Annotated in this window: 46 protein-coding genes, 4 tRNA genes, 3 rRNA genes and 1 riboswitch (1 of these 54 only partly in view); of the genes, 20 read left to right on the top strand and 33 right to left on the bottom strand. The window is 53.8% G+C overall.

Annotation, left to right across the window (positions count from 1 at the left end):
* The first annotated feature begins 84 nt into the window (after positions 1–84).
* Positions 85–966 carry an HTH-type transcriptional activator IlvY gene (ilvY, locus tag GC090_RS01070; protein WP_324020695.1) on the top strand — a complete coding sequence of 294 codons (882 nt, stop codon included), beginning with the start codon at positions 85–87 and terminating at the stop codon, positions 964–966.
* Here ilvY and ilvA read toward each other — a convergent pair whose 3' ends face one another.
* The 6 genes from ilvA to ilvL all read right to left on the bottom strand — a co-directional run bounded on the left by ilvA (position 967) and on the right by ilvL (position 7523).
* Positions 967–2514, bottom strand: coding sequence for a threonine ammonia-lyase, biosynthetic (gene ilvA, locus GC090_RS01065; protein ID WP_324020694.1), 1548 nt, complete (start codon positions 2512–2514; stop codon positions 967–969).
* 1 nt (position 2515) lies between these two features.
* Positions 2516–4366, bottom strand: coding sequence for a dihydroxy-acid dehydratase (gene ilvD, locus GC090_RS01060; RefSeq protein ID WP_006121158.1), 1851 nt, complete (start codon positions 4364–4366; stop codon positions 2516–2518).
* A 60-nt stretch (positions 4367–4426) separates the two neighbouring features.
* Positions 4427–5356, bottom strand: a complete 930-nt coding sequence (locus GC090_RS01055) for a branched-chain amino acid transaminase (protein WP_033738329.1) — start codon at positions 5354–5356, stop codon at positions 4427–4429.
* Positions 5357–5374: 18 nt separating this feature from the next.
* Positions 5375–5632: an acetolactate synthase 2 small subunit gene (gene ilvM / locus GC090_RS01050; protein ID WP_324020693.1), complete on the bottom strand. Its 258-nt coding sequence runs from the start codon at positions 5630–5632 to the stop codon at positions 5375–5377.
* Positions 5629–7275: an acetolactate synthase 2 catalytic subunit gene (gene ilvG / locus GC090_RS01045; protein ID WP_324020692.1), complete on the bottom strand. Its 1647-nt coding sequence runs from the start codon at positions 7273–7275 to the stop codon at positions 5629–5631. Before ilvG ends, ilvM begins: the two co-directional genes overlap by 4 nt.
* A gap of 149 nt (positions 7276–7424) precedes the next feature.
* Positions 7425–7523, bottom strand: coding sequence for an ilv operon leader peptide (ilvL, locus tag GC090_RS01040; protein WP_071785161.1), 99 nt, complete (start codon positions 7521–7523; stop codon positions 7425–7427).
* Positions 7524–7854: 331 nt separating this feature from the next.
* Here ilvL and GC090_RS01035 point away from each other — a divergent pair, with 331 nt between their 5' ends.
* The gene (locus GC090_RS01035) at positions 7855–9375 is read left to right on the top strand and encodes a YifB family Mg chelatase-like AAA ATPase (RefSeq protein ID WP_006121162.1); all 1521 of its coding nucleotides are present in this window, start codon (positions 7855–7857) and stop codon (positions 9373–9375) included.
* A gap of 23 nt (positions 9376–9398) precedes the next feature.
* On the opposite strand, the gene GC090_RS01030 is transcribed toward GC090_RS01035, so the two are convergent.
* Entirely contained in the window at positions 9399–9737 is a 339-nt protein-coding gene (locus tag GC090_RS01030) for a MaoP family protein (RefSeq protein ID WP_006121163.1), read from the bottom strand.
* A 121-nt stretch (positions 9738–9858) separates the two neighbouring features.
* On the opposite strand from GC090_RS01030, the gene hdfR reads away from it, so the two are divergent.
* Entirely contained in the window at positions 9859–10683 is an 825-nt protein-coding gene (gene hdfR, locus GC090_RS01025) for an HTH-type transcriptional regulator HdfR (protein WP_006121164.1), read from the top strand.
* A 110-nt stretch (positions 10684–10793) separates the two neighbouring features.
* Here hdfR and GC090_RS01020 read toward each other — a convergent pair.
* From GC090_RS01020 to btuB, 9 genes are all read right to left on the bottom strand, one after another.
* Positions 10794–10869 (bottom strand) — tRNA-Trp (locus tag GC090_RS01020).
* A gap of 8 nt (positions 10870–10877) precedes the next feature.
* Positions 10878–10954: transfer RNA gene (locus GC090_RS01015), tRNA-Asp, on the bottom strand.
* 236 nt (positions 10955–11190) lie between these two features.
* Positions 11191–11306 (bottom strand): 5S ribosomal RNA (gene rrf, locus GC090_RS01010).
* A gap of 103 nt (positions 11307–11409) precedes the next feature.
* Positions 11410–14315: ribosomal RNA gene (locus GC090_RS01005) — 23S ribosomal RNA — on the bottom strand.
* A 202-nt stretch (positions 14316–14517) separates the two neighbouring features.
* Positions 14518–14593: transfer RNA gene (locus tag GC090_RS01000), tRNA-Ala, on the bottom strand.
* A gap of 148 nt (positions 14594–14741) precedes the next feature.
* A tRNA-Ile gene (locus tag GC090_RS00995) sits at positions 14742–14818 on the bottom strand.
* Positions 14819–14891: 73 nt separating this feature from the next.
* Positions 14892–16433 (bottom strand): 16S ribosomal RNA (locus tag GC090_RS00990).
* Together the 16S, 23S and 5S rRNA genes with 4 tRNA genes alongside form the textbook arrangement of a ribosomal RNA operon.
* Before the next feature lie 396 nt (positions 16434–16829).
* Positions 16830–17681, bottom strand: a complete 852-nt coding sequence (murI, locus tag GC090_RS00985) for a glutamate racemase (RefSeq protein ID WP_054632891.1) — start codon at positions 17679–17681, stop codon at positions 16830–16832.
* The gene (gene btuB / locus GC090_RS00980) at positions 17626–19512 is read right to left on the bottom strand and encodes a TonB-dependent vitamin B12 receptor BtuB (protein ID WP_324020691.1); all 1887 of its coding nucleotides are present in this window, start codon (positions 19510–19512) and stop codon (positions 17626–17628) included. The genes murI and btuB overlap by 56 nt, the downstream gene beginning before the upstream one ends.
* Before the next feature lie 52 nt (positions 19513–19564).
* Positions 19565–19748: riboswitch (cobalamin riboswitch) on the bottom strand.
* A 121-nt stretch (positions 19749–19869) separates the two neighbouring features.
* Between btuB and trmA the strand changes: the two genes are divergently transcribed.
* The gene (trmA, locus tag GC090_RS00975) at positions 19870–20973 is read left to right on the top strand and encodes a tRNA (uridine(54)-C5)-methyltransferase TrmA (protein WP_324020690.1); all 1104 of its coding nucleotides are present in this window, start codon (positions 19870–19872) and stop codon (positions 20971–20973) included.
* Positions 20974–21007: 34 nt separating this feature from the next.
* Here the strand turns inward: trmA and GC090_RS00970 are convergent, their stop codons facing one another.
* A complete protein-coding gene (locus GC090_RS00970; RefSeq protein WP_006121168.1) occupies positions 21008–21361 on the bottom strand; it encodes a YijD family membrane protein in 354 nt (117 codons plus the stop codon).
* A gap of 14 nt (positions 21362–21375) precedes the next feature.
* Positions 21376–22023, bottom strand: a complete 648-nt coding sequence (gene fabR / locus GC090_RS00965; protein ID WP_006121169.1) for an HTH-type transcriptional repressor FabR — start codon at positions 22021–22023, stop codon at positions 21376–21378.
* A gap of 193 nt (positions 22024–22216) precedes the next feature.
* Between fabR and sthA the strand changes: the two genes are divergently transcribed.
* Positions 22217–23617, top strand: a complete 1401-nt coding sequence (gene sthA, locus GC090_RS00960) for a Si-specific NAD(P)(+) transhydrogenase (protein WP_033738119.1) — start codon at positions 22217–22219, stop codon at positions 23615–23617.
* On the opposite strand, the gene oxyR is transcribed toward sthA, so the two are convergent.
* The 5 genes from oxyR to argC all read right to left on the bottom strand — a co-directional run bounded on the left by oxyR (position 23600) and on the right by argC (position 29369).
* Positions 23600–24517 carry a DNA-binding transcriptional regulator OxyR gene (gene oxyR / locus GC090_RS00955; protein ID WP_006121171.1) on the bottom strand — a complete coding sequence of 306 codons (918 nt, stop codon included), beginning with the start codon at positions 24515–24517 and terminating at the stop codon, positions 23600–23602. The two genes, sthA and oxyR, sit on opposite strands and share 18 nt — an antisense overlap.
* Positions 24518–24869: 352 nt before the next feature.
* Positions 24870–26243, bottom strand: coding sequence for an argininosuccinate lyase (gene argH, locus GC090_RS00950; protein WP_033738117.1), 1374 nt, complete (start codon positions 26241–26243; stop codon positions 24870–24872).
* 88 nt (positions 26244–26331) lie between these two features.
* Complete coding sequence (locus GC090_RS00945; RefSeq protein ID WP_324020689.1) at positions 26332–27549, bottom strand: argininosuccinate synthase; 1218 nt, start codon at positions 27547–27549, stop codon at positions 26332–26334.
* Between the two features lie 24 nt (positions 27550–27573).
* A complete protein-coding gene (argB, locus tag GC090_RS00940; RefSeq protein WP_324020688.1) occupies positions 27574–28350 on the bottom strand; it encodes an acetylglutamate kinase in 777 nt (258 codons plus the stop codon).
* Positions 28351–28364: 14 nt separating this feature from the next.
* Positions 28365–29369, bottom strand: a complete 1005-nt coding sequence (argC, locus tag GC090_RS00935; protein ID WP_324020687.1) for an N-acetyl-gamma-glutamyl-phosphate reductase — start codon at positions 29367–29369, stop codon at positions 28365–28367.
* 168 nt (positions 29370–29537) lie between these two features.
* On the opposite strand from argC, the gene argE reads away from it, so the two are divergent.
* Positions 29538–30686, top strand: coding sequence for an acetylornithine deacetylase (gene argE / locus GC090_RS00930; protein ID WP_324020686.1), 1149 nt, complete (start codon positions 29538–29540; stop codon positions 30684–30686).
* A 349-nt stretch (positions 30687–31035) separates the two neighbouring features.
* The gene (gene ppc, locus GC090_RS00925; protein WP_006121177.1) at positions 31036–33684 is read left to right on the top strand and encodes a phosphoenolpyruvate carboxylase; all 2649 of its coding nucleotides are present in this window, start codon (positions 31036–31038) and stop codon (positions 33682–33684) included.
* Between the two features lie 473 nt (positions 33685–34157).
* On the opposite strand, the gene GC090_RS00920 is transcribed toward ppc, so the two are convergent.
* Both GC090_RS00920 and metB read right to left on the bottom strand, forming a co-directional pair.
* The gene (locus GC090_RS00920; RefSeq protein WP_054632886.1) at positions 34158–36590 is read right to left on the bottom strand and encodes a bifunctional aspartate kinase/homoserine dehydrogenase II; all 2433 of its coding nucleotides are present in this window, start codon (positions 36588–36590) and stop codon (positions 34158–34160) included.
* A 2-nt stretch (positions 36591–36592) separates the two neighbouring features.
* Entirely contained in the window at positions 36593–37753 is a 1161-nt protein-coding gene (gene metB, locus GC090_RS00915) for a cystathionine gamma-synthase (RefSeq protein WP_006121311.1), read from the bottom strand.
* A 269-nt stretch (positions 37754–38022) separates the two neighbouring features.
* Here metB and metJ point away from each other — a divergent pair, with 269 nt between their 5' ends.
* Positions 38023–38340, top strand: coding sequence for a met regulon transcriptional regulator MetJ (metJ, locus tag GC090_RS00910; protein ID WP_006121309.1), 318 nt, complete (start codon positions 38023–38025; stop codon positions 38338–38340).
* A gap of 74 nt (positions 38341–38414) precedes the next feature.
* Here metJ and rpmE read toward each other — a convergent pair whose 3' ends face one another.
* Positions 38415–38630, bottom strand: coding sequence for a 50S ribosomal protein L31 (gene rpmE, locus GC090_RS00905; RefSeq protein WP_006121308.1), 216 nt, complete (start codon positions 38628–38630; stop codon positions 38415–38417).
* Positions 38631–38854: 224 nt separating this feature from the next.
* On the opposite strand from rpmE, the gene priA reads away from it, so the two are divergent.
* The 6 genes from priA (at position 38855) to rraA (ending at position 45960) form a co-directional block, all read left to right on the top strand.
* Entirely contained in the window at positions 38855–41050 is a 2196-nt protein-coding gene (gene priA / locus GC090_RS00900; protein WP_006121307.1) for a primosomal protein N', read from the top strand.
* Between the two features lie 164 nt (positions 41051–41214).
* Positions 41215–42249 (top strand): DNA-binding transcriptional regulator CytR, encoded by a 1035-nt coding sequence (cytR, locus tag GC090_RS00895; RefSeq protein ID WP_006121306.1) that lies wholly within the window; start codon positions 41215–41217, stop codon positions 42247–42249.
* A gap of 156 nt (positions 42250–42405) precedes the next feature.
* Entirely contained in the window at positions 42406–43347 is a 942-nt protein-coding gene (ftsN, locus tag GC090_RS00890) for a cell division protein FtsN (protein WP_324020685.1), read from the top strand.
* An 88-nt stretch (positions 43348–43435) separates the two neighbouring features.
* Positions 43436–43966: an ATP-dependent protease subunit HslV gene (gene hslV / locus GC090_RS00885; protein WP_006121303.1), complete on the top strand. Its 531-nt coding sequence runs from the start codon at positions 43436–43438 to the stop codon at positions 43964–43966.
* Positions 43967–43976: 10 nt separating this feature from the next.
* On the top strand, positions 43977–45314 hold the full coding sequence (gene hslU / locus GC090_RS00880; RefSeq protein WP_006121302.1) for an ATP-dependent protease ATPase subunit HslU: 1338 nt from the start codon (positions 43977–43979) through the stop codon (positions 45312–45314).
* Between the two features lie 160 nt (positions 45315–45474).
* A complete protein-coding gene (gene rraA, locus GC090_RS00875) occupies positions 45475–45960 on the top strand; it encodes a ribonuclease E activity regulator RraA (protein WP_006121301.1) in 486 nt (161 codons plus the stop codon).
* A 54-nt stretch (positions 45961–46014) separates the two neighbouring features.
* Here the strand turns inward: rraA and zapB are convergent, their stop codons facing one another.
* The gene (gene zapB / locus GC090_RS00870) at positions 46015–46254 is read right to left on the bottom strand and encodes a cell division protein ZapB (protein ID WP_006121300.1); all 240 of its coding nucleotides are present in this window, start codon (positions 46252–46254) and stop codon (positions 46015–46017) included.
* 418 nt (positions 46255–46672) lie between these two features.
* Here zapB and GC090_RS00865 point away from each other — a divergent pair, with 418 nt between their 5' ends.
* From GC090_RS00865 to glpX, 3 genes are all read left to right on the top strand, one after another.
* Complete coding sequence (locus tag GC090_RS00865) at positions 46673–47521, top strand: MIP/aquaporin family protein (RefSeq protein WP_033738104.1); 849 nt, start codon at positions 46673–46675, stop codon at positions 47519–47521.
* Between the two features lie 29 nt (positions 47522–47550).
* Positions 47551–49062 (top strand): glycerol kinase GlpK, encoded by a 1512-nt coding sequence (gene glpK, locus GC090_RS00860; RefSeq protein ID WP_324020684.1) that lies wholly within the window; start codon positions 47551–47553, stop codon positions 49060–49062.
* A 94-nt stretch (positions 49063–49156) separates the two neighbouring features.
* On the top strand, positions 49157–50167 hold the full coding sequence (gene glpX, locus GC090_RS00855; RefSeq protein ID WP_006121296.1) for a class II fructose-bisphosphatase: 1011 nt from the start codon (positions 49157–49159) through the stop codon (positions 50165–50167).
* Here the strand turns inward: glpX and emrD are convergent.
* Positions 50157–51350 (bottom strand): multidrug efflux MFS transporter EmrD, encoded by a 1194-nt coding sequence (emrD, locus tag GC090_RS00850; protein WP_269750932.1) that lies wholly within the window; start codon positions 51348–51350, stop codon positions 50157–50159. The genes glpX and emrD overlap by 11 nt on opposite strands.
* A gap of 270 nt (positions 51351–51620) precedes the next feature.
* Between emrD and fpr the strand changes: the two genes are divergently transcribed.
* Positions 51621–52367 (top strand): ferredoxin--NADP(+) reductase, encoded by a 747-nt coding sequence (gene fpr / locus GC090_RS00845; protein ID WP_006121294.1) that lies wholly within the window; start codon positions 51621–51623, stop codon positions 52365–52367.
* Here the strand turns inward: fpr and GC090_RS00840 are convergent.
* Positions 52358–52792, bottom strand: coding sequence for a DUF805 domain-containing protein (locus GC090_RS00840; RefSeq protein WP_006121293.1), 435 nt, complete (start codon positions 52790–52792; stop codon positions 52358–52360). The two genes, fpr and GC090_RS00840, sit on opposite strands and share 10 nt — an antisense overlap.
* Before the next feature lie 98 nt (positions 52793–52890).
* Between GC090_RS00840 and GC090_RS00835 the strand changes: the two genes are divergently transcribed.
* Together GC090_RS00835 and tpiA are read left to right on the top strand one after the other, a co-directional pair.
* Positions 52891–53481, top strand: coding sequence for a DUF1454 family protein (locus GC090_RS00835; RefSeq protein ID WP_006121292.1), 591 nt, complete (start codon positions 52891–52893; stop codon positions 53479–53481).
* A gap of 120 nt (positions 53482–53601) precedes the next feature.
* The gene (gene tpiA / locus GC090_RS00830; protein WP_033738096.1) at positions 53602–54369 is read left to right on the top strand and encodes a triose-phosphate isomerase; all 768 of its coding nucleotides are present in this window, start codon (positions 53602–53604) and stop codon (positions 54367–54369) included.
* Between the two features lie 31 nt (positions 54370–54400).
* On the opposite strand, the gene GC090_RS00825 is transcribed toward tpiA, so the two are convergent.
* The 4 genes from GC090_RS00825 to fieF form a co-directional block, all read right to left on the bottom strand.
* Positions 54401–55174, bottom strand: a complete 774-nt coding sequence (locus tag GC090_RS00825) for a CDP-diacylglycerol diphosphatase (protein WP_324021504.1) — start codon at positions 55172–55174, stop codon at positions 54401–54403.
* 108 nt (positions 55175–55282) lie between these two features.
* A complete protein-coding gene (locus GC090_RS00820) occupies positions 55283–56272 on the bottom strand; it encodes a sulfate ABC transporter substrate-binding protein (protein WP_033738094.1) in 990 nt (329 codons plus the stop codon).
* A 138-nt stretch (positions 56273–56410) separates the two neighbouring features.
* A complete protein-coding gene (gene pfkA, locus GC090_RS00815) occupies positions 56411–57373 on the bottom strand; it encodes a 6-phosphofructokinase (protein ID WP_006121288.1) in 963 nt (320 codons plus the stop codon).
* 205 nt (positions 57374–57578) lie between these two features.
* A protein-coding gene (gene fieF / locus GC090_RS00810; protein ID WP_006121287.1) for a CDF family cation-efflux transporter FieF crosses the window boundary here: on the bottom strand, positions 57579–57671 show its end. 810 nt of this gene lie beyond the right edge of the window; only the last 93 of its 903 coding nucleotides appear in the window; its start codon lies off the right edge, out of view — the gene reads right to left on this strand; its stop codon occupies positions 57579–57581.

The following is a 57671-nucleotide window of genomic DNA, read 5'->3' as shown; positions in this document are numbered from 1 at the left end:
ATGACAGGATTTCTGTTGCTTAAATTGATATATTAACAACATTACATTGCAATAATCGCAATGCATTCCTGAGGTGGAACCTGTATGGATTTACGCGATCTCAAATTGTTTTTACATCTGGCAGAAAATTGCCATTTTGGCCGCACCGCACGGGCCATGCACGTCAGTCCGTCCACGCTGTCACGCCAGATTCAGCGGCTGGAAGAGGATGTCGGCCACGCGTTGTTTCTGCGTGATAACCGCACCGTCACGCTCACCGAAGCGGGCGAAAGACTGAAGTTATTTGCACAACAAACCTTACTGCAGTATCAGCAATTGCGCCATGCCATGGATCTCAACGGTCCGTCACTCAGTGGTGAACTGCGCCTGTTTTGCTCGGTGACCGCCGCGTACAGCCATCTGCCGCCCATTCTGGATCGTTTCCGCGCCGAGCATCCTCAGGTGGAAATCAAACTGACTACCGGCGATGCGGCCGATGCGATTGAAATGGTCCAGTCGGGCAATGCCGATCTGGCGATTGCCGGTCGACCTGAATCGCTGCCTGCCAGCATTGATTTCACCACGCTGGGGCTGTTGCCGCTGGGACTGATTGCACCTGCACTGCCCTGTCCGGTGCGCAGTCAGGCGACAGAAGAGGCACCGGACTGGTCACAGATTCCGTTTATCCTGCCCGAGCAGGGACCGGTCCGGCGGGCGATCGAGCTATGGTTCCGCCGTCATCGCATCGTTAACCCATTGATTTATGCGACCGTTGCCGGTCATGAAGCAATCGTGTCGATGGTAGCGCTGGGCTGTGGGATTGCGCTGCTGCCGGATGTGGTGCTGGAGAACAGCCCTGAGCCGGTACGAAACCGTGTGCTGCCGCTGGAAAGCGTGGCGTCCGTCGCACCGCTGGAGCTGGGTGTTTGTGTACAAAAAAAGCGGCTCGGAGAGCCGCTTATCAGTGCATTCTGGCACCAGCTATAGTTACTGGCCTGCCAGGAAGAAGCGGAATGCCGGGTTATGCGTTTCGTCGTGGAAATCGTAACCCAGGTCGGCAAGGTGCTCTTCAAAACGCGGTTCGTCGTTGCCAAGCTCGAAGGCCGTGAGGACCCGGCCGTAATCCGTGCCGTGGCTACGGTAATGGAACAGTGAGATATTCCAGTGCGTGCCCAGCGTTTGCAGAAACTTAAGCAATGCGCCAGGCGCTTCCGGAAACTCAAAGCTGAACAGGCGCTCACGCAGCGGCTTGGAAGGCCGTCCGCCCACCATGTAACGCACGTGCAGCTTCGCCATCTCATCGTCAGACAGATCCACCACCTGATAGCCGTTTTCCGTTAACTGGCTGATGATCTCTGCGCGCTCATCCATCCCGCGCGTCAGCCGCACGCCCACAAAAATGCAGGCTTTGTCGGTGTCGGCATAGCGATAGTTAAACTCGGTAATCGAGCGACCACCCAACGTCTGACAAAACTTCAGGAAGCTGCCCTGCTGTTCCGGGATCGTGACCGCCAGCAGAGCTTCGCGTTGTTCACCCAGCTCACAACGTTCAGAAACGTAGCGCAAACCATGGAAGTTAACGTTAGCCCCCGACAACACGTGTGCCAGGCGTTCGCCCTGAATATCGTGCTGCTGGACGTATTTCTTCATGCCCGCCAGCGCCAGCGCGCCTGAAGGTTCTGCCACGGCGCGCACATCTTCAAACAGATCTTTCATTGCCGCGCAGATCGCATCGCTGTCCACGGTGACGATATCGTCGAGATATTCCTGGCACAGGCGGAAAGTTTCGTTACCGATGCGCTTCACGGCCACACCTTCGGCGAACAAGCCCACGCGCGGTAAATCCACCGGCTCACCAGCCTCCAGCGCCGCTTTCAGGCAGGCCGAGTCTTCTGACTCAACAGCGATCACTTTGATTTGCGGCATCAGCTGCTTGATGAGCACCGCCACGCCCGCGGCCAGACCGCCGCCGCCCACCGGAACAAAAACCCGATCGAGATGTGCGTCCTGCTGCAGCAGTTCCATCGCCAGCGTGCCTTGTCCGGCGATGACCGCCGGATGGTCAAACGGTGGCACAAAGGTGTAACCCTGCTGCGTCGCCAGTTCAATGGCTTTGGCTTTCGCCTCGTCAAAGTTGGCACCATACAGGAAGGCTTCACCGCCAAATGCACGCACCGCATCCACCTTGATGTCCGCTGTCGCCAGCGGCATGACGATCAGCGACTTGATGCCCAGCTTCGTCGCCGATAACGCAACGCCCTGGGCGTGGTTACCGGCCGACGCGGTGACAACACCGCGTGCTTTCTGCTCTTCATCAAGGCCGGCAATCATCGCGTAGGCACCGCGCAGTTTAAAACTGTGCACCGGCTGGCGATCTTCTCGCTTCACCAGAATGGTATTGCCCAGACGTGCAGAGATTTTTTCCATCTTCTGCAGTGGGGTAACCTGTGCCACTTCGTATACCGGTGAACGTAACACCGCACGCAGATACTCGGCACTGCAGGGCGCCTCGGGTAGCGGTTGAGCCTCAGCCATCTTAGCCTCCCAGCTTACTCTTATCGCGCACAGCACCTTTATCGGCGCTGGTCGCGAGCGATGCATAGGCGCGCAGGGCAAACGACACGTCGCGCTGACGGTTCATCGGCGTGTAAGCTGCGTCACCACGGGCTTCCTGCTCTTCACGGCGGGCATGCAGTTCATTATCCGGTACGGCCAGTCTGATACCGCGGTTTGGGATATCGATATCGATGATATCGCCATCTTTCACCAGCGCGATGGTGCCGCCGTTAGCGGCTTCAGGTGAGGCGTGACCAATTGACAGGCCAGAGGTGCCGCCAGAGAAGCGACCGTCGGTGATCAGAGCACAACTTTTACCCAGCCCCATCGACTTCAGGTAAGTGGTGGGATACAGCATTTCCTGCATGCCCGGCCCACCTTTTGGCCCTTCGTAGCGGATCACAACCACGTCACCCGCTACCACTTTGCCACCGAGGATAGCTTCAACAGCGTCATCCTGGCTTTCATAGACTTTAGCCGGGCCGCTGAACGTCAGAATCTCTTTATCGACGCCCGCGGTTTTTACGATACAGCCATCTTCGGCAATGTTGCCGTAGAGCACGGCCAGACCACCATCCTGGGAATAGGCATGTTCGCGCGTACGGATACAGCCTTCAGCGCGGTCATCATCCAGCGTGTCCCAACGGCAACTTTGCGAAAACGCCTGAGTCGTTCGAATACCGGCTGGCCCCGCACGGAACATGTCCTTCACCGCCTGATCCTGAGTCAGCATGATGTCGTACTGATCGAGCGTTTCACGCAGGCTCTGCTGCAGAATGTTACGGGCGCTGGTGTCAATCAGCCCGGCACGATCCAGCTCGCCGAGAATACCGATGACGCCACCCGCACGGTGCACATCTTCCATGTGATATTTCGGCGTGCTCGGTGCCACTTTGCACAACTGAGGAACTTTGCGTGACAGGCGATCGATATCAGAGATGTTAAAGTCCACCTCACCTTCCTGCGCGGCAGCCAGCAGGTGCAGAACGGTATTTGTAGAGCCGCCCATAGCGATATCCAGCGTCATGGCATTTTCAAACGCGGCTTTGGTGGCGATGTTGCGCGGCAGCATATTCACATCATCCTGCTCGTAATAGCGTTTGGTCAGGCTGACGATGCGCTTACCGGCGTTAATGAACAGCGCTTTACGGTCGGCATGGGTGGCCAGCAGTGAACCGTTACCCGGTTGTGACAGGCCGAGGGCTTCGGTCAGGCAGTTCATTGAGTTTGCGGTGAACATGCCCGAACAGGAGCCGCAGGTTGGACAGGCGGAGCGTTCAATCTGCTCGCTGTCAGCATCGCTGACGTTCGGGTTAGCCCCCTGGATCATGGCATCCACCAGATCCAGCTTAATGATCTGATCGGACAGTTTGGTTTTACCGGCTTCCATTGGGCCGCCGGAAACAAAGATCACCGGAATATTCAGGCGCAGTGCGGCCATCAACATGCCGGGGGTGATTTTGTCGCAGTTTGAAATGCAGACCATGGCATCAGCACAGTGCGCGTTCACCATGTACTCGACAGAGTCGGCAATCAGCTCACGTGAAGGCAGAGAATACAGCATGCCGCCATGGCCCATGGCAATACCGTCGTCCACCGCGATCGTGTTGAACTCTTTGGCCACGCCACCTGCCGCTTCGATTTGCTCGGCAACCAGCTTACCCAGGTCACGCAGGTGTACGTGGCCCGGCACAAACTGGGTGAATGAGTTAACGACGGCGATAATCGGTTTGCCGAAATCATCGTCGGTCATTCCTGTTGCGCGCCAGAGGGCACGGGCACCAGCCATGTTGCGGCCGTGGGTGGTGGTAGCGGAACGGTACTTAGGCATGCTCTTTACTCCAGTCAAAATAAGATCGCGGACATCCAGCGACATCCGCGCAAGGTCTGGTTATGCGTTAACCGGGTCCAGCCAGCCCCATTTGTCTTCGGTCTCGCCGGTAAACAGGCCAAAGAATGCCTGCTGAATGCGTTTGGTGACGGGCCCACATTTGCCTTCGCCAACCTGAATGCGATCCACGCTGCGTACCGGGGTGATTTCTGCCGCCGTGCCGGACATAAAGACTTCGTCAGCCAGGTACAGAGATTCACGAGACAGTGCCTGTTCACGCACTTCGATGCCCATATTACGCGCCAGCGTGATGATGGCATCGCGGGTGATGCCCGGCAGTGCAGAGGAGGTAAACGGCGGGGTAAACAGCACGCCATCTTTCACTTCAAACAGATTTTCGCCTGCGCCTTCTGAAATCAGGCCATTGGTATCCAGCGCAATGCCTTCCTGATAGCCATGGCGGCGCGCCTCACTGCCTACCAGCAGGGAAGACAGATAGTTGCCGCCCGCTTTTGCTGCGGTTGGCAATGTGTTTGGCGCAACGCGGTTCCATGAAGACACCATGGCATCAATGCCGTTTTCCAGCGCTTCAGCACCCAGGTAAGCGCCCCACGGGAACGCTGCAACAATCACATCCGTGGTGAAGCCATCCGGCGGGTTCACGCCCAGACCGACATCGCCCACGAAAGCCAGCGGACGGATGTAGGCGCTTTTCAGGTTGTTCACGCGAATCACTTCACGGCAGGCTTCCATCAGTTCATCAACGCTGTGCTTGATCGGGAAACGGTAAATTTTGGCGGAATCGTGCAGACGCTGCATGTGCTCGCGGTGACGGAAGACGACCGGGCCTTTGTGTGAGTCGTAGCAGCGCACGCCTTCAAATACCGAGGTGCCGTAATGCAGAGCGTGAGACATCACGCTGACTTTCGCCTCTTCCCACTTAACCATTTCGCCATTGAACCAAATGAAATCTGCTTTCTTGGTGCTCATTATTATTTCCTTTCGCGACTACGCGCGGATTTGTTGTGATGTCTGTTGTTGAATCTGGACGCAGGCGACATCCATCAGTTTGCTTAACTGGGAAGACAGTAAATCGACAGAGCGCTGGCTGGCAACGGTCATTTCGATATTAATGTTTTCGGCATTAGCCATAGTCGCCATGTTCATTGAACACACCTGAAAGCCACGATGGCGTACTACACGTAAAATGCGTTCCAATATTTCAGGTCGAAAGCGCGCTTCGATAGACAATTGATGCTGGTTCATACGGTTTTCTCCATCATGTTGGCGTTGCTGGCACCGGGCGGTACCAATGGCCAGACGTTTTCATGCTCATCAATTGACACGTGCAGGAAATAAGGACCTCCACTGTTCAGCAGAGCATCGATTGCGGCGTCGACCTGATCTTTACGGGTGATTCGCTGGCCCGGGATATCAAATGCGCTGGCCAGCGTGAGGAAGTCGGGGTTGTCGGTCAGGATGGTTTCACTGTAGCGACCGTCAAAAAACAGCTGCTGCCACTGGCGAACCATGCCCAGACGCTGGTTATCCAGCAGCAGAATTTTCACAGGCAATTTGCCACGCTTAATGGTGCCCAGTTCCTGAATATTCATCATGATAGAGCCGTCGCCCGAGACACAGATGACGGTATCGTGAGGGCGCGCAACCTGTGCGCCGATTGCCGCAGGCAGGCCAAAGCCCATGGTGCCTAAGCCACTGGAGGTGATGAAATCTTCAGGGGCGTCACAGGCTATATGCTGGGCCGCCCACATCTGATGCTGACCTACGTCGGTGGTAACAACAGTGTTTGCCGGTTTGCGATCGGACAGTTGTTTCAGTAATAACGGCGCATAGATGGCTTCACCGGGATGATCGTAGCGCCACGCATGCTGTGCTTTCAGCGCCATGACTTCGTCGCGCCACGCCTGTATCTGTAAAGGCTGGCTCAGGGCCGGCAGGACATGGTTGAGATCGCCTTGCAGCGACACATGTGCACGGCGCAGCTTGTTCAGTTCTGCAGGATCCACATCCAGATGGATCACGCTGGCCAGCGGGGCGAAGGTGTCCAGTTTACCGGTGACGCGGTCGTCAAAACGGGCACCTACCGCGATTAACAGGTCGCAGGACTGGACGGCCAGATTAGCGGCCTTAGTGCCGTGCATGCCCAGCATGCCCAGATAACATTCGCTGTCGGCATCCACACTTCCCAGGCCCTTCAGCGTGGCAACAGCGGGAATGCCGGTTTCCTGCATCAACGCGCGCAGTGCCGGCACCGCTTGCGCCATGCCGACGCCACCGCCGACATACAGCATAGGTTTTTTGGCCTGCGCCATCATTGCCCGCGCGTCAATAATTGCCTGATGCGGCATCGACATCGCTTCTTCCACCGGCATCAACTGCGGTGAAGGTTCCCCTTTTGCCAGCTGAATATCCTTTGGGATATCGACTAATACCGGCCCGGGGCGACCCGACTGCGCAATGGCGAACGCCTCGGCCATCACGGAAGGCAAATCATCCAGCGATTCAACCATGAAGCTGTGTTTGGTGCAGGCTAACGACAGACCGAGAACATCGATTTCCTGAAAGGCATCCGTACCGATGAAGGCAGAAGCGACCTGACCGGTCAACGCGACAACCGGCACGGAGTCCATCATGGCATCAGCCAGGCCGGTGATCAGATTTGTTGCACCGGGACCCGAAGTGGCAATGCAGACACCGGTTTTACCGGTTGAACGGGCATAGCCGATTGCGGCCATCACCGCGCCCTGCTCGTGACGGCACAACAGGTGTTCGACGCCGCCGTCGTATAGCGCATCGTACACTGGCATGATGGCGCCGCCAGGGTAACCAAATACGGTATCAACGCCTTGTGCGCGTAAAGCCTGAACTACCCATTGTGCACCTGTCATCGTTATTCTCCTGTCGCCTGAGGGGAACAACAGAATTTTATGCTACTGTTCATTGTTTGTTCCTTGCAGATTTACTGAATTTTGCCAGGTCAAAAAAAAACCCCCGGACCTTTCGGTGCGGGGGGTTTTTTAGAGTTCTGGCTTGATTTTTAAGCCTTTCTTGCTCCAAGCGTTGCCCCGCACAGTGGGTTAATAATCACCACCACGCTAATCACGACAAGGCTAATCACTAGTAGAAGGGCTTTCATAACGTATTCGATTCTTTAACTCGTTCGAAGTAATGCCTACAGAGTTATCATAGTTAGTAGGCTAATTACAATATTTTTTATCAGGTTTTTTATTGCGGCCCATTGCGTTCTTTCGTTATCAATTTGTAATTAAAAGATTATTTTATTGAGCCCCGACTTTGACAAAAAAACCATGCCGATGCGGTTATACCGCGTTCAAAGTCCGGTTCCACAAAAAAAAGCGTGCGGATGTATAGTGCGCAAATAAATCACGGCGCAGCTTACATTTTGTCCTTTTGGCCCTCGCCGTCATTGAAGCGCCAGGGCAGACTTGCCGCATTTGGGAGCGGCCATGTCTTTGTCAAAAGTTCTGACACGTGCAGCCATCGGGGTTGATGCGCCGCTGGTGACTATTGAAGTCCATATCAGCAACGGATTGCCTGCCCTGACGTTGGTGGGCTTACCGGAAACTACCGTCAAGGAGGCACGCGAACGTGTCCGTAGCGCCATCATTAACAGCGGCTTTGACTTCCCTGCCCGGCGAATCACCATCAATCTGGGCCCGGCCGATCTGCCTAAGGAAGGCGGGCGCTACGATTTGCCCATGGCTGTCGCCATTCTGGTCGCGTCTGAACAGCTCCCTGCAGAGAAGCTGGGCGGATATGAGTTTCTGGGCGAGCTGGCGCTAAACGGCGCTCTGTGTGGTGTACAGGCCGCCATTCCGGCTGCCCTTGCGGCGATTAAAGCTGGCAGGCAGTTGATTCTCTCAGCAGAAAACCAGACTGATGTGGGTTTAATCCGTAAAGGCTCAACGCTGGTAGCCGCCCATTTGATCGACGTTTGTGCTTTCTTACACAACAGGGGTGAACTCACGATTGCCACCGCCCACGCCGATAACACCGACGAAATCACAGACGATCTTCGCGATATTGTCGGGCAGGAACAAGGACGCCGTGCCCTGGAGATCACGGCGGCCGGTGGACATAACCTGATGCTGATCGGACCGCCAGGCACAGGCAAAACCATGCTTGCCACTCGTTTACCGGGCATCATGCCGCCATTAAGCGATCAGGAGGCCTTAGAATGCGCAGCGATAGCCAGCCTGAGTAATGCGGGCCCTGTGCATCATTCATGGCGTAAAAGGCCGTTCAGGGCCCCTCATCATAGTGCTTCACTGTATGCGCTCATTGGCGGTGGCGCATTGCCCCGTCCCGGCGAGATCTCGCTGGCCCATAATGGAGTGCTTTTTTTAGATGAATTGCCTGAATTCCAGCGCAGCGTTCTGGATGCATTGCGCGAACCCATTGAGTCCGGTGAAGTCGCGATTTCGCGAGCCAGGGCTAAGGTGGTTTACCCTGCACGTTTTCAGTTAGTCGCTGCGATGAATCCCAGTCCGACAGGACACTATCAGGGACAGCATAACCGCACCTCACCGCAGCAGATTTTACGCTATCTCAGCAAACTTTCCGGCCCCTTCCTTGATCGCTTTGATCTGTCGCTGGAGGTGCCATTGCTACCGCCGGGACTGTTAGGCCAGCAACAGCAGACGGGAGAAAGTTCTGTGGCGGTACGCGAGCGCGTGCTTGTTGCCCGGCAAAGACAGATTGCGCGTTCAGGAAAAATCAACGCTCATTTAGCTAATGCGGAGGTATTACGGTGGTGTGCGCTTTGTTCAGCGGATGCGAAGTGGCTGGAGTCTGTTTTAAATCAGTTGGGCTTATCAGTACGGGCTTGGCAGCGGATCCTGAAAGTGGCGCGCACGGTGGCCGATTTGGCCGGTGAAGAGACGATCAGCCGTTATCATTTGCAGGAAGCCGTCAGTTACCGAAGCATTGACCGCCTCATGACCTATCTTCATAACAACCTGCAGTAAAAAGGGGCTTTCGCCCCTTTTCATTAATCGTCGCTTTCTGTGTAGTCTTCAACGGTATCCATTTGTGGCTTACCGCCTGACAGCGTGTGAAAACGCTTAGGACGCTTGATACGGGTCATGTATTTGGACCAGACACGTTCTGCTTCCGTCTGCGGCTCACGGACACCACGACATACCTCGATGAACAAACGCTCTTCTTCTGTCGCTGGTTCACGTTTGGCAAGATCCAGCTCATTAAACGCGACGCCGTGGCGTTCAAGTAGCTGTGCTTCTTTAATCGTAAAGTCCCCATGACGCGAAAATCCGCGTGGGTAATGTTTGTTATCAAAGAAACGATTTTCCGTTGAGAAGCTTTCCGCCATGTTACACGCTCCTGTTTCTCTTATGGCCGTGCTATTTATGGCGCGGAGTATTAGATACGCTTGACAGAGTGTAAAACAAAACATTTAAATCTATACGACAAACAAATTTTGGGAGAAGGCTGTGGATACGGAATTACTGAAAACTTTCCTGGAAGTGAGCAGAACTCGCCATTTCGGGCGTGCTGCAGAAGCACTTTACTTAACGCAGTCTGCTGTCAGTTTTCGCATCCGCCAGTTAGAAAACCAACTGGGAGTGAATCTTTTTACCCGACACCGCAACAACATCCGTTTGACCTCGGCAGGTGAGCGTCTTTTGCCTTACGCGGAAAGTCTGATGAATACCTGGCTTATGGCGAAGAAAGAAGTGTCGCACACGCAGCAGCATCATGAGCTGTCCATTGGTGCCAGCGCCTCACTTTGGGAAGCCTATCTGACGCCATGGCTTCAGACACTCTACGAAAACAGGGAAAGTCTGCACCTGGAAGCGCGTGTGGCGCAGCGTCATTTGTTAGTTAAACAGTTGCATGAACGCCAACTGGATTTATTGATTACGACGGAAGCACCAAAGATGGATGAATTGACCAGCCAGCAGATAGGTCATATTTCGCTGGCACTGTTTCGTTCCCGGCAGACCGAAAAGCGTGAGAAATATGACTATATTAAGCTGGAATGGGGCGCGGACTTTCATCAGCACCAAAGTTATCTTTCCGGCGGGGACGATGTTCCGGTATTAACAACGACATCAGCACAGGTGACGCGTGAATTGTTGCACACGACAGGAGCCTGCGCGTTTCTGCCCGAGTTCTGGCAAAGCTTGTACAGCGACCTGATAGTGATGCCCGATACGTCTGTGGCGGTGCGGCCTTTGTATGCGGTATGGCTGCAAAACAGTGATCAGCAGACGTATATCCGTCAGTTGCTGAAGTTTCCAGTCGTACCGAATTAAAGAGAGGGAAGAAAGCGAGGATTAAGCCAGTCTTTGCTGGCTGGTTTTCTGTTTTGCTTTTCTTAAGGCAAAAAAAAATCCTTCGCATACGCAAAGGATTTTTCTTTTTCTGGCAGGGGCGGAGGGACTCGAACCCCCAACACCCGGTTTTGGAGACCGGTGCTCTACCAATTGAACTACGCCCCTAAAAAGGGTGGCGGAACGGACGGGGCTCGAACCCGCGACCCCCTGCGTGACAGGCAGGTATTCTAACCAACTGAACTACCGCTCCACCGATTCTGTACTGATCGCAGAAAAACGTTCTGCTGTCAGGTGTTTCGCCCTTCCGCGTCACCGGTAAGGTCATGACCAGCGTGCTGGTCTTAATTTAATGCCTGGCAGTTTATGAATCACGCGTGATTCACCCTTCGGGCCGCTGCGTTGCAGCGTTCAAAAGCGTTCGCTTTTGTCCTGCTCTCTGTCGAGTAGCGAACTGCCCGAAGTTACGTGCAGGTTTGTTAATTTAATGCCTGGCAGTTCCCTACTCTCGCATGGGGAGACCCCACACTACCATCGGCGCTACGGCGTTTCACTTCTGAGTTCGGCATGGGGTCAGGTGGGACCACCGCGCTACAGCCGCCAGGCAGATTCTGTCTGCCGCACCGCCCCCTCGGGCCGCACGGCGTTATCCGGTAAACAAGGCTGAAAATTCTTCTGTCTCTCAAACCAAAACGCCTCTGGCGTTGTAAGGTTAAGCCTCACGGGTCATTAGTACCGGTAAGCTCAACGCATCGCTGCGCTTACACACCCGGCCTATCAACGTCGTCGTCTTCAACGTCCCTTCAGGAGGCTCGGAGCCTCAGGGAGAACTCATCTCGGGGCAAGTTTCGTGCTTAGATGCTTTCAGCACTTATCTTTTCCGCACTTAGCTACCGGGCAGTGCCACTGGCGTGACAACCCGGACACCAGCGGTGCGTTCACTCCGGTCCTCTCGTACTAGGAGCAACCCCCCTCAATTCTCCAGCGCCCACGGCAGATAGGGACCGAACTGTCTCACGACGTTCTAAACCCAGCTCGCGTACCACTTTAAACGGCGAACAGCCGTACCCTTGGGACCTACTTCAGCCCCAGGATGTGATGAGCCGACATCGAGGTGCCAAACACCGCCGTCGATATGAACTCTTGGGCGGTATCAGCCTGTTATCCCCGGAGTACCTTTTATCCGTTGAGCGATGGCCCTTCCATTCAGAACCACCGGATCACTATGACCTGCTTTCGCACCTGCTCGAGCCGTCACTCTCGCAGTCAAGCTGGCTTATGCCATTGCACTAACCTCCTGATGTCCGACCAGGATTAGCCAACCTTCGTGCTCCTCCGTTACGCTTTGGGAGGAGACCGCCCCAGTCAAACTACCCACCAGACACTGTCCGCAGCCCGGATCACGGGCCCACGTTAGAACACCAAACATTAAAGGGTGGTATTTCAAGGACGGCTCCACGCAGACTGGCGTCCACGCTTCAAAGCCTCCCACCTATCCTACACATCAAGGCTCAGTGTTCAGTGTCAAGCTGTAGTAAAGGTTCACGGGGTCTTTCCGTCTTGCCGCGGGTACACTGCATCTTCACAGCGATTTCAATTTCACTGAGTCTCGGGTGGAGACAGCCTGGCCATCATTACGCCATTCGTGCAGGTCGGAACTTACCCGACAAGGAATTTCGCTACCTTAGGACCGTTATAGTTACGGCCGCCGTTTACCGGGGCTTCGATCAAGAGCTTCTCCTTACGGATAACCCCATCAATTAACCTTCCGGCACCGGGCAGGCGTCACACCGTATACGTCCACTTTCGTGTTTGCACAGTGCTGTGTTTTTAATAAACAGTTGCAGCCAGCTGGTATCTTCGACTGGCCTCGGCTCCGGGAGCAAGTCCCTTCACCTACGCGCCAGCGTGCCTTCTCCCGAAGTTACGGCACCATTTTGCCTAGTTCCTTCACCCGAGTTCTCTCAAGCGCCTGGGTATTCTCTACCTGACCACCTGTGTCGGTTTGGGGTACGATTTCGTGTTACCTGATGCTTAGAGGCTTTTCCTGGAAGCAGGGCATTTATCACTTCAGCACCGTAGTGCCTCGTCGTCACGCCTCAGTGTAAAGTGCACCGGATTTGCCTGGCGCACACACCTACACGCTTAAACCGGGACAACCGTCGCCCGGCCGATATAGCCTTCTCCGTCCCCCCTTCGCAGTAACACCAAGTACAGGAATATTAACCTGTTTCCCATCGACTACGCCTTTCGGCCTCGCCTTAGGGGTCGACTCACCCTGCTCCGATTAACGTTGAACAGGAACCCTTGGTCTTCCGGCGACAAGGTTTTTCACCTTGTTTATCGTTACTTATGTCAGCATTCGCACTTCTGATACCTCCAGCATGCCTCACAGCACACCTTCAACGGCTTACAGAACGCTCCCCTACCCAGCAACGCTTACGCGTCGCTGCCGCAGCTTCGGTGCATGGTTTAGCCCCGTTACATCTTCCGCGCAGGCCGACTCGACCAGTGAGCTATTACGCTTTCTTTAAATGATGGCTGCTTCTAAGCCAACATCCTGGCTGTCTGTGCCTTCCCACATCGTTTCCCACTTAACCATGACTTTGGGACCTTAGCTGGCGGTCTGGGTTGTTTCCCTCTTCACGACGGACGTTAGCACCCGCCGTGTGTCTCCCGTGATAACATTCTCCGGTATTCGCAGTTTGCATCGGGTTGGTAAGCCGGGATGGCCCCCTAGCCGAAACAGTGCTCTACCCCCGGAGATGAGTTCACGAGGCGCTACCTAAATAGCTTTCGGGGAGAACCAGCTATCTCCCGGTTTGATTGGCCTTTCACCCCCAGCCACAGGTCATCCGCTAATTTTTCAACATTAGTCGGTTCGGTCCTCCAGTTAGTGTTACCCAACCTTCAACCTGCCCATGGCTAGATCACCGGGTTTCGGGTCTATACCCTGCAACTTAACGCCCAGTTAAGACTCGGTTTCCCTGCGGCTCCCCTATACGGTTAACCTTGCTACAGAATATAAGTCGCTGACCCATTATACAAAAGGTACGCAGTCACACCACGAAGGTGCTCCCACTGCTTGTACGTACACGGTTTCAGGTTCTGTTTCACTCCCCTCGCCGGGGTTCTTTTCGCCTTTCCCTCACGGTACTGGTTCACTATCGGTCAGTCAGGAGTATTTAGCCTTGGAGGATGGTCCCCCCATATTCAGACAGGATACCACGTGTCCCGCCTTACTCATCGAACTCACAACTCATGCACCTTTGTGTACGGGAGTATCACCCTGTACCCTGCGACTTTCCAGACGCTTCCACTGATGCACAAGCTGATGCAGGTTCTGGGCTCCTCCCCGTTCGCTCGCCGCTACTGGGGGAATCTCGGTTGATTTCTTTTCCTCGGGGTACTTAGATGTTTCAGTTCCCCCGGTTCGCCTCATGCCGCTATGTATTCACTGCATGATAGTGTGACGAGTCACACTGGGTTTCCCCATTCGGGTATCGCCGGTTGTAGCGGTTCATATCACCTTACCGGCGCTTATCGCAGATTAGCACGCCCTTCATCGCCTCTGACTGCCAGGGCATCCACCGTGTACGCTTGGTCGCTTAACCTCACAACCCACAGGCGTTTTGCGCTTGCGTGTTATGAGCTTTTGAGAGACCCGAACGCATCGTGCTGTGTTCCTTATTACGGAGGAACACGACGTGCGTCGTTTCAAATTTTCAGCTTGTTCCGGATTGTTAAAGAGCATAATACTTCGCAGCACACCGTCGCCGGTACGCTCTGAAGTATTGTCAGAAAAAACAGCAAGTATGGTGGAGCTAAGCGGGATCGAACCGCTGACCTCCTGCGTGCAAGGCAGGCGCTCTCCCAGCTGAGCTATAGCCCCATACAGTTACTGCAGAGACCACTACTACCACTCAACCGAGTACACATTCTTCGCATGGAGGAATGCAATTTCTTCTCAGGCAAGGCATGCGGAAGGGAAGTTTACCTCTGTAAACGACCGCGCGCATAACGCAGCATGAGGAGAAATTTGGTAGGCCTGAGTGGACTTGAACCACCGACCTCACCCTTATCAGGGGTGCGCTCTAACCACCTGAGCTACAAGCCTGTAGAGGTTTTTTCTGCTCGTGACTTTCTATCAGACAATCTGTGTGAGCACTTCGCACGAAGGTATCTTCAGGTAAGGAGGTGATCCAACCGCAGGTTCCCCTACGGTTACCTTGTTACGACTTCACCCCAGTCATGAATCACAAAGTGGTAAGCGCCCTCCCGAGGGTTAAGCTACCTACTTCTTTTGCAACCCACTCCCATGGTGTGACGGGCGGTGTGTACAAGGCCCGGGAACGTATTCACCGTGGCATTCTGATCCACGATTACTAGCGATTCCGACTTCACGGAGTCGAGTTGCAGACTCCGATCCGGACTACGACGCACTTTATGAGGTCCGCTTGCTCTCGCGAGGTCGCTTCTCTTTGTATGCGCCATTGTAGCACGTGTGTAGCCCTACTCGTAAGGGCCATGATGACTTGACGTCATCCCCACCTTCCTCCGGTTTATCACCGGCAGTCTCCTTTGAGTTCCCGACCGAATCGCTGGCAACAAAGGATAAGGGTTGCGCTCGTTGCGGGACTTAACCCAACATTTCACAACACGAGCTGACGACAGCCATGCAGCACCTGTCTCAGCGTTCCCGAAGGCACCAATCCATCTCTGGAAAGTTCGCTGGATGTCAAGAGTAGGTAAGGTTCTTCGCGTTGCATCGAATTAAACCACATGCTCCACCGCTTGTGCGGGCCCCCGTCAATTCATTTGAGTTTTAACCTTGCGGCCGTACTCCCCAGGCGGTCGACTTAACGCGTTAGCTCCGGAAGCCACTCCTCAAGGGAACAACCTCCAAGTCGACATCGTTTACGGCGTGGACTACCAGGGTATCTAATCCTGTTTGCTCCCCACGCTTTCGCACCTGAGCGTCAGTCTTCGTCCAGGGGGCCGCCTTCGCCACCGGTATTCCTCCAGATCTCTACGCATTTCACCGCTACACCTGGAATTCTACCCCCCTCTACGAGACTCAAGCCTGCCAGTTTCAAATGCAGTTCCCAGGTTAAGCCCGGGGATTTCACATCTGACTTAACAGACCGCCTGCGTGCGCTTTACGCCCAGTAATTCCGATTAACGCTTGCACCCTCCGTATTACCGCGGCTGCTGGCACGGAGTTAGCCGGTGCTTCTTCTGCGGGTAACGTCAATTGCTGAGGTTATTAACCTCACCACCTTCCTCCCCGCTGAAAGTACTTTACAACCCGAAGGCCTTCTTCATACACGCGGCATGGCTGCATCAGGCTTGCGCCCATTGTGCAATATTCCCCACTGCTGCCTCCCGTAGGAGTCTGGACCGTGTCTCAGTTCCAGTGTGGCTGGTCATCCTCTCAGACCAGCTAGGGATCGTCGCCTAGGTGGGCCGTTACCCCGCCTACAAGCTAATCCCATCTGGGCACATCCGATGGTGTGAGGCCCGGAGGTCCCCCACTTTGGTCTTGCGACGTTATGCGGTATTAGCTACCGTTTCCAGTAGTTATCCCCCTCCATCGGGCAGTTTCCCAGACATTACTCACCCGTCCGCCACTCGTCACCCGAGGAGCAAGCTCCTCTGTGCTACCGTCCGACTTGCATGTGTTAGGCCTGCCGCCAGCGTTCAATCTGAGCCATGATCAAACTCTTCAATTTAAAGTTTGATTTGCTGCAACCAGTGCAGCGATGCTCAAGGAAAACGTCGTAATGAATTTCAATACGTGTTCACTCTTAAGACTTGATATTTTTTTGCGTCCGGAGACGCGGATATCAATCCTGCGAGTGCCCACACAGATTGTCTGATAAATTGTTAAAGAGCAGTGCCACACTTCTCTGTGGCGCGGGCTGCATATATTACGCTTTCCGCTTTATGAGTCAAGCACTTATTTTTGCTAAACTCATCGGTTCGAATCATTCTGAACCTTACTCAACCCGGCGCTTCGTATTGCGTTGTGCCGTGTCAGTGGAGGCGCATTATAGGGAGTTCTTCGAAGCTGACAAGGGCTAATTTCAATTAATTTTTCGAGTGCTGTTTTTTTCAGCAAAAACCCGCTAAAGCGCCAGTTTTTCAAGCAACGGGAAGCCATAACGCTGTAAAACCGGCGATAATTGCGCCGCCTCTTCATCCAGCTCAGTGCAAAACGCCATGTTTTGATCCGGCGAGCGGACTTCGGGTGCTTCATTGTCCAGTAGCCAGGCTGTACGTCTGGCTATTGCGGCACCGGAGTCAATTAAACGCGTACCTTCAGGCAGGACGTGCTGAAGCTCATCGCGAAGTAAAGGAAAGTGCGTGCAGCCTAATACGACAGTATCCGGTGGCTCCGTCATACGTAACCAGGGTTGCACAATGCGCCTGACATCATCCAGTGAAACCTTGTCGCCATGAAGCTTGGCTTCGGCTAACTCCACCAGCTCGGCTGAGCCCAGCATTTCAATCTTGCAGGTTTTAGCAAACTGCGACACCAGATCATGCGTGTACGAACGCCGGACCGTTGCGCGCGTCGCCAGCAGCCCGACCACACCGTTACGTGTAAGGCGTGCAGCCGGTTTGATTGCCGGTACAACGCCGACAACCGGAAAGGCAAATCGCTCACGTAATGCAGGCAAAGTGACGGTGCTGGCGGTATTACAGGCAATAATGACGAGAGAAATGGGATGACGGCGAGTAATGGCATCAACCATCGCAACAACGCGCTCGACAATAAAGGTCTCGGTTTTCTCACCGTAAGGAAAACCGGCATTATCGAACGCATAAAGATAATGCAGGTCCGGCAGGAGTTGCCGAACCTCATCATAGACAGAAAGCCCGCCTACGCCGGAATCAAACACCAGCACAGTCGGGCGCAGGTCAGAAGCAGTAGCTTCCGTTGAGGTAATACTCTCTTCCTGGAGTCTGGTAGCCATACGCTGTCTCGTAATCTTTATCGAACAGGTTGGCAATTCTACCACGAACGGTCAGATGTGATGTGACAGGATACGATACGGCGAGATCAACGGTGCTGTAGGCCGGCAAACGGCGCTGCTCACTCGTGTACTGGCTCGTGTTATTGTCATAACGCTTGCCAAAATACTGGTAAATAACATCTATATCAGCCTCATAAACCGTTACACCCAACTGATATTTCATCTGTTGACGAGACCGGCGAGCCAGGACTTCATCATCCGAATCGCGTCGGGCATCAAGATAGCCTAAGGTGATTTGATGATGCAGGAAAGACGTATCGAAGTCTGCGGTGGCTTCAATACCTTTCATTGTCACCGCTTTCTGATTGAAATAGCCGCCCTGGAATGTCACCGGATCGGACGCATAGTCAATCAGGTTCGTGACGTGATTACGGTAGGCCGCCAGCCGCCAGTTAACGGGGCCACTTAACCCTTCGAGCGCAGCTTCCCATTGTTTTGATTTCTCAGGCTGCAAATCGGGATTGGCGCTAATGCCAAAATGCTTTTGGCCATAAAGCTGCCCCAGCGTCGGTGCCTGGAAACCGGTGCCATAGGAGAGCGATGCCTTATAACCCGGCACAAACTCCCATCCAGCCGCCGTTTGCCAGGTACCATGACGGCCATAATCCTGGTTATCGTCTCCCCGGACAGCCCCTTCAAGCGTAACAGTGCCCAATTGCTGCTGCGTCGTCAGATATGCCCCGGTATTATCCTGCTTATAGCGGTCCGTTTCTCTGGGCTGGCCAGAAAAGAGTTGGCCTACTGAGCTCAACGCTTGCCGCTGCCAGTCAATCCCGGTACTCACCGTGCCATAACCGACTGCGAAGGCGTTCCCCCATTGAAGGTTGCGCTGATCCATATCATCCAGCGTATTGGAGTCTGCGTAACGTCCCTCAGCGCCAACATAATTATATATTTTGTACTTTTGGTAGCTGGCGACCAGTTGAGAAGAATAATCACCTTTAGTAAAGCGCAGGCCGGTATCAAAGGCGTGGTTATAAATCTGCTGCTCATCCGATCCGCCCGGGAAGCCAGCATCGTAGTCAGTATTCGCCGCATAACCATAACCACGAAAGAAACCGGAAAACATGTCATTGAACTTATGCTCAACCCCTGCCCAGAACGCTTTGTTGCGCCAGCCATCACGATCGCGATCGGCTGGAGACGTCGAATCAGGCTGGATGTTATAGCCATTGGTTGCCTGATAAGAACCGGCGACGGTAAGGCGGGTTTGGTCGGTCACATTCTGGTTTACGCCCCCGCTGTACTCCTGATATCCCTTTGACCCCATGCCTGCAGAAAGCACATTGTGATTTTGTGGATTTTGAGTAATCACGTTTACCACTCCGCCAATGGCATCAGCGCCATAGACGGAGGAGCGCGGCCCGCGAATGAATTCAACGCGTTGTATAAGGGAGATCGGAATCAGATTGAAGTCCGCTGCACCGGTGATGCCCGGTCTGGCAAAGGGCACGCCATCCACAAGAATCAACGTCTGGCGCGCTTCAGCGCCTCGCACAAACATTGACGCGCTTTGCCCAATCCCACCGTTCTGCGCAATATCCACGCCGGGCAGGCGACGAAGCACGTCTACCAGATTTTTTGCCTGCCACAGGTCAATCTCATCCCGTGTCACCACCGAGGTTGAAGCCAGTACCGACGAAACCGGCTGTTGAAAACGATTAGCCGTCACGATGAGCGCATCATCACTTCTCTGTGCAAAGCCATTTTGCGCCCAGAGGAAAATCGCCGTTGCACTGAAGGCAAACAGCGGGGTTGTTGTTTTACTCATTTTTATCGCATCCAAAAGAAAAAGGATGCCGCAGGCATACAGTCGATAGTACGCGTGGCGACGTCACACCGGCAGGTCTTCGGGCTGGGAATCATAGCAGGTGATGACTTCCCATCCCGCAGGACAGTGTCTGCAATTGCAATCACCCTGACATTCCTTACCGCTGCGCGTCAGCTCCAGATTCACACTGGATTCCCTGTTAACTCAAGGTTGAGGCCGGTGCCCGCAGTCTACGAAGCGCGCACGGGCAAGTCCAGATCTGCACACCCCGACGCTCTGCTCGCGCGCGCAGGACTGGACATCAGCAGGTGAATCCCTACAATCGCCCGGCAAGCAGGCTATTAACCAGGATTAAACATGACACCCGAACATCTCCCTGTTGAACAGTATGACGCGCAGCTGGCGGAAAAAGTCAGTCGGTTAGAAACGATGATGACGCCTTTCGCTGCCCCCGCCGTGGAGGTGTTCCGTTCACCGGTCAGCCACTATCGCATGCGTGCAGAATTCCGCATCTGGCATGATGGCGACGACATTTATCACATCATTTTCGATCAGGAGACGAAACAGCGCATTCGCGTTGACCAGTTCCCGGCGGCCAGTGCCCTGATTAACCAGATGATGCCGAAAATGATGGCGGCCATTCGCGATAATCGCATCCTGCGCCATAAGCTGTTCCAACTTGATTATCTGTCGACGCTAAGCAACCAAATCGTCATCTCCCTGCTCTATCACCGCAAGCTGGATGAGGAATGGCAGCAGGCCGCCACAACGTTACGCGATCAGTTGCGGGCGGAAGGCGTCGATGTGCAGCTGATTGGTCGCGCCACTAAGACCAAAATTTGCCTTGATCGGGATTACGTGGAAGAGCGTTTGCCGGTCGCCGGTAAAGAGATGATTTATCGACAGGTGGAGAACAGCTTCACGCAACCCAACGCGGCGATGAACATTCATATGCTGGAATGGGCGCTGGATGTGACAACGGGTTCCCGTGGCGATTTACTGGAACTCTACTGTGGTAATGGCAACTTCTCGCTGGCGCTGGCCAGAAATTTCCGCCGCGTGCTGGCCACGGAAATTGCCAAGCCATCCGTCGCGTCGGCCCAGTACAATATTGCCGTCAACCAGATTGATAATGTCCAGATTATTCGCATGGCGGCCGAAGAGTTTACCCAGGCAATGAACGGCGTGCGCAGCTTTAACCGGCTGGAGGGGATCGACCTGAAGAGTTATGACTGCGAGACGATCTTTGTGGATCCGCCGCGCAGTGGGCTGGATGAGGAAACCGTCAGGATGGTGCAGGCTTATCGCACGATCCTGTATATTTCCTGCAACCCGCAAACCCTGTGTGACAATCTGCTGGAGCTGGCGCAAACCCATGATGTCACGCGACTGGCCCTGTTTGACCAGTTCCCGTATACCCATCATATGGAATGCGGTGTGCTACTGACGCGCAAAGCGTAAAAAAACGGGAACCCAGGGGTTCCCGTTTTTGTGATTACCGGTTGCGATTGCGCTTGTAACGCAGGGCAATCCAGAACACCAGCCCGACCATAAGAATCGTGGGGATAAAGTTAGATCCGATATCCGGATATTCGGCACGCACTAATGCGCTGTACACCAGGATTCCCAGCAGGAAGAAGGCCGCAGCCAGCCCCGGAACCCCATCGGGCATACTTTTATTCAGGTAACGTTGATGCAGGCACCATGCCGCCAGCCCCAACGCAATCAACGGGAAAATAGAAAAAGGAACGAAAGCACTAAACAGCACAGAGAACGAGCCGTTCATAGCAAGGCCGGTGATAAAAGCCAGTAACATCGTGCCTTTATCACGGGAGCTTGGGTGGGTCATGGCAGGGTCCTTATTCATAGCTCTTCAGGTTTATCCAGGGTTACCGCCAGGCGTTCTTGTTCCCGGCGATACCAGTAATACGCGCCCTTCGCGATCATACGTAACTGCAATACCAGACGATCTTCCAGCTTACGACGCTGCGCTATATCAATATCCAGCGCCTCGGCACCGGCACTGAAGACAATAGTCACCATCGCTTCAGCCTGCGCTTCGGTGAAGCTGCGCGGCATGCGGTTTTCGACCTCAAGATAATCAGCCAGTTCAGCAATAAAATGTTGGATTTCACGCGCAACCGCCGCACGGAAAGCCGCAGACGTCCCCGAACGTTCGCGTAACAGCAGCCGAAACGCATTAGGGTTATTTTCGATGAACTCCATAAAGGTGGCGATAGAGGTTTTAATGATGCTGCCGCCTTTCGCAATACGTTGACGTGCCTGTCGCATCAACTGCCGCAGCATCAGCCCGCTTTCATCCACCATGGTTAAACCCAGCTCATCGACATCTTTAAAGTGCCGATAAAAAGAGGTTGGCGCGATGCCCGCCTCGCGGGCAACCTCACGTAAACTCAGACTGGCAAAACTGCGTTCGGCGCTGAGCTGACTGAAGGCAGCTTCAATCAGTGTACGTCGTGTACGTTCTTTTTGTTGCGCTCTGACGCCCATTCTCTCTGCCTTGTGAGGTTCTGAAACAGCACTATAACAAAATATTCAGCGTACAGTCCGGCAAACTTTGTGACGACGTGTTAAACCTCACTGAAAGCCAAAACGTGATGAAAATCGCTGTTAGAATTCAGAAGTGCGCGGCGAGATGTTAGAATCTCGTTGTAAAAATGTATAAATAATAGGACGTACCGGTATGCAAAAGTCTTACGATTACGATGTCATTGTGATTGGATCAGGACCAGGCGGTGAAGGTGCGGCGATGGGGCTGGTGAAGCAAGGCGCCCGAATCGCGGTTATCGAACGCTATCACAACATAGGCGGCGGCTGTACACACTGGGGTACGATCCCCTCGAAAGCCCTTCGTCATGCTGTGAGCCGCATCATCGAGTTCAACCAGAATCCCCTCTACAGTGACCATACCCGCCTTCTCCGCTCATCGTTTGCCGATATTCTCAATCACACGGAAAGCGTGATCAGCCAACAAACCGCAATGCGTCAGGGTTTTTACGAGCGCAATCGCTGTGAGCTGTTTCAGGGCGATGCGCATTTCGTGGATGCCAACACGGTTGAAGTGGAACATCATGATGGCACGCGCGAACAGCTGACCGCCGGGAAATTTATTATTGCCTGTGGTTCGCGCCCTTATCATCCGCATGATGTCGACTTTACCCATCCACGTATTTACGATTCCGATTCTATTCTGAACCTGCATCATGAACCCGGCCACGTCATCATTTATGGCGCGGGCGTGATTGGCTGTGAATATGCTTCCATTTTCCGTGGGCTCAATGTCAAGGTTGACCTGATCAACACCCGTGACCGCCTGCTGGCGTTCCTTGATCAGGAGATGTCTGACTCGCTGTCTTATCACTTCTGGAACAGCGGCGTGGTGATTCGTCACAACGAAGAGTTTGAGAAGATTGAAGGCGTGGATGACGGCGTTATCATGCACCTGAAATCCGGCAAGAAAGTCAAAGCGGACTGCCTGCTGTATGCGAACGGCCGTACAGGTAACACCGATTCACTGTCGCTGGAAAATGTCGGTCTGGAAGCGGATGGCCGTGGGCTGTTGAAAGTGAACAGCATGTATCAGACAGCGCAGCCGCACATTTATGCAGTGGGCGACGTCATTGGTTACCCCAGCCTGGCCTCCGCTGCTTACGATCAGGGCCGTATTGCCGCACAGGCCATCATTAAAGGCGAAGCCTCAGCGCACCTGATCGAAGACATTCCGACCGGGATTTATACCATTCCGGAAATCAGCTCTGTAGGCAAAACCGAACAGCAGCTCACGGCGATGAAAGTGCCTTACGAAGTGGGACGTGCGCAGTTTAAACATCTGGCGCGTGCGCAGATTGTGGGGATGAACGTCGGTAGTCTGAAGATCCTGTTCCACCGTGAAACCAAAGAGATTCTGGGCATTCACTGCTTTGGGGAACGTGCTGCGGAGATTATCCATATCGGTCAGGCGATCATGGAGCAAAAAAATGGTGGCAACACAATTGAGTACTTTGTGAATACCACCTTTAACTACCCGACCATGGCAGAAGCGTATCGCGTCGCCGCGCTAAACGGTTTAAACCGCCTGTTTTAACGTGGTATCGAAATAGCCTTGCATATGTGTGCGGATTGCCTCTGCCAGTTGTTCATAACGGCTGCGCAGAGGTGAGCCGGGACGGTAAACCAGCGCAATCGTACGCTGTGGTACCGGCTTATAACAGGGCAGATAACAAACCCCATCACGCACACGCTGTGGCGGGACAGCCAGAGCAGGCAGTAACGTAATACCGCTTCCTGCCGCGACCATATTGCGCAACGTTTCCAGGCTTGTCGCACGGAAATGGGTATCTTCGTCTGCACCCGCTTCAAAACAAAAACCCATGGCCTGATCGCGCAGGCAGTGGCCGTCTTCCAGCATCAGCAGTTTTTCACCAGCCAGATCGGACATTGGCACACGATCGCGTTCGCGCCACGGATGATCCTCATAAACCGCCAGCTTCATCGGTTCATCGAACAGCGGGACTTCAATAAAGGCTTCGCTTTCTTTGACCAGCGCCAGAATCGCGCAGTCCAGTTTGCCGCTGTCGAGCTGAGCCAGCAATTGCTGGGTCTGTGCTTCATGCAGGTACATTTCCAGCTTTGGAAAAGTCTGATGCAGCATAGGAATAATTTGCGGCAGTAAATACGGACCGGTGGTGGGAATCAGCCCAATATGCAGTGGTCCTGACATCGCTTCGCCCTGCTGACTGGCCATCTCTTTCAGCACTTTGACTTCACGAAGGACAGTACGCGCCTGGTCGACCAGCAGCAAACCGGCCTGCGTAAACAGTACTTTGCGGCTGGTACGTTCCAGCAGCATGACACCTAACTCATCTTCTAATTTGCGAATCTGCCCGCTTAAGGTCGGCTGACTGACATGACAGGCATCCGCCGCACGTCGGAAGTGACGATGTTCAGCAAGCGAAACCAGATATTCAAGATCACGGATATTCATTATTACCCTCCATTCCACGATAGCTCGTGGCGATAGATAGAATAGCAACCAACGATTGGCCCTATCAAGAGCGGATGGGAATAATGCCCACATCAAATTCATACTCATCGCCACCCAGGGAAATGTTTTCTGAATCATAAAGACAGCGTTATCCGCTGTTTTTAGCTGACGCAAATCTTCTGGCGACGCTGATAAAACAAAAAACTGAACAGGCGAAGGCCAGACGACAAGCGTAACGAATCTGAACATCGGTCGGGAGCACCGATGGTCTGATGATGTGCCTAAAATAAAAGTAGTTTCTGAAGCTAGAGGTTGGCGGGCATGGTATGCCCGCTCTTTTTTTATCTGCGACTCAGGCTAAGCGCGCTTTGGCATCCGCAATGGCACGGGCAACCTGAGACGGTGAAACGCCTCCCTGCGCATTGCGCTTATCCAGGCAGGATGACAGGGCCAGCACCGGATAGACATCGTCTTCGATAACAGCACTGAACTGCTTAAGCTGAGATAACGACAAGGCTTCCAGTGCCACACCTTGCGCGATCGCTGCAACGACCGTTTCTCCCACGATATGGTGCGCTTCACGGAAGGGAACGCCTTTTGCCACGAGATAATCGGCCAGTTCCGTTGAGTTTGCGTAACCCTGTTCGGCCGCTTCCTGGCAGCGAGGACGTTTTACCTGCAAACCTTCCAGCACCAGCACGGACATATGCAGGCAGTCCAGCCAGGTATCCAGCGCATCAAACAGCCCTTCTTTGTCTTCCTGCATGTCTTTGTTATAGGCAAGCGGCAGGCCTTTCAGCGTCATCATCATGCCGGTTAACGCGCCCTGAACCCGCCCGCATTTTCCACGGATCAGCTCCAGTGCATCCGGATTTTTCTTCTGTGGCATCAGGGACGAACCTGAGGTGACTTTATCCGAGAGTTCGATAAAGCCGGCTTCGCCGGTATTGAAGAAAATCATGTCTTCCGCAAAACGTGAAAGGTGCACCATGCCGATTGACGCATCGGAAAGCAGCTCCAGCACATGATCACGGTCGGATACGGTATCCAGGCTGTTACGCGTTGCAGACGCAAAGCCTAACCAGCCTGCCAGTTGCTCACGGTCAATAGCGTAAGCCGTTCCGGCCAGTGCACCACAACCTAACGGGCTGACATCAAGACGCTTTAACGTATCCTGCAAACGGCTTTCATCGCGCGCCAGCATTTCAACGTAAGCGAGGCACCAGTGTGCAAACGTCACCGGCTGTGCACGCTGTAAATGTGTATAGCCCGGCATCACCGCGTCCTGATTGACTTCGGCAGTCGCCACCAGCGCCTGCTGCAGCTCACGTGTGGCATCCAGCAGTGCGGCAACCTGCTCTTTACACCAGAGTTTCAGGTCGGTCGCCACCTGATCATTGCGGCTACGGCCGGTGTGCAGTTTTTTGCCCAGCGCACCGACTTTCTCAATCAACTGGCCTTCAACCCAGCTGTGAATATCTTCGGCATCGCTTTGCAGGATTTGCTCAGGATTGGCACGAACCTCCTCCAGCAATGCGTTCAGTGCGGCTTCAAGCTGCTGCTGCTCATCACTGCTCAGGACATTTACCGTCACCAGCGCTTTGGACCAGGCCACTGAGCCAATGATGTCCTGCTCTGCCAGGCGGTAATCAAAACGCAGCGAGTCGTTGAACTGTTTGAAACGTTGATCTGCTGCCTGGGTAAAGCGTCCACCCCAAAGTGCCATGTGAATCTCCTTCAAGTCGTTAAACCAGGGGCGGCCTGAAAGCCGCCCCTGATGTCATACTGAGAGGCGAGGCGATCCCCGCCTGCGATTACTTTTTCTGCTCGTTCAGCGCACGGATACGTGAAGAGAGTGAGAACAGACGGATAAAGCCGCCTGCATGACGATGATCGTAAACTTCGTCTTCGCCGAAGGTCGCGAACTCTTCGGAATACAGGCTGTTAGCTGAACGCTTCTGCGTCGCCGTGGCCTGACCTTTGTAGAGTTGCAGAACCACTTCGCCGTTAACCTCTTCCGCCAGCGACTCTGCCGCCGCCTGGATAGACTTACGCAGCGGTGCAAACCAGCGACCATCGTAAACCACATAAGACATTTCATGGCCCAGCTGCTCACGCCATTTGAAGCTGTCGCGATCCAGAACCAGTTGCTCTACCGCACGCAGCGCGTTAACCATAATGGTGCCGCCAGGGGTTTCGTAACAGCCGCGTGATTTAATGCCTACCAGACGGTTTTCAACGATATCGATACGGCCCACGCCATGTTTTGCGCCCAGCACGTTCAGTTTTTCCAGACACTGGAACGGGCTCAGTCTTTCACCGTTCACCGCCACCACGCGGCCTTTTTCAACGGTTACTGTCACGTCTTCTGGCTGATCGGGCGCTTCCAGCGGATCGACAGTCCAGACCCAGCAATCTTTGTTAGGTGCGTTAGACGGGCTTTCCAGCACGCCGCCTTCGGTAGAAATGTGCCAGGCGTTTTCATCACGGCTGTAGATTTTTTCCAGCGACGCGGTGGTAGGGATGTTGCGCGCTTTCAGATAATCCAGCAGCGCTTCACGCGAACGCAGATCCCACTCGCGCCATGGCGCCACCACTTTCAACTGCGGCGCCAGTGCGGTGTAAGTGGTTTCGAAACGCACCTGGTCATTACCTTTACCCGTGGCACCGTGGCACAGCGCATCAGCACCCACTTTCAGCGCCAGCTCAACCTGGGCTTTCGCGATGACAGGACGCGCCATTGAGGTACCCAGCAGATACGTCCCTTCATACAGGGCCCCGGTCTGCAGCACCGGATAAACGTAGTCACTGATAAACTCTTCACGCAGATCGACAACGTGACATTCTGATGCACCTGACTGCAGCGCTTTCTTCTCAACGCCTTCCAGATCGCTACGTTCCTGACCGATATCCGCCACGAACGCGACCACTTCACAGCCGCCATAGTTTTCTTTCAGCCAGGGAATAATGGCCGAAGTATCCAGACCACCGGAGTAAGCCAGTACGATTTTTTTGATGTTTTGCGTTTGCATTTCGTAATCCTTGAATCTGAGTCGTTAAGCGAGAATCCGGGTGCCAATGGACACGCCATTAAAAAGGGTAGGTAACTGCTCGGCATGACGCCAGCTGGCAATATCGACCGGACGGCCCAGCGTACGTGCCGCATCCAGCGCAGCGTTCACTTTGACAATCATGCCATCGGTGATGATGCCCTGAGCGATCAGCTGTTCTGCTTTATCTGCCGTCATTTCTTCGATGCGCTGACCTTTGCCATCAAGAATGCCGCTGACGTCCGATAACAAGACTAAGTCAGCACCCAGCGTTGAGGCCAGCGCTGTGGCAGCCTGATCGGCATTGACGTTCATGAGCTCACCGCTGTCGGTGATGCCGATTGAACTGACAACGGGCATGTAACCTGCACCCAGCAGCGTGTTAATTAATGCAGGATTGCCCGGCGTTGCGTTGCCCACATGGCCCAGCGCTTCATCTAACTGGGTGACATTGGCCAGGCCCGCATCGCCCAGACACAGACCGACGGCCTGAATGCCGTATTTTTTCGCCCAGGCCAACAGCGTTTTATTGGCGGTACCAGCCAGTGCGCCGGTGATGATGTCAATCTGATCGGCAGGCGTAACACGCAAACCGTTCTTCTTTTGCACCGGCAGCGCCAGTTTTTTCATCAGTTCATCGACCAGGCAACCGCCACCGTGAACGATAATCAGGGGGCGCTGATGAGCAGAACGGTAGGCCAGCAACGCGTCAAATAAACGGGCCAGTGCTTCTTCGCTGTCTAACAGCACACCGCCCAGCTTGATAATTAATGGATTAGTCATGGTTTAGTCGTCCGTTAAATCAGTGACTGCGTTTCAGGGAAACCGAAACGAATATTAAGGCACTGTACTGCCTGAGAGGCTGCCCCTTTAAGCAGGTTATCTTCAGCAGCCACCACAATCAGGTGTTCGCCCTGTACGGCAAAGCCAATATCACAGTAAGGCAGACCGACCACGGCTTTCAGTGCCGGTACGCCTTGCTCGTAAACGCGTACCAGCGGCTTATCGTGGTAGGCATTGTGAAAGACCTCAGCGACATCATCACGGCTGACGCCGGCATTAAGACGGCAGGTGATCGTGGCCAGGATGCCACGCGGGAAACTGCCCAGGTGCGGCGTAAAAATTACCGGTGTACCCAGGTGCGCCACAATTTCAGGATGATGACGATGATTAAAAATACCGTAAGGCTGCAGACTGACTTCACAGAAGCTGGTACCAACATTCGCTTTGCGCCCTGCTCCACTGACGCCACTGGTGGCATTGATGACCGGCCACTGCGCCTCATTCAGTAAACCGGCATCCACCAACGGCTTGAGTGCCAACTGAGAGGCGGTGGGATAGCAGCCAGGGACGGCAATCAGCTGTGCTTCTTTGATTTTTTCCTGCTGGAACTCCGCCAGACCGTAAACGGCTTTATCCAGCCAGTCCCCATGCTGGTGCGTGAAGCCATAAAACTGCGTGTAAAACTCGCCGTCGTTGACGCGGAAAGCGCCGGACAGATCGAACACGACGCAGCCAGCTTTCAGAAATTCAGGCGCCAGGTCGTGGCTGACTTCGTGGGCCGTCGCCAAAAACACCACATCAACTTTATCTGCCCATTCGTCGGCGCGGCTCAGTGGCTGCAGCGGCAGATCCACCACGCCTTTCAGCTGTGGATAAAGATCGGACAAGCGCTTACCCGCATCGGGACTTTGCGCAGACACCGCCAAAGCGGTTATGTTGATATGTGGATGGCGATTAAGGAAGGTGGCAAGCTCTACGCCAGCGTAACCACTGGCACCAACGATCAGCGTATTCAACATCAGGCTGTATACCTTTATTACAGTCACACGTTCCGGGTCGCGGCCTTGCCCCGTTGCCCACGATGTCGTTTGCAGCGATTTAAGGTTCACATGCACACGACGTTAATGTATTTTTATTCACTATTAATGCATGAATATTGATACATCCTAACTCAAGGACCGTCAACAGTGAAGACAAAATTACCGCCTTTTATCGAACTCTACCGCCAGTTGATCGCAACACCGTCTATCAGCGCAACCGATGCCGCTCTCGATCAGAGCAATGAAACTTTAATCAATTTACTGGCTGGCTGGTTCCGTGACCTGGGTTTTACCGTGGAAGTCCAACCCGTGCCGGGCACGCGGCATAAATTTAATATGCTGGCGCGCACCGGAAACGGTGCGGGCGGTCTGCTGCTTGCCGGGCACACCGATACCGTTCCGTTTGATGATGGTCGCTGGACTCGCGATCCTTTTACCCTGACCGAGCACGACAACAAGTTGTACGGTCTGGGTACCGCCGATATGAAAGGCTTCTTCGCGTTTATTCTGGACACGCTCCGTGATGTGGATGTGACAGCCCTGAGTAAGCCGCTTTATATTCTGGCCACCGCTGATGAAGAAACCACCATGGCGGGCGCGTCATATTTTGCCGCATCCACACAGCTTCGCCCTGACTGCGCCATTATTGGCGAACCGACGTCGCTGAAACCTGTCCGTGCGCACAAAGGACATATCTCGAATGCGATTCGTATTCAGGGTCAATCTGGCCATTCCAGCGATCCGGGTCGCGGCGTTAATGCCATTGAGCTGATGCATGAGTCGATTACCGAACTCATGCAACTGCGCAATACGCTGAAAGCCCGTTACAGCCATGATGGTTTTGCGATTCCTTATCCCACAATGAACTTTGGTCATATTCATGGCGGTGATGCAGCAAACCGTATCTGCGCCTGCTGCGAATTGCACATGGACATCCGCCCTTTGCCGGGGCTGACGCTGAGCGATCTTGACGCGCTGTTGAATGAGGCACTGGCGCCGGTGAGCGAACGCTGGCCGGGACGGATTACCATCGAAGAATTGCATCCGCCGATTCCGGGCTATGAATGTCCGGTTGACCATGAGCTGGTCAAGGTGGTGGAAAAACTGCTGGGTACACCGACAGAAGTGGTGAATTATTGCACTGAAGCCCCGTTTATCCAGCAACTTTGTCCAACGCTGGTGCTAGGCCCGGGTTCTATCAACCAGGCGCATCAGCCGGACGAATTTATCGATACCGCATTTATTCAGCCTACGCGCGCCTTAATCGCTCAGGTTGTGCAGCATTTCTGTCACTAATTATCATCAAACGGGGCATTTCACTGTATTAACAGCAAAATGCCCTGCCAATCTGTGGGATTTGATAATAAGAATAACTTATCCCGCTTCGTCGCTATCAAATTCCATGAATTTCCGTCAGTTAGCTACACGTTTCCCTCACTTTAAGTCATTTGACGAACGCCTGATTACGTGGCTAGATAAAAGACGATGTTATACCCACTGGGCAATCATCCCACTTTATTCAGCTTGCGACGGGCAGCAACTGAAGAACCCCGGTCAGAGCCGGGAGGACGACGTTGCTGGCTTTTCTGCTGCCTGAAAAGGCGGGTATAGAGGTTTATCAAGACGATAAGGGTGTCAGGGTCACATGAACGAACAATATTCCGCAATGCGAAGTAATGTCAGTATGCTCGGCAAACTGCTCGGGGATACGATTAAGGATGCGCTGGGAGAGAATATCCTGGGCCAGGTGGAAACCATCCGTAAGCTCTCTAAGTCATCCCGTGCAGGAAATGACACTCATCGTAAGGAATTGCTGAATACGCTGCAAAACCTGTCAAATGACGAGTTATTGCCCGTGGCGCGTGCCTTTAGTCAGTTCCTCAACCTCACTAACGTGGCTGAGCAGTATCAAACGATTTCCCGCAGCGGCGATGGCGCAAACCACCCTGAACTGTTGAAAAAAACATTTGAAACCCTCAAGCAAAATAATCTCAGTGAAAGTGCGATTCATAAAGCCATTGAATCACTTTCCCTGGAACTGGTTTTAACCGCGCACCCTACTGAAATTACACGCCGCACGCTGATTCACAAACTGGGCGAGGTCAACAGCTGTCTTGAACAACTCGACCACAGCGATATCTCTGAATACGAACGCAACCAGATTATGCGCCGCCTGCGCCAACTGGTCGCGCAGGCCTGGCATACGGATGAGATCCGTAAATACCGTCCAACGCCGGTTGATGAAGCCAAGTGGGGATTTGCCGTCGTTGAAAACAGCCTGTGGGAAGGTGTACCTGCATTTTTGCGTGAGCTGAATGAGCAGGTAGAAGAGACGTTTGGCATTAAGTTACCGGTTGATTTTGTGCCGGTGCAGTTCACCTCCTGGATGGGCGGAGACCGTGACGGTAACCCGAACGTCACCGCCGCCATTACCCGCCATGTTATGCAGCTCAGCCGCTGGAAAGCCACCGATCTGTTTCTGCGCGATATTGGCGTGTTGATTTCGGAACTGTCGATGTCCGAATGCAGTCAGGAAGTTGCCGAGCTGAGTGGCGATCCTGAGGCGCTGGAGCCGTATCGCGTGATCTTAAAGCGTCTGCGCAGTCAGCTAATGTCTACCCAGGCTTACCTGGAGCGCCGCCTGAAAGGCGAGCGCTTGCCCCGCCCGGCAGACCTGCTGGTCTCCAACGCGCAGTTGTGGGATCCGCTTTTCGCTATCTATCAGTCCCTGCAGCAGTGCGGCATGGGCATTATTGCCAACGGTCAGTTACTGGATACGCTGCGCCGTGTGAAATGCTTTGGCGTGCCGCTGGTTCGCATCGACGTCCGTCAGGAAAGCACCCGTCACACTGAAGCTATCGCTGAAATTACCCGCTATCTGGGCCTGGGCGATTATGAAAGCTGGTCGGAAGCCGACAAGCAGGCTTTTCTTATCCGTGAGCTGAACTCCAAGCGCCCTTTACTTCCACGCAGTTGGGAACCGAGTGACGAAACCCGCGAAGTGCTGGAAACCTGCAAAGTAGTGGCAGAAGCGCCCCAGGGCTCTATCGCAGCCTATGTCATTTCGATGGCGAAAACGCCGTCTGATGTCCTTGCCGTCCATCTGTTACTGAAAGAGGCTGGCATTCCGTTCGCTATGCCGGTTGCTCCCCTGTTTGAAACCCTGGATGACCTGAACAATGCCAATGATGTGATGAGCAAACTGCTTAACATCGACTGGTACCGTGGTTTTATTCAGGGCAAACAAATGGTCATGATTGGCTATTCCGACTCGGCGAAAGATGCCGGCGTGATGGCCGCCAGTTGGGCACAATACCAGGCACAGGATGCACTGATTAAAACCTGCGAAAAGGCGGGCGTTTCCCTCACGCTATTCCACGGACGCGGCGGCACCATCGGCCGCGGGGGTGCACCCGCGCATGCCGCACTGCTGTCCCAGCCGCCAGGCAGCCTCAAAGGCGGCCTGCGCGTGACGGAACAGGGCGAAATGATTCGCTTCAAGTACGGCTTGCCGGAAGTCACTATCGCCAGCCTGTCGCTTTATACCGGCGCGATTCTGGAAGCCAACCTGATGCCGCCGCCGGAACCCAAACCGGAATGGCGTAATATCATGAACCAGCTTTCTGCCGACTCCTGCGCCATGTACCGGGGTTATGTGCGTGAGAATAAGGATTTTGTGCCTTACTTCCGTTCCGCAACCCCTGAGCAGGAACTGGGCAAGCTGCCCCTGGGCTCTCGTCCGGCGAAGCGTCGTCCGACGGGCGGTGTGGAATCCCTGCGCGCCATTCCCTGGATTTTTGCCTGGACGCAAAACCGCCTGATGTTACCCGCCTGGCTGGGCGCGGGCGCCGCCCTGCAGCAGGCGATGCTGGCAGGCCATCAGGATCAGCTTGAGGCCATGTGCCGCGACTGGCCCTTTTTCTCAACCCGCCTTGGTATGCTGGAAATGGTGTTTTCGAAAGCAGACCTGTGGCTGGCGGAGTATTACGATCAGCGACTGGTTGATAAATCGTTATGGCCATTAGGTAAACAGCTGCGTGACCAGCTGGATGCCGATATTAAAGCGGTGCTGACCATCGCCAACGATTCCCATCTGATGGCGGACCAGCCGTGGATTGCCGAATCGATTGCCCTGCGTAACGTTTATACCGATCCCCTGAACGTACTCCAGGCAGAGCTGCTTCACCGTTCACGTGCACAGGAAGCCCGTGGTGAAGAACCGGATGCGCGCGTCGAACAGGCGCTGATGGTAACGATTGCCGGTGTCGCTGCAGGGATGCGTAATACAGGTTAACTCACAGAAACAGGGCGGTTGATACCGCCCTGTTTCGTATCAGTTAACGTCATCTTCATATTGCCATTACAGGTCGCCCAACTGACGCGGGGGCAAAAGGTATCGCACCTTTCAGATTGCAGAAATGCCGGCCTTTTACCCTTTCGCGTGACAGAATATTCACCCTGTTCGTAGCAGGCTCAGGTGACCAATGGCATGCCATAGCTTCTCTGCCATTTCGCTGATCCGGGGAGGGAAGAATGAAGAGTAATCTGTCCGTTTAGCGCTGACCGGCAAAAAAACGCATCCTGCCACCACCACCCAACGCTTCCCCCCAACATATTGAGACGTTCAGACATTCAACGTGACCGATGCTCCCCTCAGCGCCAGTCAAAATGGCGCCACAGGCAGGCAAACGTTACCGCACGTTATGACATCGGCGAGCAGAAACAGGGCAAAAAAACAGGTGCCGGAGCACCTGTGTTGAAACCTGTTTAGAGGAGTTGCGCGAGGCGATTGATATCAGACTGTATCGCGCCTGCCGTGACGTCACGACCCGCGCCAGGTCCGCGAATCACCAGAGGATTATCGCGATACCAGCGGCTGTCGATGGCAAACACATTATCGCAGGGCAGTAAGGCTGCCAGAGGATGCTCAGGACGAACGGCTTCCACACCCACACGTGCTTTGCCATTGGCATCAAACCGTGCCACATAACGCAGGACCAGCCCCATTTCCTGGGCGGCTTCAAACCGTTGCAGCATCTGCTCGTTAAGTTCGTCACCGTTCTCGAAGAAATGGTCGACGGATTCATCACAGTTCTGGGGCACCAGTGACTCGACGCGTACCTGATCGGGTTCAATGTTATAGCCCGCTTCACGGGCCAAAATGACCAGCTTACGCATCACATCTTCGCCAGACAGATCAACACGCGGATCCGGCTCGGTTAAGCCCTGCTGCCATGCCTGATCCACCAGTTCGGTAAAGGGCACCGTCCCGTCAAACTGCAGGAACAGCCAGGACAATGTGCCTGAGAAAATACCGCTAATCGACAGAATGGTATCGCCACTTTCACGCAGATCCCGCACCGTATGGTTGATGGGTAAACCTGCGCCTACGGTGGCGTTATATAACCAATGACGCCCGGTTTTTTCGAAGGCATCGCGAATCTCACGCCAGGTTTGCGTGTCGGACGCGCCCGCAATCTTATTGGCGCTAATCACGTGGAAGCCATGACTGGCAAAATCCAGATACTGCTGTGCCAGTGGTTTACTGGCGGTGACGTCCAGCACCACAAGATCATCGTAAGGATGCGCCCGCATCCACAGAAACAGCGATTCTTCATCACGTGTTTCCGCTTCATCGTCAAAGAAGGCCAGCGCGCGGCTGGCATCAAGCCCGTCATAGTTCAGCAGGCTGCGTTGACTGTCGACCACACCCGCCAGCACAAATTCAAAACCGGTTCGTGCTGACAAGGTTTCCTGCTCACGCGCAAACAGTTCCAGCCAGCGTGAGCCGATATTGCCTTTGCCAAACAGCATCAGGCCAATTCGCTTTTCGGCACGGAACAGGGAGCTGTGTAAGCCCTGAATTAAATGCTGCGTCGGCCCCACGCGCAGGACCGCCACCACGCTGATATGTTCTGGCGACTGACAAACAAACTCAACCGGCTGATCTTTCAACTGCTGCCAGAAACGGTGCGTATGCAACGGATTACGAGTCACGCCTGCTCCGACCAGCGCTACCAGCGCTAAGCCATCACGTAACTGTAAATGCCCGGGTAAGCCTGCGTCCTGTAACAATGTGAAGGCGCTGTTAACCACTTCAGAGGTGTAACAGAGTTGCAGCAGCTGACGATCAGGATGAACGCCCATTGCCAGTGGGCGCATCTGCGCGCGCGTGAGCAACTGATCGATCTCTTTGCGCAGGAGCGTAAAATCGTGCTGCCCGGGAAGCTGGATTTCGACCAGACACACATCATCGTGACTGGTCACAATGCGTGCGCCCGTTCCGGAAGCGAGGACGCGCTCAATACGGGTTGAGCCCTGTTCTGGCTGATAGCTACAGCGCAACTGCAAATCGATGTCGCTGCCGGAAACGGGCTGTAAGGTGCGGGTATGCAGCACCGGTGCGGCGAGACGCGCCAGTTCACTGGCCTCATCAAGACGCAACAGCGGCAGCAGACAGGCATCAGAAACTTTACGTGGATCGGCACTGTAAACACCCGCCACATCACTCCAGATAGTGACGCGTCCCACACCGGCCAGCGCACCAATTTGTGTGGCGGAGTAATCAGAGCCATTACGCCCCAGCAACACGGTTTCACCCGCATCGTTGGCGCAGATAAAGCCCGTCACCACGATACGTTTATGGGGATGCTGGGCCAGCAGCGTTTGTAACAACGGCCAGGATTTTCCTTCATCAACCTGAGGCTGCGCGGCACGTTCTGCACGCAGAAAATCGCGCGCATCCAGCCAGCAGGCCTGCAGGTCGTGTTGATTCAGCACAGCGGACATTAAACGTGCCGACCAGACTTCACCATGGCCCACGACTTCCGCATAAACCGCGTCGGTAACGGTACCATCGAGTAATCCGGCAAGCTTCTCAAGATCGCGAATAAAGGCCGATATTAAAGGTTCGGCGATTTCGGCAGGCAACAGGGCACTGATGAGCTCACTCTGATAACGACGTAATGTCTGCTGCACCTGATGCGCGGACAAGCGGTCACTCTGGCTCAGTTTCAGCCAGCTAATCAGCTGATTGGTCGTTGAACCTGCGGCTGAGACCACCATCATGTCGCCTGGCTGGCTGTAATCCGCCATGATGCTGGCAACACGCTGGTAGCAGCGTGCATCGGCAAGGCTGCTGCCACCAAACTTGTGGAGCTGTCTGTTGTTTGGCGTTCCTGCGCCTGCTGAAATCGTCATGGTTAATCCTCTGCTGCGATCCGGAATGCATTATCCAAATCGGCAATTAAATCTTCGTGGTCTTCAATCCCCACAGAAATACGGAGCAATGTTTCAGAAATACCTGCTGCGGCACGGGCTTCTGCAGACATGCCAGCGTGTGTCATGGTCGCGGTATGCGAGATTAAGCTCTCAACGCCACCCAGTGATTCAGCCAGCGTAAACAGTTCAAGCGCTTTCAGGAAACGACGCAAACGCGCTTCATCGCCATCGAGTTCGAAACTGAGCATGGCGCCAAACCCACGCTGCTGACGCGCAGCGACTTCATGCCCGGCATTTTCTGGCAGAGAAGGATGATACAACTTTTTCACCAGGGGCTGCTGCTTCAGATAAGCAACAATTTCTAACGCATTACGCTGAGCAGCGGCCATACGCGGCCCCAGCGTACGCATACCACGTAACAGCAGGTAGCTGTCAAAAGCGGAACCGGTCACGCCAATATTATTCGCCCACCACGCCAGATCGGTCGCGACCTGAGGATCTTTGGCAATAACAGCGCCAGCCACGACATCGGAGTGCCCGTTTAAATATTTGGTACAGGAGTGAATAACCAGATCTGCGCCCAGCGCCAGCGGATTTTGCAGCGTCGGACTCATAAAGGTGTTGTCCACAACGCTTACTGCGCCTACTTTGCGCGCGGCGTCGCAGATGGCCGCGATATCGACGACACGCAGCAGCGGGTTACTGGGGCTTTCTACTAATACGAGCTGAGGTTTCTCGTCCAGCGCAGCCTGTAGCGCGGCACTGTCGCCTTGATCGACAAACTTCACCCGATAAGCACCGCGCTTGCTTAAACTATCGAACAGACGGTAGCTGCCGCCATAGCAGTCGTGCGGTGCCACCAGCAAATCGCCAGGCTTCAGGAAAACCGTTGTGACCAGATGAATGGCGGACATGCCGGTATTAGTCAATACCGCGCCCGCCCCGCCTTCCAGCTCTGCCAGCGCGCGTTGCACAACGTCGCGCGTAGGATTACCACGACGAGAATAATCGTGGGCTCGCGGCTCATTGAAATCATGGAAGTTATAGGTGCTGGAAAGATGGATGGGCGGGACAACGCAGCCATATTGCTCGTCGTCATTCAAACCGCTGCGCACTGCGATGGTTGCCTGTTTACGCGTCATAGGGCTAACTGTTCCTGAAGTGAGAAATAAACTGACCACAGGATATCAGCTTACATTTAGACGTCAATACATCTGGACATCCAAATGTCTTTGCGTATAGATTGAGCATGGCCGCAATAACCGCTAAAATTATGCGCCCATGCTGGCGTTCAACCCATTTTCTTCCTGTGTTGGACGAAGAAACCCGCCAGAGAAGGGGTCCGGTAGAAGAAAATCAGGCATAATCGGCTGATTTCGTAACTTTTAACTTTTATTGATTAAGGTATCCCATGGCTGAATGGAACGGCGAATATATCAGCCCGTACGCTGAGCACGGCAAGAAGAGCGAACAGGTTAAAAAAATCACGGTTTCTATTCCGTTGAGCGTGTTAAAGATTTTGACTGACGAACGGACACGTCGTCAGGTGAATAACCTGCGCCATGCGACCAACAGTGAGCTCCTGTGCGAAGCCTTCTTGCATGCTTTTACCGGACAACCGTTACCAAATGATGTCGATTTGCGTAAAGAACGTAACGACGAAATCCCGGAAGAAGCGAAGAAAATTATGCGCGAGATGGGCATTGACCCGGACACCTGGGAATACTGAGTCAGCCAGACATAAAAAAACCCAGCCTGAGCTGGGTTTTTCTTGCCGCCGAACAAATGTTCGAATGCCGTTTCTTATTTTTTGGTGCCTGGCACGCTGAAACGCTTGTTGAAGCGGTCAACGCGGCCACCAGTGGCAACTTCACGCTGCTTACCGGTGTAGAACGGGTGGCACTTACCACAAACGTCCAGGTTCAGTTCGTGAGTCAGCGTAGAGCGAGTGTGAATCACGTTACCGCAAGTACAGTTGATGGTAACTGCTTCGTATTTAGGGTGAATACCTTGTTTCATGGGAAACCTCATAGAAGGCCGTGTCGCTCTCCGCGCCAGGACGAAACCTGCGCAGCACCACACGCGATTGAACATTAATGGTGTACTCCGGCAAGGTCTTTCCTACCGAAGGCGGCATATTATACAGGCTAATGTTTGCTGCTGCAAATGTCGCCTGAGATACCCGTCCTGTGCGCCAGCGTGTACACTAATCGCCCTGTCAGATGAACCGGAAAGAGAAAGTTATGCCCGTTGTTCAGGTTGCCCTGCCCGTTCCCCTTCCCCGCCTTTTTGACTATCTGCCGCCTGAGGGTGTGCAGCCGGTGACTGGCGGTCGCGTGATCGTGCCGTTTGGTAACCGGAAAATGATCGGCATTGTGGTGGCGTTCTCTGACAGCAGCGATCTGGCGACCTCACAGCTTAAACAGGTGCTTACCGTCCTGGACAGGGAATCCCTGTTTCCGTCCTCTCTGTGGCGCATTCTTCACTGGGCAGCCGACTATTATCACTCTCCGCTGGGTGAGGTGCTCAGCCATGCCATTCCGGTACTCCTCAGACAAGGTAAACCGGCTCAGGATGATCCCCTGTGGCGCTGGGAAATCACGGAACAGGGCCGCGCGACGTCCCCGGAAAGTCTTAAACGCGCGCCCAGGCAGCAGCAAGGTCTGGCGGTGCTGCGCCAGCAACCGCTCTATCGTCATGAAGTCAGTGAACATGACCTGACCGAGGCGGCTATGCAGGCGTTGCGCGCGAAAGGGCTTTGCGAATTGCACGAGCACCAGCCGCAAATGCATGACTGGCGAACCGCGTTTGCGGTAAAGGGTGAGCGTCTGCGCCTGAACACCGATCAGGCGACTGCGGTGGGCGCCATTCGGGGAGAAGATGAGCACTATGCCGCCTGGCTGCTGGCAGGAATTACAGGTTCCGGCAAAACCGAGGTGTATCTCAGCGTACTGGAAAATGTGCTGGCGCGGGGGAAACAGGCACTGGTGCTGGTACCGGAAATTGGCCTGACGCCACAAACCATTGCCCGTTTCCGTGAACGTTTTGACGCGCCGGTGGATGTCCTGCATTCGGGACTTAATGACAGCGAGCGTCTGTCCGTGTGGCTGCGGGCGCGACGGGGGGAAAACGCCATCATTATTGGTACGCGTTCCGCGCTCTTTACCCCCATGGCGCGACCGGGCGTGATCATTATTGATGAAGAGCACGACAGTTCCTATAAGCAACAGGAAGGCTGGCGCTATCAGGCACGGGATCTGGCTGTTTTCCGCGCGCATGAAGAAGACATTCCTGTTGTCATGGGATCCGCAACGCCGGCACTGGAAACTCTGCATAACGTGCGTAACGGTAAATATCGCCAGCTTGATCTGATGAAGCGTGCCGGCAATGCTAAACCGGCACTGCAGCAGTTGATCGACCTGAAAGGGGCACAACTTACTGGTGGCCTGGCACCCGCCCTGATCTTCAAAATGCGTCAGCACCTGAAAGCCGATAACCAGGTTCTGCTGTTTCTGAACCGCCGCGGTTTTTCGCCGGCTCTGCTCTGTCACGATTGCGGCTGGATCGCCGAATGCCAGCGCTGCGACCGTTATTACACGCTGCATCAGCATCACCGCCAGTTGCGTTGCCACCACTGTGACAGTCAACGACCGCTGCCGCATCAGTGCCCGCAATGTGGTTCAACACATTTACTGCCGGTCGGTGTGGGCACGGAACAGCTGGAGCAACAGCTCGGCACCCTTTTTCCCGGCGTCCCTGTCTCACGCATTGACCGTGATACCACCAGCCGAAAAGGCGCTCTTGAACAGCACCTCGCCGACGTTCATCGCGGGGGCGCGCGTATTCTGGTTGGCACGCAGATGCTGGCAAAAGGTCATCATTTCCCGGATGTCACCTTAGTGTCGCTGCTGGATGTAGACGGTGCCTTGTTCTCAGCCGATTTCCGTGCTGCGGAGCGCTTTGCTCAACTGTATACCCAGGTGGCAGGACGTGCCGGACGTGCCGGTAAGCAAGGTGAGGTTTTACTGCAAACCCATCATCCTGATCATCCCCTGCTGCAAACGCTGCTGCATCAGGGCTACTTCGCTTTCGCACAACAAACGTTGCTGGAGCGCCAGTCGGTCTTTTTACCTCCCTGGACGCACCATGCCTTATTCCGGGCAGAAGACATGGATAATCATCAGGCTGCAGAATTTCTGCAACAGCTACGCAATATGCTGGAAGCCAGCCCGCATAACGATGCGTCAATGTGGTTTATGGGCCCGTTACCTGCCTTGCAGCCCAAACGCAGTGGCCGCTGGCGCTGGCAGTTACTGGTTCAGCATCCCTCGCGTAAACGCCTGCAACAGTTGCTGAGCAGTTCGTTACCGCTGGTCACAACCTTGCCTGCCTCACGAAAGGTGAAGTGGACGCTGGATGTCGATCCTACCGAAAGTTAAGGCCGACCAGGTTGCGAGCGGGATCGAAATACGTCGCATAAGTCACAATTTTTATGCAAATTAAGTAACAGCCTTGTTGGCCAATCGATAACAATAGTGCCCGGCTTGTTTTTATACCCGTCGATACGAACGTTGAATGCGCGATTACGCATCAGGAGCATGTGTTGGATCAGAATCAACCGCCGGCCGCCGCCACCATGAAAGACGTCGCAGAAAAAGCCGGCGTCTCCACTGCTACCGTGTCGCGTGCGCTGATGAATCCCGAAAAAGTCTCTTCGGCCACTCGCCAAAAGGTGGAACAGGCCGTCGCGGCCGTAGGCTATGCGTCGCAAAGCATGACACGACATTCCCGGCGCAACGACACACAAACGATTTTGTTGATCGTCCCCAATATCTGCGATCCCTTTTTCAGCGACATTATTCGCGGCGTTGAAGTCGCCGCCTCAGAAGCCGGTTATCTCGTGCTTATCGGCGATTGTGCGCATCAGAAACCGCAGGCGTGGACATTTCTCAACCTGATACTGACACGTCAGATTGATGGCATGGTGCTGCTGGGCGCGCAGTTGCCTTTTGACGTCAGCCCGGACGAACAACGTAATCTTCCGCCCATGGTGATGGCGATTGAGTTCGATCCCGAGATGTCGTTGCCGACGGTGAATATCGACAATCTTACCGCCTCATTTGTTGCCGTTAACCATCTGCTGGAGTTAGGCCATAAACGCATCGCCTGCCTGGCCGGTCCGGAAGATGTCGCCCTGTGTCAGTATCGTCTGCAGGGCTACGTACAGGCGTTACGACGCAGCGGGATTAGCGTCGATCCGACCTGTATTGTTCGGGGAGATTTCACTTTCGAATCAGGTGTGGCCGCGATCAATCAGCTCATGACCTTAGCCGAGCCCCCGCAGGCCCTGTTTTGTCACAGCGATATCATGGCCATCGGTGCCATCAGTCAGGCAAAAAAACTGGGCTTACGTGTGCCGGAAGACCTGTCCGTGGTGGGATTCGATGACATCGAGCTGTCGCGCTACTGCGAACCGCCGCTGACCACGGTGAAACAACCCTGTTTTGACATTGGCCGGGAAGCGGTGCTGCTACTGCTGAACGAACTTCAGGGGAAAGGCACGCGGAGCGGGTCAAAGTTACTCGACGCAGAATTAGTGATACGCGGTAGCACAACATTGGCAAAAATGGGGCGTTGATACAGAAAATGTTCCGCTATTTTCAGGAGATTCTTAGGGCTATCATTGCTGGTCAAAGTTCCAGCCCTTAAGTAACATGGCGGGCTCCTTGCCGGGCGTGTGGTAACAACGGATTCGCCCAAATGGCATCATATTTTGAAGGGTATCAGGACGAGAGTGGCAAAAAAAGATTATGTAGGCCGCGGGCGTTCAACAGGGACGCGTCGCAAGAAAAGCCCCAGCCGTGGTAAAAAAACGAAAAGCGGTTCAGGCACCTCTAAACTTATGATTGTACTGGCGGTGGCTGTATTAGTGACCTTTGCCGGTGGTTTATGGTTCCTTGCGCATCATAAGAAGGAAGATGTGCCGGTCATTACGGATCATAAAGCCAACGGTAATGGCTTGCCGCCCAAGCCTGAAGAACGCTGGAAATACATAAAAGAGCTTGAAAATCGTCAGGTTACCGTTCCAACGCCCAGCGAACCAACCTCGGGTGGCGAAGTCCAGTCACATACCCAGTTGACGGATGAGCAACGTCAGTTGCTGGAACAAATGCAGGCAGATATGCGCCAGCAGCCTACCCAGTTGAACGAAGTCCCGTGGAACGAGCAAACCCCGGCACAGCGGCAGCAAACGCTACAACATCAACAACAGGTTCAGCAATACCAGCATCAACAACAGGTGCAACAATTCCAGCGTCAGCAACAGCAGGTGCAGCAACGTCAGCAACAGGTACAACAGCCGCGTCAGCAGATTCAGGAACAACATACGCAGCGCCAGCAACAGCAGAATACCCAGCAGCAGTCACAACCTGCGCCGGTGACACGCGAACCTACCGCCCAGCCTAAGACACAGGATACGGCGAAAACGAAACCTGCTGAAAAAGCGGCATCGCAACGCTGGATGGTGCAGTGCGGTTCGTTCAAGGGAACAGAACAGGCTGAATCCGTGCGTGCTGCCCTGGCGTTCGAAGGTTTTGAAAGTCGCCTCACCTCCGGCGGCGGCTGGAACCGTGTGGTGGTCGGGCCCTTTAAAGATCGGGCCAGTGCCGACAGTACGCTGAAACGTCTGCGTGCGTCAGGCCATTCCGGCTGCATTCCGCTCGCCATTGGGGGTTGAAACCCGTCAAACCCGCCCCATATCTGTCTGCATGATCCTCCGCGCCTTGTGCGCGGAGCTTTTTTCCGACAGTAAAAGGGGTCTGCCCGTGACAACAATAGTAAGTGTTCGACGCAACGGCCAGGTAGTGATTGGCGGTGATGGCCAGGCTACGCTCGGTAATACCGTAATGAAAGGCAACGTTAAAAAAGTGCGTCGTCTTTACAACGATAAAGTCATTGCTGGCTTCGCTGGCGGTACCGCCGATGCCTTTACCCTGTTTGAACTCTTCGAACGTAAACTTGAAATGCATCAGGGCCATCTGGTGAAAGCGGCCGTTGAGCTGGCGAAAGACTGGCGCACCGATCGGATGTTGCGCCGTCTTGAAGCGCTACTGGCGGTGGCCGATGAATCCGCCTCGCTGATTATCAGTGGTAATGGTGACGTCATTCAGCCTGAAAACGATCTTATTGCCATCGGTTCAGGCGGTCCCTTCGCCCAGGCGGCGGCGCGCGCACTCCTGGAGAATACAGAGCTGGGCGCACGTGACATCGTTGAGAAATCGCTGAATATCGCTGGCGATATTTGCATCTACACTAACCACAACGTTAATTTTGAAGAATTAACGTCTAAGTCGTAAGGATTTAACCATGTCTGAAATGACTCCACGCGAAATCGTCAGCGAACTGAACCGCTTTATCATTGGTCAGGACAGCGCCAAGCGCGCCGTGGCCATCGCGCTGCGTAATCGCTGGCGCCGTATGCAGCTTGATGAAGAGTTGCGTCACGAAGTGACACCGAAAAACATTCTCATGATCGGCCCGACCGGTGTGGGTAAAACGGAAATTGCTCGCCGACTGGCAAAACTGGCTAACGCCCCCTTCATCAAGGTGGAAGCCACCAAGTTCACCGAAGTGGGTTATGTCGGTAAAGAAGTCGACTCCATCATTCGCGACCTGACGGACTCCGCGATTAAAATGGTGCGCAGCCAGGCCATTGAGAAGAACAAATACCGCGCAGAAGAAATGGCGGAAGAGCGTATTCTGGATGTCCTCATCCCGCCGGCAAAAAATAACTGGGGACAGGCTGAACACACCAGTGAGCCCTCATCTGCGCGTCAGTCTTTCCGTAAGAAGCTGCGTGAAGGCCAGCTCGATGATAAAGAAATCGAGATCGACTTAGCTGTAACAGGGCCGGGTGTAGAAATCATGGCACCGCCGGGCATGGAAGAGATGACCAGCCAGCTACAGTCCATGTTCCAGAATCTGGGTGGTCAAAAGCAAAAGCCACGCAAACTCAAAATCAAAGAAGCGATGAAGCTGTTGATTGAAGAGGAAGCGGCTAAGCTGGTTAACCCGGAAGAACTGAAACAGGATGCCATCGACGCGGTTGAACAGCACGGCATCGTCTTCATTGATGAGATCGATAAGATCTGTAAACGCGGCGGCCAAAACGCCGGTGGCCCCGATGTTTCGCGCGAAGGTGTCCAGCGCGACCTGCTGCCACTGGTAGAGGGCTGTACCGTGTCGACAAAGCATGGCATGGTTAAAACTGACCATATCCTGTTTATCGCCTCGGGCGCATTCCAGGTGGCCAGCCCGTCTGATTTGATTCCTGAGCTACAGGGCCGTTTACCGATTCGCGTTGAACTACAGGCGCTGACGGTCAATGATTTCGAGCGCATTCTGACTGAACCGAATGCCTCCGTCACCGTACAGTACAAAGCGCTGATGAATACCGAAGGCGTGAACATTCACTTCACCGACGATGGTATTCGCCGTATCGCGGAAGCAGCCTGGCAGGTCAACGAAACGACCGAAAACATCGGTGCGCGTCGTCTGCATACCGTGCTGGAGCGCCTGATGGAAGATATTTCTTACGATGCCAGCGATCGCAGTGGAGAGTCCGTAACCATCGATGCTGATTACGTCGGCAAGCATCTGGATGAACTGGTTGCAGATGAAGATTTAAGCCGCTTTATTCTGTAACACTCCGCGTCCATGCGTTGTATCAAAGCCCAGACATTACGTCTGGGCTTTTTTCTGCATGCGCTTGATGCCGTACCGTTTTTTTACGATTGATGATTTTGCCAACAATTAGCATAAAGCGATATACTTAGCGCTCCTGTGGCAAACAGACGAAACCCTTATGAAATACGATACTTCTGAACTCTGCGACATCTACCACGAAGAAGTGAATGTTGTTGAACCGCTTTTCTCAAATTTCGGTGGGCGGACCTCATTCGGCGGTCAGATAACCACAGTGAAATGCTTTGAAGATAACGGCCTGCTTTACGATCTGTTGGAAGAGAATGGCCGGGGTCGCGTACTGTTAATTGATGGCGGCGGTTCAGTGCGCCGTGCGTTAGTGGATGCACAACTTGCGCGTCTGGCAGCACAGAATGAGTGGGAAGGCATCGTCGTTTACGGTTCAGTTCGTCAGGTTGACGAACTGGAAGAGCTGGAAATTGGTATTCAGGCCATTGCAGCCATTCCGGTGGGCGCAGCGGGCGAAGGGATTGGTGAAAGCGATGTGCGCGTGAATTTTGGTGGCGTCACTTTTTTCTCAGGCGATCACCTGTATGCAGACAACACCGGTATGATTTTGTCGGAAGACCCGCTTGATATTGAATAATGTCTGCAAACGAAAACGGGTGCCAGTGGCACCCGTTTTTGTATCAGCAGAGGCTTAAACCTCTTCCATTTTTCCCAACAAGGCACGCAGGCGTTCTTGCCAGACATGCTGCTCCTCTTTCAGATGCTGATTTTCACGCATCAGAGCTTCGTGGTTGCCGGCTGCGTTCTGCGCCTCATTGCGCAGGTTGTTGTTCTGCTCTTTCAGCTCTTCAATTTCCATTTGCAGCAAGGTGATAGTATCAATCGCCTGCTGTACTTTCGCTTCCAGTTTCTCAAACACTTCAAATGACATCTTTCTGACCTCTCCTAAAATCCTGCAAGGCGTTGATGATGCCAGCTTTCGCACACAAGGCGTTTACCAGCAACGTTGTCCCGATTGTATGTAGCCTCATCCCGCAAGTCCAGCAACGCAGGCCTGCAGTCCACTGTCAGTACCACTTTTCAGCCTATCCCTAAAAACCACTTTTTGCTGCGCGCATTACTGTCAGAGCCTGAAGAAAGCCCGCAGAAAGGCACTCAATGGCGCTTAAAGAAAACTGAAACACGCGAAAACGCGCATTTTTTTGACGCGCCACACAAAAATCAATTTCGCTATTTCTCGTTTATGCTCGTTAACGATAAATTAACATCAGCCCTACAACGAAGATGGGTGACTCACGGACTGAGAACAAAAACTGATAAAATTTAACCTCGCTTCAGGAACAACTATCATGAGTCAGACTACAACCACACTCAAAGGTCAGTGTATTGCCGAATTTCTGGGTACCGGTTTGATCCTGTTTTTCGGCGCGGGTTGTGTTGCCGCGCTTAAGCTGGCTGGCGCCTCTTTTGGCCAATGGGAAATCTGTATCGTCTGGGGCTTAGCCGTTTCAATGGCGGTCTACCTCAGTGCTGGCGTATCAGGCGCCCACCTCAATCCAGCCGTTACGATTGCACTTTGTCTTTTCGCTAATTTTGAAGGCCGCAAAGTCGTGCCTTATATCCTGTCTCAGGTCGCAGGCGCATTCTGTGGCGCAGCGCTGGTATATGGTCTTTACTACAGCTTGTTTATCAATTTCGAACAAAGTCATAACATAGTGCGCGGTTCAGTTGAAAGCCTGAGTCTGGCCGGCATTTTCTCTACCTATCCAAATCCACAGATTTCCGTGGGCCAGGCGTTCCTGGTAGAAATGGTCATCACCGCGGTATTGATGTCTGTGATTATGGCGCTGACGGATGACGGCAACGGCGTTCCACGTGGTCCAATGGCACCCCTGTTGATTGGCCTGCTGGTAGCGGTGATTGGCGGTTCAATGGGTCCACTGACCGGTTTTGCGCTGAACCCGGCTCGTGATTTCGGACCTAAAGTTTTCGAATGGCTGGCTGGCTGGGGCTCCGTTGCCTTTACTGGCGGCCATCAGATCCCTTATTTCCTTGTGCCAATTTTTGGTCCACTGGTCGGTGCTTGCCTGGGTGCCTTTGGTTATCGCGCCCTGATTGGTCGCCATTTACCCGGCGCGGTGATTGCCTCACCCAGCACTGACAAACCGATTGCGTCCGCGCATGAACGTAAAGCGTAAGTTCCACTTTTATCATCAGGAATGAATTTATGACTACCACCAATAAAAAATACATCGTCGCTCTGGATCAGGGCACAACCAGTTCACGCGCTGTTGTGCTGGATCATGACGCTAACATTGTGGCGGTATCGCAACGCGAATTTACTCAAATCTATCCCAAAGCGGGCTGGGTAGAACATGACCCTATGGATATTTGGGCGTCCCAGAGTTCAACGCTCGTAGAAGTGCTGGCCCATGCTGATATTCGTTCTGATGAAATCGCCGCTATCGGCATTACGAACCAGCGTGAAACGACCATCGTCTGGGATAAAGAAACGGGCAAACCGGTTTATAATGCCATTGTCTGGCAGGATCCCCGTACCGCTGACTACTGTCACAAGCTGAAGAGTGAGGGGCTGGAAGAATACATTCAGCACACCACGGGTCTGGTGATTAACCCCTACTTCTCCGGCACCAAAGTGAAATGGATTCTTGATAACGTTGAAGGTGCGCGTGAGCGTGCAAAACGTGGCGAATTGCTGTTCGGTACTGTGGATACCTGGCTGGTCTGGAAAATGACTCAGGGACGTGTGCATATCTCCGATTACACGAATGCCTCACGTACCATGTTGTTCAACATCCACACACTTGAGTGGGATCAATGCCTGTTGGATGTTCTTGATATCCCGCGTGAAATGTTACCAGAAGTGAAATCTTCGTCTGAAGTATACGGGCAGACTAACATCGGTGGTAAAGGCGGTACGCGTATTCCTATCGCCGGTATTGCAGGCGACCAGCAGGCTGCGCTTTACGGTCAAATGTGCGTGCAGCCGGGAATGGCGAAAAACACCTACGGCACCGGCTGCTTTATGCTGATGAACACCGGTACCGAAGCGGTGACTTCAACGCACGGTCTGCTGACGACTATTGCCTGCGGCCCGCGTGGAGAAGTGAACTACGCGCTGGAAGGTGCCGTCTTTATCGGTGGCGCAGCCATTCAGTGGTTACGCGATGAGATGAAGTTGATTAGCGATGCGGCTGACTCTGAATACTTCGCGATGAAAGTGAAAGATTCTAACGGCGTATATATGGTGCCAGCCTTTACCGGTCTGGGCGCACCTTACTGGGATCCCTATGCGCGTGGTGCGCTGTTCGGTCTGACACGTGGTGCGAATGCAAACCACATCATCCGTGCAACGCTGGAGTCCATCGCTTACCAGACGCGTGACGTCCTGGAAGCCATGCAAAACGATGCTAACACACGTCTTCAGTCACTCCGTGTCGACGGTGGTGCGGTTGCCAATAACTTCCTGATGCAGTTCCAGTCTGACATTCTGGGTACGCGCGTTGAGCGTCCTGAAGTGCGCGAAGTCACAGCACTGGGTGCCGCGTATCTGGCGGGTCTGGCCGTTGGCTTCTGGAAAGACCTGGATGAAGTCCGTGCTAAGGCTGTCGTTGAGCGCGAATTCCGTCCAACGCTTGAAACCACAGAGCGTAACTTCCGCTACGCCGGCTGGAAAAAAGCCGTTGCGCGCGCGCAAGCGTGGGAAGAAAAAGAGTAATCTGCCCTATGCCCGTGACCTGGGCTGTCACGGGCCTTTTCCACGCCTTCTCCCTCCGCTACACTGCCTGCCTGTTTTTTGTCAGGTGCCTACAATGAAACGAGAACTTGCCATTGAATTTTCCCGCGTAACCGAAGCTGCCGCGCTGGCAGGCTATAAATGGTTAGGACGCGGCGACAAAAACGCGGCCGACGGTGCGGCGGTCCATGCCATGCGTCACGTCTTAAATACCATCCAGATCGATGGCCAGATTGTGATTGGCGAAGGGGAAATCGACGAAGCCCCGATGCTTTATATCGGCGAGAAAGTGGGAACCGGCCAGGGTGACGCGGTAGATATTGCGGTCGATCCCATTGAAGGCACACGCATGACGGCGATGGGACAAGCCAATGCGCTTGCCGTCATGGCCGTAGGCGATAAAGGCACCTTTCTTCATGCGCCTGACATGTATATGGAGAAGCTTATCGTGGGTCCGGCGGCGCGCGGCCATATAAATCTGGACCAACCGCTTGAGCTTAACCTGCGTAATATCGCGATCGCCATGAATAAACCGCTCTCAGAGCTCACCGTATCGATTCTGGCCAAGCCGCGCCATGACGCTGTCATCCAACAGCTTAAAGCGCTGGGCGTACGCATTTTTGCCTTTCCCGATGGCGACGTTGCGGCATCCATACTGACCTGTATGCCGGACAGTGAAGTTGACGTGATGTACGGGATTGGCGGCGCGCCTGAAGGCGTGGTTTCAGCCGCCGTTATCCGTGCGCTGGATGGTGATATGCAAGGCAGATTACTGGCACGTCACCATGTGAAAGGTGACACGGAGGAAAACCGCCGCATTGGCGAATATGAGCTGAAACGGTGTGCTGGTATGGGAATCGAAGCCGGAAAGGTTCTGCCACTTCAGACGATGGCGCGCAATGATAATGTCGTTTTTGCGGCTACCGGCATCACCAGCGGCGACCTGCTGAAAGGTATTACTCGTCAGGGCAATATGGCCACCAGCGAAACGCTGTTAATACGCGGCAAATCGCGCACAATTCGCCGCATTCAGTCTGTACATTATCTCGACCGTAAAGATCCAGCTCTGCACCCTTTTATCCTGTAACCGCCTGATTGTCACCTGCTGGCTGCCGCGAAAGCGGTAGCCAGCAGAGCAGCATCACCAGCGCCGTGACGAACATCAGCATGCCAAGACTGAACTGATCGCGCTGTGGCATCAACGCCGACAAAGAAGCGACCAGCCCGGACCCCAGGTTCTGCATACCACCAATCAATGCACCCGCGCTTCCTGCCAGCCAGGCATAGGGTTCCATGGCACCCGATGTCGCCAGGGGAAACAGCATCCCCGCGCCAAAGAAGAACAGCGATGCCGGTATCAATAACGTCCAGATAGTCATGATGCCAAACCAGGCAGGCACCCACATCAGCACTGCTGCCAGCAGGCAACTGTTGACGCCAAACCACATCAGGCTGTGCCAGGAACGCTGCTCACGCCCGGCAAACCATGCCCCAAAGAAGGCGGCCGGGATGGGCAGAATGAACAAGATACTGACGGTAAAACTGTTCAGACCCAGTACGCCGCCCAGCAGCACACCACAGCTGGCCTCAAAGACGGCAATGCCTGACAGCGCACCAATCAGCAGTACCAGATAGCGGACAAAATTCGCATCGCGTAACAGACGAATGTAACGTTTAAGGAACGGCGTTACTTCGGCGCTGACCGGGCGTGTTTCCGGCAACCAGCACGCCATAGTCACCGTCACGATCATGCATAACAGCAGTAAAAAAGCGAAACAGGCATGCCAGCCAAACAGTTGTGTCAACGCTGCGCCAATCACTGGCGCGACTAACGGGCTGGCAAGCACGCCCATGTTGAGCCAGCTGTTCGCCTGACGTAACGCATGGCCATTATAGAGGTCGCGCGGCATGGTCCGCGCCATCACCCCGGCCACGCCAGTGCCCGCGCCCTGAATCGCACTGCCAATGACCAGCATATCCAGTGATGAAGCCAGTAAGGCGATAATTGATCCGATCATAAAGATCGCCATGCCCGCCAGGATCACCGGACGGCGTCCTACGCTGTCAGACAACGGGCCATAGATCAGCTGCGATCCACCATAGGTCATTAAATAGGCCGCCATGACATGTTGCATCATGCCGTTACGCACCTGCAGTGCGTCCGCCATTGCCGCCATTGCCGGCACATAAATGGTCTGAGCCATCTGCCCTACTGCGACCAATGCGATGAGCATGATCAACAACGGGCGATTTTCTATCTTCTTCATCATCATTGAACAAAAATTCTGTATGAAAAGGAACGTTTAAACAGCACAACTAACGGCTGAAACAGGTTGTGGCAGGAAAATATCAGGATTACGTGACAAAGCGAGTGAATCACACAAAGTGGGTGCGCCATTCACGTCAATAAATGCAACCAGGATGTAAACTTAATATTACAGTTTGTCGATTAGAGCCTTTGCCCCGTTACCGACTGGTAATCTGTCAGAGCAGTAGCGAAGATGTTTATCCGCCTGACTATCAACGCTTAAGGAGTCACTATGGCCGAGTGGATCAATGCGCAAGTGAAGGAAGTGAAAAACTGGACCGATGCGCTGTTTAGCCTGCGGGTTAAGGCACCGATTGCCCCCTTCCATGCCGGACAGTACGCAAAACTGGCACTCGAAATTGAGGGCGAACGTGTGCAGCGAGCTTACTCTTACGTCAATGCACCCAATGACGACCTGCTTGAGTTCTACTTAGTCACCGTACCCGACGGCAAATTAAGCCCGCATCTGCAGGCGCTGCGCCCCGGTGAGCAGGTGATGATCACCAAAGATGCGGCGGGCTTTTTTATTCTGGATGAAGTCCCTGAATGTCAAACACTATGGATGCTGGCGACCGGTACCGCCGTGGGCCCTTACCTGTCGATCCTGCAACAGGGCGAAGGCCTGGATCGCTTCGATAATATCGTCCTGGTCCATGCCGCCCGTTATGCCGCCGACCTGAGCTTTTTACCGCTGATGCAGCAACTCCAGCAAATCTATAACGGTAAGTTGCAGATCATCACGGTTGTCAGCCGTGAGGAAAGTCTGGGGTCGCTGACGGGGCGCATTCCGGCCCTGATTGAGAATGGCAAGCTGGAGCAGGCAGCAGGGTTAGCCATTGACGCAGAGACCAGCCATGTCATGGTTTGTGGTAATCCACAGATGGTACGTGATACGCAGCAGTTACTGAAAGAGACGCGCGGTATGCGTAAGCACCTTAAGCGCAAACCCGGCCATATCACCAGCGAAAACTACTGGTAAGGGGCGCGTTTCAGACGCAAGGGCACCGGCGCGGCACCAAAGCGGTTGTCGCCGACGGTGCCACGAAACACCCCCAGATCCAGAATCAATCCGGCCAGGATAATAAAGGGCAGTACGCGCCCGATGAGCCACTGTAACACTTCTCCCGTCATGCTCCAGTTGCCCGCCATCAGTAGCCAGGCGGCAATCAGCAGCAGGGCCCAGTAGCCCCGGCGATCGCGATCGTGCAGGCGTTTAACCACAATCGCGCTGGCAGGCCACAATAAGCAGACGATGCCAAACGCAGCCATCTGTGTGTCCAGCAGATCGTTACCTGCCAGGAAAAACAGCAGGCTGGTTAGCAGTACCCAGATTGCCTGCCAGAGCCAAAAATCCCGACGCCCTACGCGCCCGCGAAAAGAGAAAAACCATTGCTGGATTATCATGCACTTTCCTTAGACAAAATTTTACGCTGCACACTTTTGACCTTGAAGATAAAAACCGTTCTAATTTGGCATCGAGTTTATTGGTCAGAGCCGACAAAATGAAGAATTTGCCAGGCGTACTGTTGCTGAGCGTCGCGCTGACGGTTCCGGTATTTGCCGCCGATCCGCAACCCCTCGACAAGGCTGAACACATGCCAACCGCACCCTATCTGTTACCGGGCGCACCCACGCTGGACATGACCATTGGCCAGTTTCGTGAAAAATACAACCTGGCCAATCCCCAATTGCCGCTCAGGGAATACAGTGCCATTGATACGCGCGATGAAAAGAGCGATCTGACACGCGCCGCCACCAAAATTAATGAAACCCTTTATTCTTCTACGGCGCTTGAGCCGGGCACGGGCAAAATCAAAACGTTGCAGATCACGTGGCTGCCGATTCCGGGGCCTGACCAGAGCGCCTCGCAGGCTAAGGCGCTTGATTATATGACCGCCATGTTACGTTTTTTTGTGCCGGGACTCACGCAGGAAGAAGGGCGAAAAAAGCTGGAAACGCTGCTTAAAGCCGGTAAAGGCTCACGATACTATGAGCACGTTGAAGGTGCACTGCGTTTCGTGGTTTCAGATAACGGGGATAAAGGACTCACCTTTGCCATTGAGCCGGTAAAACTGGCGCTGGCTACGCCCTGATGGACGGGGCAAAAATGACGAAAAGCAAAGCCATGGCATTATTTGATCTCTATACTGTCTGGCAGACAACGTTGCCCCAGGGCAGCGCCATTTCATGTATCGCGTTATGCGGAGGATAGAATGCGACATCCACTGGTTATGGGTAACTGGAAGTTGAATGGCAGCAAGCATATGACAGCCGAACTGATCGACGGTCTGCGCAAAGAACTGTCGGGCGTGGAAGGCTGTGGCGTTGCTATTGCCCCCCCTGCGCTCTATCTTGATCAGGCTAAACATGCTGTCTCCGGTAGCCATATTGCACTGGGTGCTCAAAACGTTGATGTAAACCTGTCTGGCGCATTTACCGGCGAGATTTCCGCTGAGATGCTGAAAGATATTGGCGCGAAGTACATCATCATTGGTCACTCAGAACGCCGCACTTACCATAAAGAAAGCGATGAATTCATTGCGAAAAAATTTGCCGTCTTAAAAGCAGCGGGTCTGGTGCCGGTTCTGTGCATCGGCGAAACCGAAGCCGAAAATGAAGCAGGCAAAACCGAAGAAGTGTGCGCACGTCAGCTTGATGCTGTACTGACCACTCAGGGTGCCGAAGCATTTAAAGATGCGGTTATCGCCTACGAACCCGTCTGGGCGATTGGCACGGGTAAATCAGCCACCCCAGCGCAGGCGCAGGCCGTTCACAAATTCATTCGTGACCATATCGCGAAAAAAGATGCTGCTGTCGCTGAGCAAGTGATTATTCAGTACGGTGGTTCAGTCAACGATAAAAATGCAGCCGAGCTGTTTACGCAGCCGGACATTGACGGTGCCCTGGTTGGCGGTGCGTCACTGAAAGCCGATGCATTTGCGGTCATCGTTAAAGCAGCCGCGGCAGCCAAACAAGGCTGACCTGGCGCTTAGTCCATTCTGAGCGGCCAAATCAGGCCGCTTTTTTTATGGGTTGCAGTAACGCGCAGTCGTGATCCTGCACTTCCTCAGCGGAACCTTTATTTAACAACAGCCAGTTGCGCTCCACTGCCATCAGTATCAACCGCCCATCAGACAAGCGCGCTAACGCGAGGCCGTAGCGGCCCATCTGATCGCGTGCATGCGGTATCTCAGCGGCCAGACGGATAAATACGCTTTGCTCTGCCAGCTCGGCTTCACTCAGCGTACGCACGTTATAAGGATGACTGAGAAAGGTGACGGCTTTCCATTCCGGTGTGAACGTGGGTGTCAGCGCATCCAGTTGCTTTCTTACATCAGGCCGAAGGCATGAAAGATGAATATGAAGCTGATTCTGGGTACGGCCGTACTGGGAATTGATGGCCAGTGACAGCACACTGTCGTTGATGGGCTTGCCATATTTTTGCGCCACGACGCCTCTGTCCTGCCAGGCTAGGTCAAAATAATTCGGCGTGTCTGAACGGAGCAACTGTGGGCTTTCGATTCCGGTGATTTTATCAATGGGGATGAGCAGATACTGAAGGGGGCCGTTTCGGTCTTTCAACAGCGCGTAGCGGTGCTGCAGATCAACGTGCTGACACGGCGCGGGTTGACCATGCGTGAGCTGATCGGGCAGACACTTTTCACTGACGATTTGCCAAAGCGCATCCGCATTCGTTTTAACATGCGTAGCCGCAACCAGGATCCCTGCGCCGATCAATACCAGCAGAAGCGCAATGATGATGAAGGCCCGACGATTTGCCTGCATTGTTATCTTCCCCTGACTGTTTTCATTCGCATCCTCACGTGACAGCGCGTAAATGTCACGCATAAAAAAACCAGCGTTTCCGCTGGTTTCAAGAATAACCGGTAAGGATTACGGCTTCATGATCTGATCATAGGTGCCGCCATCAGCGAAGTGCGTTTTTTGCGCCTTCGCCCAGCCGCCAAACTTGTCGTCGATGGTAAACAGTTTTACCGGCGCAAACGTACTGGCGAACTTCTTCGCGACCTCTTCATTGCGCGGACGATAATAGTTTTCAGCCGCAATCGTCTGCCCTTCCGTCGAGTAGAGATATTTCAGATAGGCTTCCGCCACCTGACGCGTTCCCTTCTCATCGACCACCTTATCCACGACGGACACAGTTGGCTCCGCGAGAATCGATTCACTTGGCGTCACAATTTCAAATTTGTCTTTACCCAGTTTATTGACCGCCAGGTAGGCTTCGTTTTCCCAGGCGATCAGGACATCACCAATACCACGCTCTACAAAGGTATTGGTTGCGCCGCGCGCACCGGAATCCTGCACTTCAACATGCTTAAACAGATCTTTCACGTAACGCTGTGCTTTTGCCTGATCGCCGTTGTTATGATCCAGTGCCCAGCCCCAGGCAGCCAGGTAATTCCAGCGAGCGCCGCCTGACGTTTTAGGATTTGGAGTAATCACCGAAACGCCGGGCTTGATAAGATCGCTCCAGTCATGGATGCCTTTAGGATTGCCTTTACGCACCAAAAAGACAATCGTGGAGGTATAAGGCGCGGAGTTGTCGGGCAGACGTTTAATCCAGTCTTTATCAATACGACCGCGATCAGCAATTGCATCAACGTCCGACTGCAGCGCCAGCGTCACCACATCAGCACGAATACCGTTGATGACAGAAGTCGCCTGTTTACCTGAACCGCCGTGCGACTGGCGGATGACCACGTTGTCGCCCGTTTCCTGTTTGTAGTGCGCGCTAAAGGCCTTGTTGTACTGCTCGTAGAGTTCCCGGGTAGGATCATAAGAAACGTTTAGCAGCTGAATATCCTTCGCCAGAACACTGCCAGATGCCAGTAACAATCCTAAACCCACGGCCCATTTATTCATTGCGCACTCTCCCCATTCATGATGAGACAAGCGTGACATAAACGTGATTATAGCTAAAAGAATTAAAAATAAGCGGTTATAACTTTGGGGAATATGAGGAAGGCATAAGGGCATGCCGTTAAGCATGCCCGGTAATACTTAGTACAGCTGCTTAGCCGTATCCATCCAGTCACGCTTAAATGGACGTTTCATATTTTCAATGGCATCAATGATATCGTGATGGACCATCTTGTCATTCTGGATACCTACACACCGGCCACCGTAGCCCTGCATCAGCAACTCAATCGAATAGGCACCCATGCGCGACGCAAGAATGCGGTCATAAGCGCAGGGCGCGCCGCCGCGCTGAATGTGACCAAGTACCGTGGCACGCGTTTCGCGTTTGGTTTCTGTTTCGATGAAACGCGCCAGGTCGTCGATATCACAGATGTGCTCCGTAATAGCTACGATCGCGTGCTTTTTACCTTTCGCAATACCGGCTTTAATCTCTGCCACCAGCTCCTCACGAGTGTAAGGAATCTCAGGTAACACGATAAATTCACATCCCCCGGCAATAGCCGCAGCCAGCGTCAGGTCGCCACAGTAACGACCCATGACTTCAACAATCGAGATGCGCTGATGCGATGACGACGTATCACGCAGGCGGTCAATGGCTTCGACGACCGTTTCCAGCGCCGTAAAGTAGCCGATGGTGTAATCTGTCCCGGCCACGTCGTTGTCAATCGTGCCTGGCAGACCGATACACGGAAAGCCCATTTCGGTGAGCCGCTTGGCCCCCATATACGAACCGTCACCACCGATCACTACTAAGGCATCAATGCCCCGCTTTTTCAGGTTCTCGATTGCTACCTGGCGGACATCATCATTACGAAACTCAGGAAAACGTGCAGAACCCAGGAACGTGCCGCCGCGATTGATCATATCTGACACACTGTAGCGGTCGAGGTTGATCATGCGATCTTCATATAAACCCTGATAGCCGTCATAGATACCAAAAACTTCCAGCCCTTCGCTTAATGCGGAGCGAACTACACCGCGAATGGCTGCGTTCATGCCTGGGGCGTCACCGCCGCTGGTCAGTACACCAATTTTTTTGATCATGACAACCTCTGGATTGTTCAAAACTAAGGGTTAATCCGGCCTGTGCAACGCTGATGAACACTGATGTGGTAAGCGCGACATATGATGGCAGATAGTATATCAAAGGCCTGATGCTGAATTGATTCAGGTCAGACAACTTTTCACTAATTTTTTTAGCAATGTTAGCTGCATGTCATTTTCATCTTTCTAACGTCTTTCCTGTGCGTCAGAAATTGAATGCATCCTGTTTCTCTGACGGTACCACAGAACAGGGATCCTGATGAATAATGACGTCCGACCCGGGAAAGGCCTCGCGTAA

Origin of the sequence: Pantoea sp. JZ29, assembly GCF_035190385.1 — a bacterium.
Classification (GTDB): Bacteria; Pseudomonadota; Gammaproteobacteria; order Enterobacterales; family Enterobacteriaceae; genus Pantoea; species Pantoea stewartii.
This window is presented reverse-complemented; position numbering and strand designations above follow the sequence as displayed.

Excerpts from the sequence above, each read along its gene's own strand:
- trmA (WP_324020690.1), top strand. The coding sequence starts at position 19,870 with ATGACACCCGAACATCTCCCTGTTGAACAGTATGACGCGCAGCTGGCG.
- glpX (WP_006121296.1), top strand. The coding sequence starts at position 49,157 with ATGAAACGAGAACTTGCCATTGAATTTTCCCGCGTAACCGAAGCTGCC.
- pfkA (WP_006121288.1), bottom strand. The coding sequence starts at position 57,373 with ATGATCAAAAAAATTGGTGTACTGACCAGCGGCGGTGACGCCCCAGGC.
- ilvD (WP_006121158.1), bottom strand. The coding sequence starts at position 4,366 with ATGCCTAAGTACCGTTCCGCTACCACCACCCACGGCCGCAACATGGCT.
- ilvG (WP_324020692.1), bottom strand. The coding sequence starts at position 7,275 with ATGACAGGTGCACAATGGGTAGTTCAGGCTTTACGCGCACAAGGCGTT.
- GC090_RS00820 (WP_033738094.1), bottom strand. The coding sequence starts at position 56,272 with ATGAATAAATGGGCCGTGGGTTTAGGATTGTTACTGGCATCTGGCAGT.
- rraA (WP_006121301.1), top strand. The coding sequence starts at position 45,475 with ATGAAATACGATACTTCTGAACTCTGCGACATCTACCACGAAGAAGTG.
- ppc (WP_006121177.1), top strand. The coding sequence starts at position 31,036 with ATGAACGAACAATATTCCGCAATGCGAAGTAATGTCAGTATGCTCGGC.
- GC090_RS01035 (WP_006121162.1), top strand. The coding sequence starts at position 7,855 with ATGTCTTTGTCAAAAGTTCTGACACGTGCAGCCATCGGGGTTGATGCG.
- GC090_RS00835 (WP_006121292.1), top strand. The coding sequence starts at position 52,891 with ATGAAGAATTTGCCAGGCGTACTGTTGCTGAGCGTCGCGCTGACGGTT.
- fabR (WP_006121169.1), bottom strand. The coding sequence starts at position 22,023 with ATGGGCGTCAGAGCGCAACAAAAAGAACGTACACGACGTACACTGATT.
- argH (WP_033738117.1), bottom strand. The coding sequence starts at position 26,243 with ATGGCACTTTGGGGTGGACGCTTTACCCAGGCAGCAGATCAACGTTTC.
- argC (WP_324020687.1), bottom strand. The coding sequence starts at position 29,369 with ATGTTGAATACGCTGATCGTTGGTGCCAGTGGTTACGCTGGCGTAGAG.
- oxyR (WP_006121171.1), bottom strand. The coding sequence starts at position 24,517 with ATGAATATCCGTGATCTTGAATATCTGGTTTCGCTTGCTGAACATCGT.
- rpmE (WP_006121308.1), bottom strand. The coding sequence starts at position 38,630 with ATGAAACAAGGTATTCACCCTAAATACGAAGCAGTTACCATCAACTGT.
- GC090_RS00945 (WP_324020689.1), bottom strand. The coding sequence starts at position 27,549 with ATGCAAACGCAAAACATCAAAAAAATCGTACTGGCTTACTCCGGTGGT.
- metB (WP_006121311.1), bottom strand. The coding sequence starts at position 37,753 with ATGACGCGTAAACAGGCAACCATCGCAGTGCGCAGCGGTTTGAATGAC.
- emrD (WP_269750932.1), bottom strand. The coding sequence starts at position 51,350 with ATGATGAAGAAGATAGAAAATCGCCCGTTGTTGATCATGCTCATCGCA.
- GC090_RS01030 (WP_006121163.1), bottom strand. The coding sequence starts at position 9,737 with ATGGCGGAAAGCTTCTCAACGGAAAATCGTTTCTTTGATAACAAACAT.
- GC090_RS00920 (WP_054632886.1), bottom strand. The coding sequence starts at position 36,590 with ATGACGATTTCAGCAGGCGCAGGAACGCCAAACAACAGACAGCTCCAC.
- GC090_RS00840 (WP_006121293.1), bottom strand. The coding sequence starts at position 52,792 with ATGATAATCCAGCAATGGTTTTTCTCTTTTCGCGGGCGCGTAGGGCGT.
- ilvL (WP_071785161.1), bottom strand. The coding sequence starts at position 7,523 with ATGAAAGCCCTTCTACTAGTGATTAGCCTTGTCGTGATTAGCGTGGTG.
- GC090_RS00865 (WP_033738104.1), top strand. The coding sequence starts at position 46,673 with ATGAGTCAGACTACAACCACACTCAAAGGTCAGTGTATTGCCGAATTT.
- GC090_RS00825 (WP_324021504.1), bottom strand. The coding sequence starts at position 55,174 with ATGCAGGCAAATCGTCGGGCCTTCATCATCATTGCGCTTCTGCTGGTA.
- murI (WP_054632891.1), bottom strand. The coding sequence starts at position 17,681 with ATGGCTACCAGACTCCAGGAAGAGAGTATTACCTCAACGGAAGCTACT.
- GC090_RS00970 (WP_006121168.1), bottom strand. The coding sequence starts at position 21,361 with ATGACCCACCCAAGCTCCCGTGATAAAGGCACGATGTTACTGGCTTTT.
- fpr (WP_006121294.1), top strand. The coding sequence starts at position 51,621 with ATGGCCGAGTGGATCAATGCGCAAGTGAAGGAAGTGAAAAACTGGACC.
- tpiA (WP_033738096.1), top strand. The coding sequence starts at position 53,602 with ATGCGACATCCACTGGTTATGGGTAACTGGAAGTTGAATGGCAGCAAG.
- hslU (WP_006121302.1), top strand. The coding sequence starts at position 43,977 with ATGTCTGAAATGACTCCACGCGAAATCGTCAGCGAACTGAACCGCTTT.
- btuB (WP_324020691.1), bottom strand. The coding sequence starts at position 19,512 with ATGAGTAAAACAACAACCCCGCTGTTTGCCTTCAGTGCAACGGCGATT.
- GC090_RS01055 (WP_033738329.1), bottom strand. The coding sequence starts at position 5,356 with ATGAGCACCAAGAAAGCAGATTTCATTTGGTTCAATGGCGAAATGGTT.
- sthA (WP_033738119.1), top strand. The coding sequence starts at position 22,217 with ATGCAAAAGTCTTACGATTACGATGTCATTGTGATTGGATCAGGACCA.
- ilvM (WP_324020693.1), bottom strand. The coding sequence starts at position 5,632 with ATGAACCAGCATCAATTGTCTATCGAAGCGCGCTTTCGACCTGAAATA.
- argB (WP_324020688.1), bottom strand. The coding sequence starts at position 28,350 with ATGACTAATCCATTAATTATCAAGCTGGGCGGTGTGCTGTTAGACAGC.
- metJ (WP_006121309.1), top strand. The coding sequence starts at position 38,023 with ATGGCTGAATGGAACGGCGAATATATCAGCCCGTACGCTGAGCACGGC.
- zapB (WP_006121300.1), bottom strand. The coding sequence starts at position 46,254 with ATGTCATTTGAAGTGTTTGAGAAACTGGAAGCGAAAGTACAGCAGGCG.
- ilvY (WP_324020695.1), top strand. The coding sequence starts at position 85 with ATGGATTTACGCGATCTCAAATTGTTTTTACATCTGGCAGAAAATTGC.
- priA (WP_006121307.1), top strand. The coding sequence starts at position 38,855 with ATGCCCGTTGTTCAGGTTGCCCTGCCCGTTCCCCTTCCCCGCCTTTTT.
- ilvA (WP_324020694.1), bottom strand. The coding sequence starts at position 2,514 with ATGGCTGAGGCTCAACCGCTACCCGAGGCGCCCTGCAGTGCCGAGTAT.
- glpK (WP_324020684.1), top strand. The coding sequence starts at position 47,551 with ATGACTACCACCAATAAAAAATACATCGTCGCTCTGGATCAGGGCACA.